Consider the following 57,671-nt stretch of genomic DNA (forward strand, 5'->3'; position numbering starts at 1 on the left):
TGGGGGTCCAGGATTCGGGAGGTGGAGGACAGGGGATCAATCGCGGGGTACAGACCACGGGAAGCAATCTCACGGGAGAGCTCGGTGGTTGCGTCCAGGTGGGCGAAGGTGGTGGCGGGTGCCGGGTCGGTGTAGTCATCCGCAGGAACGTAAATTGCCTGCATGGAGGTGATGGAGTGACCACGGGTTGAGGTGATGCGTTCCTGCAGCAGACCCATTTCGTCAGCCAGGTTGGGCTGGTAGCCCACAGCTGAGGGCATGCGGCCGAGCAGGGTGGAAACCTCAGAACCTGCCTGGGTGAAGCGGAAGATGTTATCGATGAAGAGCAGAACGTCCTGGTTCTGAACGTCACGGAAGTATTCCGCCATAGTCAGGCCGGTCAGCGCAACGCGCAGACGGGTTCCCGGGGGTTCGTCCATCTGGCCGAAGACAAGGGCGGTGTCCTTCAGAACGCCTGCTTCTTCCATTTCGACCCAGAGGTCGTTACCTTCACGGGTACGTTCGCCAACACCGGTGAATACTGAGGTACCACCGAAGTTACGGGCAACACGGGTAATCATTTCCTGGATCAGAACGGTCTTACCAACGCCTGCACCACCGAAGAGGCCGATCTTACCACCCTTGATGTAGGGGGTCAGAAGGTCGATGGACTTGATACCGGTTTCCAGCATCTCGGTGGAGCCTTCGAGGTCGGCGAAGCCGGGAGCTGAGCGGTGGATGGGCCAGTAGGTGTCGGCCTTGATTTCGTCGTTGGAGACGTCGAGGGCGTCACCGAGGACGTTGAAGATGTGGCCCTTGACGCCGTCGCCTACGGGGACGGAGATGGGGGCGCCGGTGTCAACAACAGCCTGGCCACGGACGAGGCCGTCGGTCTGCTGGAGGGAGATGGCGCGTACCAGTGAGTCACCGAGGTGCTGGGCAGTCTCGAAGGTGATCTTACGGGTGGTGCCGTTGAGGGTCAGCTCAGCGGTCAGCGCGTTGTAGATGTCAGGTACCTGGCCGGCAGGGAACTCTACGTCAACGACAGGGCCGATAACGCGAGCAATGCGACCGGTTGCGCCCTGAGCCGGCGCTGCGGCCGATTCGTTCAGAGTTGCAGTCATTGTTCTCACTTACCTATGTAGAGAGTGGAAAAGTTGTCTTCGGGTTTAGGAGGCGAGTGCGTCGGCGCCGCCAACGATTTCGCTGAGCTCCTGAGTAATCTCTGCCTGGCGAGCGTTGTTCATCAGGCGGGTGTACTTCTTAATCAGCTCATCTGCGTTGTCGCCTGCGGACTTCATCGCACGCTGGCGCGATGCAAGTTCGGACGCTGCCGCTTCAAGCAGGCACGCATAAATGCGGGAAGCGATGTAGCGGGGAAGCAGGGCGTCGAGGACTTCCTGGGGGTTGGGCTCAAATTCGAAGACTGAGTTCTGCTGGAACTGGTCGTCTTCAAGTCGTTCGCCGGGCAGGATTTCTTCGCCAAGTTCACGGGCTGCTGCAACTTCGATGGGCAGAAGACGCAGGACGCGGGTTTCCTGGGTGACCATTGAAACGAACTCGGTGTAGATGATGTGGAGGTCATCTACGTCGCCGTTCTCGTAGGCTGCCAGAATCGCGTCGCGGGCGGCGATTGCCATCTCGATGTTGGGGTTGTCGGTGTTACCTTCCCAAGCCTGCTCGTACTCGCGCTCACGGAATTCAAAGTAGGACTTTGCCTTGCGACCGATGAGGTAGAGCTTTACGTCACGTCCCTCACCGCGGAGCTTTTCAATAAGTCCCTCGGTTTTTTTGAGGACGGATGATGAGTATGAACCCGCAAGGCCGCGGTCGCTGGTCAAAACGAGCACTGCGGAGCGACCGGTCTTAGCCTTGTTGCTCGCATTGAGCAGGGGGTGCTCAATGTGATGCTGGGTCGCAATAGCGGTTACCGCCTTGGTCAGCGCATTTGCGTAGGGGCTTGCAGCCTCAGCGCTTTTGCGAGCCTTGTTAATGCGTGAGGTTGCGATCATCTCCATTGCCTTGAAGATCTTCTTCATGGACTTAGTTGAAGTAATCTTTTGGCGGTAAACCCTAATCTGGGCTCCCATAGAGATTCCTTTCACTCCTAGGGCGAAGTGCCCCTCCCCTTTCGACGAGGGGCACCTCGCTGGCTAGGAAAATCGCTAACCGATGGTTTCCTGTGATACTTCGCTGTCAGACAGGGGCTTGTGCTCTTCACGGCCTGCTTCAACCAGGTGGCTGGAGCCTTCTGAGCGGAAGCCCTTCTTGAAGTCGACGATGGCAGTCTTGAGGGCTGCGACGGTGTCGTCTTCGAGCTTGCCTGAGGTGCCAATCTCCTGAAGGACGGAGGTTGAGCGACGCAGGTGATCGAGGAACTCTGACTCGAAACGCAGGACGTCTGAGATTTCCAGGTCATCCAGGTAGCCGTTGGTGCCAGCCCAGATTGAAACAACCTGGTCCTCAACTGCATAGGGGGTGTACTGGGGCTGACGCAGCAGCTCGGTCAGGCGAGCACCGCGAGTCAGCTGGGCCTTGGAGGCTTCGTCCAGGTCAGATGCGAACATGGCGAAGGCTTCCATAGCACGGTACTGGGCCAGATCCAGCTTGAGGGTACCGGATACCTTCTTCATAGCCTTAGTCTGGGCTGCACCACCAACACGGGAAACGGAGATACCTACGTCGACCGCGGGGCGCTGGTTAGCGTTGAAGAGGTCGGACTGCAGGAAGATCTGGCCGTCGGTAATGGAGATGACGTTGGTGGGAATGAAGGCAGAAACGTCGTTTGCCTTGGTTTCAATGATGGGGAAACCGGTCATTGAACCTGCACCCAGCTCGTCCGAGAGCTTTGCACAGCGCTCGAGCAGGCGGGAGTGGAGGTAGAAGACGTCGCCGGGGTAGGCTTCGCGGCCCGGAGGACGGCGGAGCAGCAGTGACACTGCACGGTAGGCCTCAGCCTGCTTGGAGAGATCATCAAAGATAATCAGAACGTGCTTGCCACCGTACATCCAGTGCTGACCAATGGCGCTACCGGTGTAGGGTGCCAGGTACTTGAAGCCTGCTGCGTCAGAAGCGGGGGAAGCCACGATGGTGGTGTATTCCAGTGCGCCCTGCTGCTTGAGGGTTTCACGGACAGCTGCGATGGTTGAAGCCTTCTGACCGATAGCAACGTAGACACAGCGAACCTGCTTGTTGGGGTCACCGGTTGCCCAGTTGTCCTTCTGGTTCAGGATGGTGTCGACGGCAATTGCGGTCTTACCGGTCTGGCGGTCGCCAATGATGAGCTGACGCTGGCCACGGCCAATCGGAATCATGGCATCGATTGCCTTGAGGCCGGTCTGGAGGGGTTCGTGGACGGACTTGCGCTGGGTGACGCCAGGTGCCTGGAGTTCCAGGGCACGGCGGCCTTCAGCGGCGATTTCGCCCAGGTCATCGATGGGGTTACCCAGGGGGTCAACTACACGGCCCAGGTAGGCGTCGCCTACGGGTACTGAGAGAACCTCACCGGTGCGGTGAACTTCCTGGCCTTCTTCAATGCCGGTGAAGTCACCCAGGATGATGACACCAATGTCACGGGTATCGAGGTTCTGTGCCAGGCCAAGAGTGCCATCTTCGAAGCGAAGAAGCTCATTAGCCATTACTGAGGGAAGGCCCTCAACGCGTGCGATGCCGTCGGATGCTGCTGCAACACGACCCACCTCTACGCGCTCTGCATTGCCGGGTTCGTAAGACGCTGCAAACTCGTTCAGCGCGTTACGGACATCATCGGCGTTGATGGTCAAATCGGCCATCTTATGTCCCTGCTCTCCTAATTTGTTGGTGTGCCTGCCACAGGTTTGGGGCAGGCCCACCGAAACTTATGTGACGTGCCGGGTCGGCTAGCCTTTGGCGTGCCCGATTCGTCGTTTGTATCTTCTAAATCACCGTCGAGGTCTCGACTGTATAAATCGCCTAGGCGAATGCGCGGCTCAGTTCAGACAGGCGGGTTGATAGAGTGCCATCAATGACCTCATCACCGACCTGGACACGGAGGCCACCAAGAACTGAGGGGTCTACGGTGATGTCGAGCTTCAGCTCCTTGCCGTAGGTCTTGTTCAGTGAGCCCTGGAGCTTTGCAATCTGCTCTGCTGTCAGTGCGGTTGCAGAAGTTACTCGTGCAATCCAACGGTTTTGACGCTTGACGATGATTTCTACGAACGCGCTGGCCAGGCGAGCTGCGGTGGTACCGCGAGCTGCAGTGCCAACTCGTTCGAGCAGAAGCTTGCCTTCAGCGGTGGATACTGATCCACCGAGTGAGACTGCGAGCTTCTTGAGTGCTTCTTTGCTGGCTCTGGTGTCGGCAAGTGCAGCCTGAGCTTCTGCAGATGCATCAACTGTGTTGATGAAGGTCAGAAGTTCGTTGACGGTCTGCTCAAGGGCATCGACACCCCCGCGACGTTCAGCAGAAAGCGCTACTGAGGTGACAGCTACGTGTTCTAGGGCATCAGCTAGATCTCGTTCTGCACTCCAGCGGGCCTCAGCTGCTGCTGAAACGACGGCCAGGGCGGCTTCGGAGATCTTGCCTCCCAGAACTGAGCGGGCAATGCCTGCTCGCTGGGCTGCTTCACGGGAAGGATCGGTTAGACCTCGCCGGAACCCACCGTTGCTGTCGATGACATCGACAACAGCGAAAAGTTCATCTGCGAGGTGGGTCGGGTTGACGGTAGCCTGGGCTACCAGTACCTGTTCCACCTTGTTCAGTGATTCAGTTGATACTGCTGACATTAGCGGACTGCACCTGCCTGCTGTGCATCAAGGTCTGCAAGAAAACGATCGACTACACGTGCAGATCGCTCATCATCGTTGAGGGATTCACCAACGATCTTGCCGGCCAGTGAGGTTGCCAGTGCGCCAACTTCAGTGCGAAGTGATGCAGCAGCTGCTGCACGCTCAGCCTCGATGGTCTTCTGGGCGTTCTCGGTAATACGAGCAGCCTCAGCGTTAGCGCGTTCCTTGGCCTCTGCCACGATGGCGTCGCCCTCGGCACGAGCTTCTTCACGAATCTTCTGAGCTTCCAGACGAGCGCTTTCGAGCTGCTGGCCGTACTCTTCGCGTGCTGCTGCGGCCTCAGCCTGAGCCTTTTCGGCCTTAGCTAGACCGCCCTCGATTGCTTCCTTACGGTCCTGGTAAATCTTTTCGAATGCCGGGACAACGTACTTGGTAACGATGAAGAGGAGGAGCAGGAACCCGATGGCGGTAATGGCGATTTCCCAGACGTTGGGGATCAGAGGATTGGCGCCCTCTGCTGCTGCCATTAAGTGAGACATAGGGGGTTTTCCTGTTCTATAGTTTGGTCAATCTTTCGGCGGGGCCGGAATTTACTTGATAAACGCAAGAACCAGGCCGAGAACTGCCAGTGCTTCAACCAGAGCGAAGCCCAGGAAGAGCATAGGCTGAAGGGTCTTCTGTGACTCGGGCTGACGAGCAACTGAGGTCATGTATGCAGCGAAGATCAGACCTACGCCGATGCCACCGCCGATAGCTGAAAGACCGTAACCAACTGCGGTAAGTGAACCGGTGAGTTCCATTGTGTTTGTTTCCTTTCACAGTGCCCCTTACCTTCTCAGGTGTGTTTGTCAGGGGCAGAGTTTTGATTTGTGGACACTCCCCGCCTAAGCGGGTTGCTTTTCTCGTCCGGTAGGGGTCTACCGGAGAAAATCTATTCTTTTAGTGGCCTTCTGAGACTGAGCCCTGCAGGTAGACCGCAAGGAGCAGGGTGAAGACGTAGGCCTGGATAACCTGAATCATCAGTTCCAGGAAGTAGAGGAAGAGGCCCAGGGCACCGGAGCCGACAGAAGCGATGGCAGCGATACCGCCGGCTTCAACGATCAGGAACTGGGTCAGTGAGGCTGCAACCATAATCGCCAGGTGGCCACCGAACATGGTAGCGAAGAGACGCAGGGCGTGGGTTGCGGGGCGGATGAGCATGTTTGACATGAACTCAATCGGAATCAAGATGATGTATACAGGCCAAGGAACGCCTGAGGGCATCGTGAGATCCTTGAAGAAGCGACCGAGACCCTTGCGCTTGATACCAACACCAACCCAGGTCAGGTAAGCAATGCCTGCCAGGGCGTAGGCTGAGCCAACATGGGACATGGTAGGCAGCTGAATAAAGGGAATGGAACCATAAAGGTTATTCACCAGGATGAAGAAGAAGGCAGTGAACAGCAGGGGCACAAAGGGCTTGTAATGGTGGGCACCAATCAGTTCCTTGCCCAGGTTGTTTCGTACCAGACCGTAGCCCATTTCACCAATGAACTGGGTACGGGTAGGAACCATGGCACGCTTGCGGGCTGCGAAGATAAAGAATCCAGCAACGATAACCACTGACAGCAGAACCAGCAGCATCTGCTTGCTGAATTCAAAACCACCGACGGTGAAGATTGCAGGCAGGTGCATGTCCTCAATGGTGGGCGGAACATAGCCCTGCTGTTCTCCCGCTGCGACAACTAGCCCGTTTGAAATCAAGGCAAGTCCTTTCTTGCTTCGTGTGAGCCGCTTGCTCTAAGCGCCTACAGAGTATTTAAGAATCAAATTGTATGTGTGTGGTGGTTCCGTAGAACCAGCCTAAGTGCTCCGCTGCATATGGATGTACACCAAGTACATTCCACCGAAAGCTCCAACAGCTGCTCCCGCCCAGACAAGCCAGGTGGTATTCAGTAAGTGGTCCAGCCCATAGCCTATCAAACTCCAGATACCGATACCTATCATGACGTACAAGAGAGTCATACAAGCACCAGCAACACCTCCCCCGGCGACGAGGTCGCCAGCTGACCGGAGTTGCTTATCTTGCCTATACCATTTCTCGTCGGTTTTACCCACGTCGGGTTGCTCCTTTGCCATCTCTTATCCTACCGAATCGAAGTACAGGATCCTCTGTTTTGCAATAATTTTTACTTCCATGGCCAGTTGAATAAGCAGTCCAGAAACTGCCCCAGCCAGGAACCAACCATTGCGGAAACTATCCGGTATCGGTAGATACACCAGGAGGAGGGTGAGAACCAACATCTTGAAAGGGTAAGCAACCATCAGGGAGATAGCCGCGGCTTTCAGCGATCTCTTTTCAGCCAGAATCACCAGCGCGATTGCGACTAAAAAACTCAGATAAATCAGCACAAGGCCCAGCAGGTATCCTCCGCCAGCATGTGTACCGTTTACCGCTCCACCAACTATCGTACCGACTAGGCCAACAATAGCCAAAGCCCGTGAGACTGATATTGCAATTCGGCGCCAGGGCATCTCCCCAATCGCAAGGGGCTCAGCCTTACCCACGGCGTCCTGCCTTGGCCAAAAGATTCGGCAAATTGAGGTAGAGAACAAGGATAGCTATCACTGCAAGGGCCGCCCAGATTGCATTTTGAGTTTCGAAGGGCAGCGAAATCATAGAGATGGCAGTGACCAGGGCAGTCGTCAGCGTCACAATTCCAGCACTGGCTAAATGGCTGAAACCGTGGTCTGTGAGGCGCTGATAGACGTGGGTACGGTGGGGTTTATACCATTGCTCCCCCTTGATCATGCGGCGCAGCAAGGTTGTTCCGGTATCAGCCAGATAGACCAGGAGGGGCCCAACGATGTACTCCAAGTAGACCCCGGAGAGGAAGGCACCCACAGCCATACAGGCAACCGCTCCACCCAGGAAATAAGAGCCGGCGTCGCCCAGGAAGACATTCTTACCGGTACGCACGTTCCAGGGAAGGAAAGCCAGGTAGGCGCCAGCAACTGCCGCTCCCCCTGCAATCAACCAGGGCATCCCATTAATCCAGCCTGAGATGGCGTAAGCCGTACCCGTCGTCAAGCCGTGCAAACCAGATATTCCGTTGACGCCGTCCATAAAATTCACGACGTTGATATAGGCAGCAATGGCAAATACACCGAGGGGGATCCAGAAATAACTGGTACCCAGCATGATGGTCATGCCAACCGTGACAACCGTCCCAATCAGCAGCTGGACCCCGAAACGGACCTTGATGGACACCCCGCTATAGTCTTCAAACCAGCCCAACAGACCGGAGGACAGCATACCCAGCAAAACCAGCAAGGCGATAGACCGGTCGGTGTAGATTTGCCCATCTGCCAGCGTCACAATGTAGGCCAGGGCAGCTGCCAGAGCCGTTGCCAGGCCCATCCCCCGAAAAACAGGGGTTGTATGGGAGGACCGTTCGGTAGGAATATCCACCAAATTCCAGCGGTGCAGCAGGGGCTTCACAGCAAAAGGCAGCAGTAGCCCCAAGATAAGAGCTACTGAACCTGGGATAAGTACCAGGGCCCACGCAGTATGTGTCGTCATCAGGATTCCTGCCCCTTTCGCTCCACCCGATCATACCCACGATGTTGACGGTAGTTTTCTAACCAAGTGCCGTAATCCAAATCTGCTGGATCCAGGGCAGTAGACGATGACCGAAGAATGAATTCGTTTTCTTCGCTACGGACGGATACTTCATCCAGCCCGAAGAGAACTTCATCTCTCTTTTCACCCGGACGAAGGCCAATCACGCGAATCTCGACGTCAAAACGTTCGTAAAGACGACGCATGTGTTCGGCCACCTGCATAATTTTGACGGGTTCGCCCATATCAAGTACCAGCACTTCCCCACTCTTTCCGATGGCTCCTGCCAGCATGACGAGGAGACATGCGTCAGGGATCAGCATAAAGTAGCGGGTTGCATTGATGTCGGTGACTGTCAGCGGCCCCCCGTCTAGAATCTGCTTGGTAAACAGGGGCTTGATGGACCCGCGAGAACCAAAAACATTACCAAAGCGAACAGATACATAGGGCCTGCCAGTCTGCTGGCCATACCAGCTCGTCAGCATCTCAGCACTTCGCTTGGATTGCCCCAGGGCAGTTGTAGGGTCTGCTGCCTTATCTGTTGAGATATTTACAAAAACTTCAACGTCTACTAGAGCTGAAGCTTTAAGGACGTTTGCGGTGCCCAGGGTATTGGTTTTATAGGCTTCCTTGGGGTGGGCTTCAAGAGCTGACACGTGTTTCAGTGCTGCAGCATGGAATACAACCTGAGGTTTACGTTCAGTAAATACGGCTTCCAGGGCCTCGGCATCACGGACATCAGCTAAGACAACACTCGGGTGATCCAGGCTCGATAAGCCACTCAGACTGTAGCGGGTATCCATGAGTAGCGACTCATCCCGATCCAGCATCATAAGTTCAGCTGGCTCGTACTTTGCAATCTGACGGCAGAGTTCAGAACCAATTGAGCCACCAGCTCCCGTGACTAGAACCCTTTTACCCTTTATTTGCTTCTGAATGAGCTGATGGTCGATGTTGTAGTTAATAGCCCCCCGAATCTCTTCAAGGAGTTCACGCTCATTCCCTTCCTTGGTACGCTGACGCTTTTCACCAAAGTCAGGTACTGCAGAGCTAATCCGAACCGTCTCAACACCCAGCTCTTTCATGCTCTGGGCTAGTTTGACCAGCCGTCGTTCAGAAATTTCCTCGCCAATAGCAATCAGAACTTTTGTAGCCTTGTGCTGTTTCACCAGAGCTGGAAGGTCGAGGCTAGTACCTTCAACCTTAACCCCACTGATCCGGGCATTTTTGACGGAACGATCATCATCAACAATCGCAACAGGGTAAAGCTTAGCTTGAGGATCAGCCATGAGGGTTGAGACCAGGTTCCGTCCCACAAAGCCGGCCCCGTAGACAATAACTTTCTCTGACTTCTCCCCCGTGGGACGATTCGTCTGTTCCTCATAGATGCGCTTGATATAGCGAAAACCCATCATCATGAGCACTGCAATAGGGAAGGCGATGAGCACAACTGACCGGGGAACACCAAAGGAGCGAGAAAACAGCAGCAATAACAGCTGCATGATAAAGACGTTAACAATGACCAGGGGGTAGAGGCGGCGGCTTTCTTCAAAAGCCCCGTAACTATGGCGTCCCCGATAGAGGCCAGCTATAAGGCCACCCCCAATTTGGAGGGCTATCATGGTGAGGGTAGTTGCTCCCAGACCGCTCAAGTCAATCAGGCTACGGTCCATGCCATAGCGCAGGAAAAAGGCTGCAGGAAAGGCTGCTAACCAGGCACCGGAGTCCAAGGCCATCTGCACATACTTCCACCAGGACTTACGTTCTGGGGTCGTCGAGAGGACGGGTATCGAGCTAGTCATAGGTGAGGTTTCCTTAGACATTGCCGTCCTTTCGTGCTGAGTGGTTCTGAATGTAGCGCCCGTAGAGCCTACGGAAAGCCTTCGTGCGGACCTTCACCGGTGTAAACCGGTACACACCGCGGACCAGTAGGTTCAGTCCAAGCTGGGCTGGGGTAAGCACCTCCCCTGTATAGAGGCGGGTCTGGACCTGAACGTCCTTGCACAAGGCTTTAAGGCCACCCCTACGGTTGTAGGCTGAGGACACCCGATAAGCGACCAGGGTCTCCGGAAGGTTCCCCAAGACAAAACCAGCCTTGACCATACGGGCCCACAGCCAATAGTCTTCAGCGCCAGGAACTTCCACATAGCTCCCCACGGCCTGTACTGCCTGCTTGCGGAAGACCACGGTGGGATGATGCATCGGGTTTCGGCGCACAATGTCCTGACGGATTTTTTCGTTAGAAAGGGGAGACTCCCGAATGGCTTCCGGGACGTCAGGACTGGTAGAAAACTCAATCATTGCGCCGCCCAAAACGTCAAACTCGCCAGAAGCCAGACGAGGAATCTGCAGCTCAAAGCGGTTGGGCAAAGAAATATCATCAGCATCGGCCCGGGCAACCAGATCATAGGAACAGGATGCTAGACCCTCCGTCAAGGCAGCCGCTAACCCATAATTTTCATCGAGCCTGACCGTAATAACCGGTTGCACAGCTTCTGCCCTAAAGCGGTCAATAACATCAAGCAGGGGTTGAGGCAGGGGGCCGTCCTGCACCAAAATCACTTCATTGGGAGGCAGGGTCTGCTCAACCGTATTAGAGCGCAGGGCAGCCTCCAAGAAGTCTGGAGAATCTTTGTGGTAGACACTCATCAAGAGGCTAAAAGCCCGATCCGAAGAGTAACTCGCTCGAAGGTTCTGCGCACGCCGGTTAAACTCCAACTCATAGACGCCCTTGAGAACCTCATCATTGGAGCGATAGCCGCCTACTGCGTCCTTAACCCCCTTGAGGAAATAACCCAGGTAGGTTTTCTTCTCATCAGTCCGTATGAGGGTACTAACCCACAACCGGGCTGTTGAACCGCCATAGAGGAGTTTCTCTACAGGGCTCAGGGTGCGCCGACTACAAAAAACCCAGAGCTTATTACGCACATCGTTATAGAATCGGGGCCCCGGCTTAGCGTCCGTCGTCCCAAAGGTCTTGGTGTGGTGAAGGGCAACAGAAGCCCCGGTTGCAATGCCCTGGCTATGCTGGATCAACCGGGTGGTGTACTCGAAATCATCATTCCAAATGAAGAAATCAGCCACAGGAAGATCCGTAGCCCGCATCGCAGCGGCGTCCATCAGAATGGACACAAAAGAAGCAGAACGGATAGGACGGGCCCCCACAGCTTCCGCACGCTGCGTCCGGGCAGCCCCTGCCGCAAACATGGTACGCATGGTGTTCATCGGGTGGTCCCGGCCATCTGACCACACAACCTTTGAAGCCACAACCGCCGGGCGCTGAGACCTCACCGGAGAATAACCGGCCCAGGCAGAATACGCCTCAGCCAAAGTGTTTTCAGTCGGTTCGGTGTCGTCATCCATGACCCACACCAAATCAGCCCCATGTCGCACCAGGGCACGGTCAATACCAACGGTAAAGCCACCGGCCCCACCCATATTGTGAGCGAGGTGAACGATATCGATGGGTAGGGGGTAATCAAGCTCCCGGAGGTAGGCGTCAGTGCCATCCGTCGAGGCGTTATCTACAATAACCACCGCATCAGGGGTCACCCGACCCCCCGCAATCCCGGCCAGGGTCTGCTCCAAAAGCTCACGCCGATTAAAGGTCACCACAACGGCGACGATACGCTCAGCTGGCGTCAGCTTGGTGGTCTGGTCAGAAACCATCTGTTTACAAGGTCCTTTCATGGACAGATAGGCACCGCTACCTGCCCTGACCCAAGTTTTTGGGCAGAAATACGTTAACTCTATTGATTTTACCTAATAGACCTGTGAAAACCCTCCCAGAGCACAGGGGCCACCGCTATCAGCAACACAGTTACCACCGCATTCATGCTCATTCGTAGAGCATCCCCCCATTTTCCATCCGAATATGCCACTCTTGAACTACCACCTATTCCAGGCACATCACATACTTAGGGAGCGAAAATGGCTCAGGCTACATGGAAAGTAATCGGTGCAAGCGGCTTTGTGGGTTCCTCCATCGTTGCCCGACTCGCATCTGACGGGATTCCCCTCGACGCGGTGGAAGCCCCCCGGCTACTGACCCGCACCGAAGACCCTGAACAGCTCATCAACGAGGCCAAAAGCCTCGACGGCATCATTGATTCACTGGCAGATTCCTTCGCAGGCTGTGACGTCGTCATTAACGCATCAGGCCTTGCCGCTCCTGACCAGTTCGACCTAGCTCCCCTGCTCGGCGCCAACGCCCTCCTGCCCGCCGTCATTGCCATTGCGGCCCAGAGAACCGGGGTACGTCGGATCCTGCACCTCAGCTCAGCTGCCGTCCTAGGGCCGGTCCCCGTCCTGACCGATACTCGGCATACCGAGCCATTTTCAGCCTACTCCTACTCAAAGTCCCTGGGAGAAGAAGTTCTGCTCAAGATTAGGGACTACCTCGAAGAAACGGATCTCGACCAGGCAGTTGAAATCTGCGTCATCCGGGCAACAAGCGTTCAAGGACGTGGCCGCCGCACTACAGAAGCCTTCGCCAAGATTGCTTCCTCCCCCATAGCCTCAGTTGCCGGACGCGGTGACCGCCCCTCCCCCGTATCCTCCAACTTTGCCCTTGCCCAGTTTGTCTCCCAGGTAGCGTCCTTCAAGGGGAAGCTACCGCCTATCGTCCTGCAACCCTGGGAAGGGGCCACCACGAGTTCCGTCCTCAAGGACGCCGGCCGCCGCTTCCCCCTGCACCTGCCAACCTCCCTCTGCAGGTTCATGATTGATGCCGGCATGACCGTATCACAGGCCCTGGGCGGCAGGTTTGCTGGCCCCATCAGGAGGGTTGAGGTCATGTGGTTTGGTCAGGGCATCGATGATACCTGGGCACGCGAGAACGGTCTGATTCCTGAACCCCGCGTCTCAGAAGTCCTCAGGACAGCCCACACTGCCCTTGGCCTACAACGCGACAAGAAGTTCACGGAGTCCTAAGGGGTATCGCCCCTACACGGCAAAAGCCGGTGGCTACCAGATCAGGTAACCACCGGCTTTTTGCTTTACTTCCTGCGGGACGACTTCTTGCGTCGCCGGGGAGGCTTCACAGGGTCAGCAGCAGGAACGTTCTCAGGCTCCTCGCTGACCACAGATTGCTGTACTTCTTCGAATTCCTCGGGGTATTCAATAGCATCATCATCATCAGAAGTTGGGTCGCTCACCTGTTCTTCTACCGGGCTACTTCCTTCAAAGGGCTCAGCAAAGGCGACCTCAAAATCGTCATCAATAGAAAACTCCTCGTCGGCCCCGCCCCGGCCGTAGTCTGCCGAAACGGCGTCACCGGTAGGTTCCGATTCAGCTACTTCGGTGGCCCCAACACGCGGGGCAGTCCCAAAGACCAGGGCTGCAGCTGCTGCCACGGGAAGATGCTGCTTACCCTTGAGATCAGACGAAGCAGACTGAGAACCAAGTGGGCGTTCCTGGTCAATCCCATCAGCACTAGCTGCCTGAACAAGGCCAGCGGCAAAGTCCACGGAAACAACCTGCCTGCTGTCGCCCTGACGGTTCGCTGACACGCCTACCTCAGCAGACTCAGAAGACCCCGAATCTAACGCACTCTGGCTGTGAGCCTCCGGCTCCTTACTCACGGTCTCATCCTGGTTTGGGTCCTGATCCTGATGATGAGTGGGAAGATCCATAGCAGAAGTGGCCAAGGTGGCAGCCAGGGCCTCACGCTGGGCGTTCTCCTGGGCTTCATATTCAGCCCGGGTCATCACGCTGGGGACAACCGCCCGCAGGTTCGCAACAGGGATAGCACCCTCACGAACAACGATCAAACGATCAGACGTACAATCCACAATCGTTGAGGGCAGGGCGTCCTGGGATTCAAAATCAGCCGGACGGTTCAAGGGCCGGGGGCCAGCGTCCACAATAACCTCAACATCATTGCCCAGCTGGGCGGCAGCCTCTTCAGCGGTGGTAGCAGCGGGTCGGCCAGTCTTATTAGCCGACGACACAGCCAGCGGGCCCAAGCTCATCAGAAGCTCAATCGCCACCTTATCGTCAGGAACCCGCAGGGCCACCGTGCCCTGGGTATCCCCCAAATCCCAGTTCAAGGAAGGCTGGGCATAGAAAATCAGGGTCAAAGCACCAGGCCAGAAAGCATCAGCCAGGGCCCGGGCGTCCTCAGAGACACCGTCCGCCAGACCAGCGAGAACTGATGCATCATAAATCAGCACCGGAGGCGGCATTTGGCGGGTCCGGCCCTTAGCAGCCAGCAGCGCCTCAACACCCTTCACTGAGAAGGCGTCAGCGGCAATACCGTAGACGGTATCGGTTGGAATCACAATAGTCTTACCGTCGCCCACAGCCTCAATAGCAGGAACAACGGCGTCAGAAACTGAAGCCACATCGGTGGTCTGAACAATGGTTGCTTTCACGTTCCCTATTCTTTCACAGGTTACTGATGAGTCTGGGGTTTAGAGGAGCTGGTGAACCTCACACGGCCAGCGAGGTCATGCAGGGTTTCAATCTGTTCAAAGCCAAGCCCCTCCAGACACGAGGCCATGGCCGGCCCCTGGCTTTCGTCGTGCTCCATAATCAGGTAACCGCCAGGAGCCAGGAGCTGGTAGGCCCGCTGGGCGATAGCCGCAGGAAGCTCCATGCCGTCCTCTCCCCCACCATAGAGGGCTAGCTCGGGGTCGTGGTCCCTGACCTCCGGGTCTGGTGGCAGGTTGGCAGGCGGAATGTAGGGCGGGTTCGAGGCCACCAGATCGACGGTGCCCTCCAGCCCGGCAAGAGCCGTCCGGGCGTCACCCATCACCAGGGTAACCCCGAGAGGGGCAAGGTTACGCTCTGCCCACGGGGCCGCCTCTTCAGAGAGCTCAACGGCAAGGACGCGGGCCCCCGGGCTTTCTGAGGCCAGGGCAGCAGCGATAGCCCCGGATCCGGTACACAGGTCTACCAGGAGCTGCTCAGCCTGCAGTCTACCGGCCCGAGCCCGGCTGGCCAGGGCCCCAAGGGCGTGCTCTACCAGTAGCTCAGTCTCGGGGCGGGGTACAAAAACCCCCGGGCCCACAGCCAGGGTCAGCCCCCGGAAATGGGCCTGGCCGGTCAGGTGCTGGAGGGGCACCCGCCTACCCCGTTCGGTCACCAGGTGGGCAAAGCCGTCCGGCACCGCCCGCCCCATCAGGGCCAGGGCCTGAACCCGCCCGCGTGAGACAGGCTCCTGGCCCTCCTGCTCCAATAGGAAGGCAGCCAGAAGCTCAGCGTCAGCAGCTGGTGAGGGTACACCGGCCCCGGCCAGGTAGGCCGAAGCCCGGCGAAGGGCTGAATCCAGCTCCTCACCGGGCAGGGTTGAAAAATCAGCCACGCCTACTTGTCGTCCTGGCCTAGCTTTTCAAGGCGGGCGGCCTCGTCCATCTCAATCGCAGACTGGATGACAGCCTCCAGGTCGCCGTTGAGGACGGCGTCCAGGTTGTAGGCCTTGTACCCGGTACGGTGGTCGGCAATTCGGTTTTCAGGGAAGTTGTAAGTGCGGATACGCTCTGAACGGTCCATGGTACGCACCTGGGAGTGGCGCTTCTCAGCGTTCTCAGCGTCAATCTGCTCCTGCTGCCAGGCCAGCAGGCGGGCACGGAGCACGCGCATCGCAGCTTCACGGTTCTGAATCTGAGACTTCTCGTTCTGCATAGCAACCACAATGCCGGTGGGCAGGTGGGTAATACGCACAGCGGAGTCGGTGGTGTTCACCGACTGACCACCGGGGCCAGAAGAACGGTAGACGTCAATCTTCAGGTCGTTCTGGTTGATCTCGATTTCCTCGGGCTCATCAACCTCGGGGAAGACCAGCACACCGGCAGCTGAGGTGTGGATACGGCCCTGGGACTCGGTTGCGGGAACACGCTGGACACGGTGGACGCCGCCCTCGTACTTGAGGTGGGCCCAGACGCCCTCAGCGGGATCGTTTGAGGTGCCCTTGATGGCCACCTGGGCGTCCTTGTAACCGCCCACGTCGGTGGTCTGGGAGGAAATCATTTCGGTCTTCCAGCCCTTGGATTCGGCGTAGCGGGTGTACATACGCAAAAGGTCAGCGGCAAAGAGGGAGGCCTCGTCGCCACCTTCGCCACCCTTGACTTCGAGAATGACGTTGCGGCCGTCGTCCGGGTCACGGGGAATCAGCAGGCGGCGCAGCTTCTCTTCAGCCTCGGGCAGCTGGGCTTCGAGTTCCTTGACCTCGGCTGCGAAGTCAGGGTCTTCAGCAGCCATCTCTGAGGCCGCTTCGATGTCGCCCTTGAGGGTATTGACCCGGTTGTAAGCCTCAACAATACCGTTGAGCTCGGAGTAGCGGCGGCCCAGCTTACGGGCCTTCCCCTGGTCGGCGTGGACGGCCGGGTCAGCCAGCTGCTTTTGCAGGTCAGCATGCTCGTCGAGCAATACCTGAATTGATTCAAACACTGATGTGCCTCTTCTGGGTGTGGGCCCAAACGGGCCGTCTAAACTTCTATCGTCTTAAGCGGTGAGGCACCGCCAACCCGGTAGTGGGCTGGCGGTGCGTCAGGGGCCTTATTCGCCGTGGCCGAGGCCGCTCTTAGCAACGGTGAGCAGGAACTCGACGTTGGACTGGGTTTCGCGGAGTTTGGAGAGCAGAACAGACAGGGACTGTTCCTGGTCCATACCGGCGAGTACGCGGCGCAGACGCCACATGATCTTGACCTCGTCGGGTGAAAGCAGGGCTTCTTCACGACGGGTGGAGGAGGCGTTGAGGTCGATGGCGGGGAAGATACGCTTGTCGGCCAGCTGGCGGGAAAGGCGCAGTTCCATGTTGCCGGTGCCCTTGAACTCTTCGAAGATGACTTCGTCCATCTTGGAGCCAGTCTCCACCAGGGCGGTCGCCAGGATGGTCAAGGAGCCGCCTTCTTCAATGTTGCGGGCAGCACCGAAGAACTTCTTGGGCGGGTAGAGGGCTGCTGCATCCACGCCACCGGAAAGGATACGCCCTGAAGCGGGGGCAGCCAGGTTGTAGGCGCGGCCCAGGCGGGTCATGGAGTCCAGCAGGACGACGACGTCGCGGCCCTGCTCCACCAGACGCTTGGCACGCTCAATGGCAAGTTCAGCCACGGTGGTGTGGTCGTCGGCCGGGCGGTCAAAGGTAGAGGCGATAACCTCACCGTTGACGGTGCGCTGCATGTCGGTGACTTCTTCGGGGCGCTCGTCCACCAGAACCATCATGAGGTGAACCTCGGGGTTGTTGGTGGTAATCGCGTTAGCGATGGACTGGAGCATGAGGGTCTTACCGGCCTTGGGAGGTGCCACAATGAGGCCGCGCTGGCCCTTGCCAATGGGGGCGATCAGGTCGATAACGCGGGGGCCGAACTTCTTGGGGTCGGTTTCCAGGCGCAGGCGCTCCTTGGGGTAGAGCGGGGTGAGCTTGGCGAAGTCGCGGCGGTTCTTGGACTCTTCAGGGGTCAAGCCGTTGATGGTGGTGAGCTGCACCAGAGCGTTGAACTTCTGGCGGTTCTGCTCGCCCTCGCGGGGGGCGCGGATGGTGCCGACGACGGCATCGCCCTTACGGAGCCCGTATCGCTTGACCTGGGCCAGGGAGACGTAGACGTCGTTGGTGCCGGGAAGGTAGCCAGAAGTGCGGACAAAGGCGTAGTTGTCGAGGACGTCGAGAACACCGGCAACGGGAATCAGCACGTCATCTTCGCCAATTTCCGGCTCAAAATCATCACGGCGGTTGTTGCGACGTTCGCGGCGCTCAGCCTGGCGGTCGCGGCGGTTCTTCCGGGTGGACCGGCGGTCTTCGTCAGGGCCGTTGTTCTGACGGTCGTTCTTCTCGAATCGATCCTGCTTTTCGGCCCGGTCGTTTTTCTCGAAGCGATCCTTCTTTTCAAAGCGGTCGTTCTTGTCGCGGTCCCGGCGGTTCTTACGGTCAAAGCGGTCGCTCTTCTCACCGGTTTCAGCGGTTTCGGCCTGGGCCTCGGGGGCCTCCTGCCCCTCACCCTGCTCGCCCTTGCGGCGGCGGTCAGTACGGGTACGGGTACGGGTGCGCTTACCGGCCTCGTCGCCGTCCTTCTGCTCAAGACGGGCAGACTTCTCAAACTCTACGGCGTCCAGGGCCGCCTCTACGGCCTCAAGCCCTACCGGCTGCTCAGTCTTGGCTTCGGCGACGGAAGCACTGGTGGCCCGACGGCTGCCACGACGCTTGGTAGCGGGCTTCTCAGCCTCTTCCTCAGCCTTCTCTGGGGCTTCGGCCTGGGCCTCAGCGGCCTTGTCAGCTGCGGTCTTGCGGGTGCGAGTGCGCTTGGGCTTCTCAGCTTCAGCGGCGGGGGCCTCAGCAGCAGAAGCTTCAGGAGCCTGCTCAGCTTCAGCGGCCTTCTCGGCAGCGGTCTTGCGAGTGCGGGTGCGCTTGGGCTTCTCAGCCTCAGCGGCAGGAGCCTGACGATCTGCAACTGCGGAGCCACGCTGGTGGGCGGTAATGGCCTCCACCAGGTCAGATTTACGCATGCGACGGGCACCAGTGATACCCAGCTGGGAGGCCAGGGACTGGAGCTGGGCAAGCTTAAGGGTGCTCAGGCTGGGGGACTTCTGATCTGCCGCTGCTGCGGCCTCCGTACCTGCGGTCAGGTCGGTCTTTTCTGCCACGAAGATTCCTTCTCTCGAAATGTCGTTGATTTCGCGGTTAGTTACTGGCACAGCAGATGTGCCATGCCCAGAGCGGGCGATGATAAATGTGAGGGGGTTAGTCGTTACGGCCGCCCGGGGGTGGGCATAACAGGTGACCCGGTGCCGGTGCCCAGGAACCTCAAAGGGTTTGCTGGTACACCCGGCGAAGAACGCCTCTACCATCACGGCGGGCGTACAGAACGGTTGAACATACTGAGGCTTCTACAGACCTGCTGAACCGTGGGATGAGGCTAAGTCAAGCAAGCCCGGGCACAAGGCCGAGAGCTAGACTAGGCGGTTTCCTCATAGGTAAGCATAACACCTTTAGTGTCAATGTCGATATCCAGCACCCGCCAGCTAACCGGCCGACCCTCGTGCTGATTAGGCTCGCTCTCGGTGGCGAAGGCCTCAATGGCCTCACGAATCTTGACGCGTTCGTCCGCCCCGTTGGCCAGGGCCATGACGGTGGGCCCGGCTCCCGAAATGACGGCAGCAAAGCCCTTGCCCCGCAAGTACTTGACCAGGGCGGCACTGGGCTTCATGGCCACAGCCCGGTAGGACTGGTGCAGCAGGTCGCTGGTTGCCGGTAGCAGGTAGTCCGGGTAGGATGCCAGGGCCTGGGTCAGCAGGGCAGCCCGGCCGGAGTTGGCGGCGGCCTCCCGGTGGGGAACAGTCTCAGGAATCAGGCCGCGGGCTACCTTGGTGGGTACCTCGTAGTCGGGCACGGCAATCACCGGCAGCACGCTCTTATGGGCCGGTACGGGCAGGGAGTGCCAACCAGAATCGTCCCCGTAGGAAATCACAACATGCCCGTAGAGGGAGGGGGCCACGTTATCGGGGTGCCCCTCCATACCCGAGCAAATCTGGAGGACGGCCTCAGCATCAAGCTGCAGGTCAGCAGGAAGCAGGCCGTTTGCTGCCGTCACCCCAGCCACAATGGCTGAGGCTGAAGAACCCATACCCCGGGAGTGGGGAATCCGGTTATGGGCCTGGATATGCAGGGAGGGAACCTCAAACAGGCCAACGGCCTTCCAGGCCGTCAGCATAGCTTTGACCACCAGGTGGCTGGCGTCCTGAGGGACCTCCTCGGCCCCCTCACCTGACAGGTCGAAGGTCAGCTGCCCCTCCCCCGGCGTCCTGGTCACCACCAAATCATCGTAGTAGGCCAGGGCTAGACCCAAGGAGTCATAACCGGGGCCAAGATTTGCCGATGAGGCCGGGACCTGCACGGTCACACGGGCCCCTACAGGAATCACGTCGGGGGAAACGAAAGACTCATCAGAGCCATCAATCATGGGCAGGGCAACCATACTTCTAACCTTCTACACGGACCACAGAGGTAATGTCACGGACAGTATCCAGGGCGTCCACCACGGCCATGGTCTTGCGCAGGTTCGCGTCGGTGGCGCGGTGGGTGACGATACGAATGGAGGCGCTGGTGCCGTCGCCGGTGCCCTTCGCCTGGCGCATGGTTTCAATAGAAACACCGTGCTCAGCAAAGATACGGGCAATGTTTGCCAGAACACCCAGCTTATCTTCCACCACGATACCCACAGAGTATCGGGAGACAACGTCGTTCATGGGGGTTGCCACCAGGTTAGCGTGGGAGGACTCGGGGATACCCGGGCCACCGAGCACCAGGCGGCGGGAGAGAGAAACGAAGTCACCCAGCACCGCTGAGGCGGTGGGGGCGCCACCTGCACCGGGGCCGTAGAACATGAGCTCACCGGCGTTTTCAGCCTGCACGAAGACGGCGTTGTAGGCCCCGTGGACGGACGCCAGCGGGTGGGTGCGGGGCACCAAGGTGGGATTCACGCGGATGTTGACGCCCTCCCCGTCCTTTTCGCAGACAGCCAGCAGCTTAATAACGTAACCGTCGGCAGCCGCTGCAGCCACGTCGTCGGCGGTGATGGAGGTAATGCCCTCGCAGTGAACGTCGTCGATGGTGAAGTCAGAGTGGAAGGCCAGGGAGGCAACGATCGCGGCCTTGGAGGCGGCATCGTGGCCCTCAACGTCGGCGGTGGGGTCAGCCTCAGCGTAGCCCAGGCGCTGGGCCTCAGCCAGGGCGTCGGAGAACTGGGCGCCGGTGGTGTCCATCTGATCCAAGATGTAGTTGGTGGTGCCGTTCATGATACCCAGCACGCGGGTGATCTGGTCACCAGCCAGGGAATCACGCAGGGGGCGCAGAATGGGGATAGCACCTGCAACAGCAGCCTCATAGGAAAGCTGGGCCCCGCTCTTAGCAGCCGCAGCAGCCAGCTCAACCCCGTGCTTGGCCAGCAGGGCCTTGTTCCCTGACACCACGGACTTACCGGCGGTCAGGGCCCGCAGGATACGGGTACGGGCAGGTTCAATACCGCCAGTGAGCTCAATGACGACGTCGGCGGCATCAATGAGGGAATCAGCGTCGGTGGTGTAGAGCTCGGGGGCGGCATCGTAATGACGCTTGGCAGAGGTATCACGCACGGCAATACCGATCAGTTCGACGTCGGTGCCGATACGGTCGCGCAGGGCTGCAGCGTCCTCGGTGAGCATACGGGCTACCTGCGAACCGACGTTACCGGCGCCCAGTAGCGCTACTTTGATGGGGGAAGTGCTCATGGCCTCTCCTGACATTGTGGTGTTGAGGGGGTCAGTCCACCACCCTACGGGGTGGACCGTCGCTGGCCCTGCGTTCGTGCTTACATTCTTTCAGTATTACGGTGTTACTGCACCTTGCGTCCACATTACGGCCCCCTGTAGGCAGGGCCGAAGCCGGACGTGGTGGGTGAGGGTGGCTGGGGCGGGGCAGGGCCTCAGTAGTTGGCCCCGCCCCGGAGGTGGGGTATCTACCCCTAGACCAGGCCCAGGTCGCGGGCCAGCATGTCCTCTTCAGTTTCGCGGCGGATAATTGCACGCGGTTCCTTACCCTGAGCCGTCGCGATGACCGGCGGGCGGGTCAGGTAGTTGTAGTTGGAGGCCATGACGTGGTTGTAGGCGCCGGTGGCCGGAACAGCCAGGATATCGCCCGCTGCCAGGTCAGCCGGTAGGTAACAGTAACGAATCACGATATCGCCAGATTCGCAGTGCTTACCCACCACGCGGGTCAGGACCTGCTCCCCGTCCGGGGCCCGGTTTGCCAGGGTCACGGCGTAGTCGGACTCGTAGAGCACCGGGCGGGGGTTATCGCTCATGCCGCCGTCGACCGAGACGTAGCGACGCACGCGGGCATCCCCGTGCTCGTCCTCAATCGCCACGTCCTTGATGGTACCCACCGTGTAGAGGGTGATACCCGAAGGGCCCGAGATGGAACGGCCCGGTTCAAAGGAGAGATGGGGAATGGCCATACCCACATTGGCGCAGGTCTTAGAAACCATGTCAGCCAGTTCGGTGGCGATATCGGCTGAACCGCGCGGGTCGTCCTGCTCGGTGTAGCCGATACCGTAGCCGCCACCCAGGTCAATTTCGGGCAGCACCACGCCAAATCGCTCGTTGAGCTGCTGCATGTAGGTCAGCACCTTCTCAGCGGCCTTGCCGAAGCCCTCGGCCTCAAAGATCTGGGAGCCGATGTGGCAGTGCAAACCGCGCAGGTCGATATACTCGCTGGCCAGGGCCAAGGCAGCAGCCACGGTGGCGTAGGCGTCATCAGCGGTGACTCCCAGTTCAGCCAGCTCTTCAGATGACAGGCCAGCCAGAGCCGCAGTACCGGCAGCCAGGGACTGGCCGAACTTCTGGTCCTCGTGGGCGGTAGCAATGTAGTCGTGGGTCGAGGCGTGGACGCCCGGGGTCACGCGGAGCATGACCGGGGCGGTGACGCCCAACTCGGCTGCTACCTCCGCAATCAGCTGCACCTCGGGGACCGAGTCGGCCACCAGGCGTCCTACCCCGTAGCGCAAGGCGCGGGCAATCTCGCCCGCCGACTTGTTGTTACCGTGCAGGGCAATCTTGGCCCCGGGCACCCCGGCCCGCATGGCGATAGCCAGCTCCCCGCCGCTGGCGGTGTCCAGGCACAGGCCTTCTTCCTCAGCCCACTTGGCTACAGCGGTTGCCAGGAAGGACTTACCGGCATAGTAGACCGATACCTCAGCCCCGTGCTTCTCAAAAGCTGTCTCAAAGGCTGACCGGAACTCAGCGGCCCGGGCCCGGAAGGTGGTCTCCGAAAAGACGTACTCGGGGGTACCGAAATCGGCGACCAGGCGGCTGACGGGGGTGCCGTCCACCTCAAGTTCGCCGCTCGCAGAGCGGGTGAAGGAGGGCATCCAGATGACCGGGTCGAGGTCGGCCGGGGCGGACGGGTAGCTCAGCCAGTCGGGCTTAAACAGTGCGGCCTCTGCGCCCATTTACATCTTCTCCGGTGCGCTTACACCTAGCAGGCCCAGGCCGTTGGCCAATACCTGGCGGGTAGCGTTGTTCAGCAGCAGGCGGGTGCGGTGCAGGTCGGTGACCTCTTCATCGCCCTTGGGGGCAACGTGGGAGACACCGTACCAGCGGTGGTAGGCACCGGCCAGGGTTTCCAGGTAGCGGGCCACGCGGTGGGGCTCGCGGAAATCAGCGGCCTCCTTGACGGCACCCGCGAACTGGCCCAGGGCAGCCAGCAGGGCTGAATCTGCCTCTGAGTTCAGCAGGGAGGTATCGACGGAGTCAGTGGTGACGCCGGCTGCCTCAGCATTGCGGGCAATAGCGCAGGTGCGGGCGTGGGCGTACTGCACGTAGAAGACCGGGTTCTCGTTGGACTGTTTGGTCAGCAGATCCAGGTCGATATCGATGTTGGAGTCAACCGAGTAGCGGGTCAGGGAGTAACGGGCTGCATCCACACCCACGATTTCAACCAGGTCTTCCAGGGTCACGACGGTACCGGCACGCTTAGACATACGCACGGGCTTGCCGTCCTTGACCAGGTTAACCATCTGGCCAATCATGACCTCAACCATGTTGGGGTCATCGCCCAGGGCAGCGGCAGCGGCCTTGAGGCGGGCTACATAGCCGTGGTGGTCAGCACCCAGCATGTAGATTGCCAGGTCAGCGGGGTTCTCTTCGCGCTTGGTCTTGTCCTGGAAGTAGGCGATGTCACCGGCGATGTAGGCGGCATTGCCGTCGGACTTGATAACCACGCGGTCCTTGTCGTCGCCGAAGTCGGTGGACTTGAGCCACCAGGCGCCGTCCTTAAAGTAAAGGTTCTCGGACTCCTTGAGCTTCTCCAGCAGCTCGTCGACCTTGCCGTTTTCAAAGAGGGAGTTCTCGTGGAAGTAGACGTCAAAATCGACGTGGAAGTCGTGCAGGGAGGCCTTGATGTCCTCGAACATGAACTCAACACCGGTGGCGCGGAAAACCTCCTGGGGATCTTCGGCGTCGAGGGCGTCGGGTCGAACCTCAAGCACCCGGTTGGCGATATCGGTGATGTACTCGCCACCGTAGCCGTCCTCGGGGGCCTCCTCGCCCTTGGCGCGGGCCAGCAGGGAGCGGGCGAAGCGGTCAATCTGGTTGCCGTGGTCGTTGAAGTAGTACTCGCGCACGACCTTGGCGCCCTGGGAGATGAAGATACGGGCCAGGGAGTCGCCGACGGCTGCCCAGCGGGTGCCGCCCAGGTGGATGGGGCCGGTGGGGTTAGCGGAAACGAACTCCAGGTTGATGGTCTGGCCGGCCAGGGTGTCGTTGGTGCCAAAGGCTGAGCCCTGCTCGACGATGGTCTTGGCCAGTTCACCTGCTGCGGCGGCGTCCAGGGTGATGTTCAGGAAGCCGGGGCCAGCGATATCGACGCTTGCCACACCGGCAATGTCGGTGATTCGGGCAGCTAGGATCTGGGCTACCTCGCGGGGGTTGAGCCCAACCTTTTTGGAAATCTGCAGGGCGATGTTGGTGGCCCAGTCGCCGTGGTCGCGGTTCTTGGGGCGTTCTACGCGCACAGCGGGGGCGGTTTCGCCGTCGGTCAGGGTTAGGTCACCGGCTTCAAACGCTGCGGTCAGCGCGCCGTCAATTGCACTTGAGAGTTCTTCGGGAGTCATAGGTTCAAGTCTACAGGGTGAGCTGTTCACCTACCCAGTGAATGATATGTTCCCAGGCGCTTTCGCTGGCGTAGATGGCTGGGTCGGAGTGTTCTGCTCCCCCGATGAGGGTGAGTTCGGTGGGTATTCCGGCGGCTGAGAGGGCGCGGTGGGCTTCGATGGATTGGTTGGGTGGGACGCAGGTGTCTGCGGTTCCGTGGATGTAGTAGACCGGGGCGTGGGTTCGGTCGCCGGTTCTCTGGGCTGTGCGGGCGTAGTCGATGGGGTGGGCTTTGGCCCAGTTGATTTCTGCCGGGGTGCCTGCTGGGGCGGGGTAGGTGGAGCCGAGGAGCCGCCATTCGGCGCCGTCGTCCTCGGGGTGGTTGTAGGGGAAGCCCCAGGTGACGCGGTCGTCGAAGATGGTGCGTAGGTCGCTGACCCCGTAGATGGAGACGGCGCAGCGGACGGACGAGTCGGGCTCACCTGCGATGGTGCGGGTTGCGAGCGCACTGGCGGAGAGGCCTTCGAGGTAGGGTTCGTTGAGGTGGCCGGTGGCGGCGGCTAGTTGGACGAGGTGCCCGCCTGCTGATCCGCCTGCGAGGGTGATTCGGTTGGGGTCGATTCCGAGGTCTTTGGCCTTGGTTTTGAAGTGGCGGATGGCTGTTTTGAGGTCGTTGATTTGGGCGGGGAAGGGGGCTTCGTGGCTGAGTCGGTAGTTGATGGAGGCGGTGGCGTAGCCTGCCTGGGTGAAGCGGTGGCGGATGTGGTGGAGGCCGTTGTCGGCGTGGGCGAAGGTGGTTTTGTCGCCGAATCGCCAGGCTCCGCCGTGGACGTAGATGAGGAGGGGCGCTGGCTGGTTGGGTGCCTGGGGTGGGTAGAAGTCGTAGGTTTGGGAGGGGTGGGTGGTACCAGCGTAGTTGCCGGTGATTGTGGTCATTGGTTCAGCCCTTCGGTGCGCCTTTTTGTTCCTACTGTAGCTGGTTTGTGTTGTGGGGCGGTTTTTCTGGTAGAGTAATCAGGTCTGAGTTTCACTGTGTACAGTGAGTATTCGGAGTTGCCCTCGTAGCTCAGATGAGTGAGGATTTCCGCGAAGCGAATCAGAAATCCGAGCGAATCAGCCGAGCTTGCGAGATGGAGCGCATTTTTCCGAGCGAGCGAGGAAATAAAAAATGCGCGTAATCAGCCGAGCTTGCGAGGCTGCTAAACATGATTAACTAGGTTGATCATCATATTGCCCTCGTAGCTCAGTGGATAGAGCACCAGTTTCCGGAGCTGGGTGTCGAAGGTTCGAATCCTTTCGAGGGCACAAAAAGAGAAGGTATGCCAAAATGCGCGAAGCGCTGGCATACCTTCTCTTTTTGTGCCCGGCGTGAAGAAAGGCCCCAGTGGGGCCTTTTAGCCGGCTACAACAAGCACAGCCAAAATGCGCGAAGCGCTGGCATACCTTCTCTTTTTGTGCCCGGCGTGAAGAAAGGCCCCAGTGGGGCCTTTTAGCCGGCTACAACAGGGGATGCCAGAATGCGCGAAGCGCTGGCATACCTTCTCTTTTTGTGCCTGACATCCGCCTTCTTCCCCGTATGTATTCTGTTTTACCCGCAACTAGGTGCGGGGTTTCAGACTAAGTGCGGGTTAGTTTGGGGCGACGAGTTCTACTTCAAACCCCTGCTTGTTTTCGAGGTAGAGGGCGTAGTGGTCGGGGCCGCCTGCGTTCGGGTATCGGTCTGCGAAGAGTTCACTCCAGCCGTGGCTGGTAGCCTCGTTACGGAGCTTATCGAGCAAGGTCGTGGACGGCACGGTGAAGGCCAGGTGGTTGAGACCGGCGTGGGTGCGGTTATGGGAGCCGGTGGTATCGGGGGATTCTTCGAGGACGAGGTAGGAGCCATCTTGGGCCTGCCAGGAGATTCCGCCGGGCCACTCCTGATAGGGCGTCCACCCTAGTTGCTGGGTGAGCCAGGCCCAGGACGGTAGGGCTGTTGCCAGGGATTCGGTCCAGAGTTCAATGTGGTGGAAGCCGGGGCGCGTCCGTCCTTGCGGAGTCTAGCGGCTATCACCGCGTCGTAGGTCTGCCCGGCGTAGAGGAATTTCTCCCGTTCAATTCCTTCAACCTGGAACCCGGCTGCGGCGGCGACGGCTCCGCTTGCGGGGTTGTTGGTGCGGTAGCCGAGTTCGAGGCGGCGGAGTCGGGGTGAGGGTAGGGACGCCAGGAGGCCGGTATCGAGGGCAGGTACGGTAAGTGCGGGGCTGGGTTCATCCAGGGCCCAGGCGCAGATGGCGGTGAGGGCTGTTTTGGTGTAACCCTGCCCGCGGTAGGGGTCGGATATCCAGTAGTAGACCCAGGCCCTATCCCAGGCTCCGGTATCGGTGCGGGCGATGAAGTTTAGGCCAATGAGCCCTGCGGGCCGCCCCTCGTCACTGAGGCAGAATATAGCCCGGTTTTCAGCCGGTAGATAGTTAGTTTCGATGAGGTTGCGGGCGTCCTCTTCGCTGGTGAGGGCTGGCATTTGCCGTTCGAGATCTGAGGATGTGCGATAGATCGAGTATAGGTCGAGGGCGTCGGTGAGTGCCCAGTAGCGTAGCTCCATGTGCCTAGTTTAGGTCAGGTGCGGGCCGGCGGAAGGCAACCCAGACTGCTGTTATCGCCCCTATGGCCAGGGCGAACCAGAGGGAGAAGACGGTATCGAAGATAAAGTCCTGCGGGTCGATTCGGGGCAGACCGATTCCAAGACCGAACACTGCGCCCAACAGGAAGGCACCTATGGGGCGAGCTGTAAACTGCCGACGGTAGATCAGGTGGAGGTCGGGGCCGGGGAAGCGCAGGGCAGCTAGGCTGATGAAAGTCAGGGCGACTGCCCCAATCGTCATACCAATGAGATAGGGCGTCAGTTCTTGCTCTGGGAGCGCGAAGGCCCGTAGCAGGCCGATGACGCCGCTGATTGAGGCGCCAAAAGACCCGACAAGAGTCAGATAGAGTGCTTTCTTCATTGACTACTCCTTTCGGCATTCCCTCCCACCCTACCAAACTACTAAGTAGGGTTGCTTATATGAAGCCGGGTAGACTAGGGGCGAAAATATCCTTTCGCACCTGAAAAGAGAATGCCATGGCTGAAGCCGTCAACACCCCGCACATCGCCCCCAACGGCACCGAAATTGCCGAAACCATCCTGCTGCCCGGTGACCCTCTGCGCGCAAAGTTCATTGCCGATACCTACCTTGAGAACGTCGTGCAGTTCAACACCGTACGCAACATGTTCGGCTTCACCGGCGACTACAAGGGCCAGCGCATCTCGGTCATGGGCACCGGCATGGGCATCCCTTCGGCCAGCCTCTACGCCCACGAACTCATTCACACCTTTGGCGTCAAGAATCTGATCCGTATCGGCACCTGCGGTGGCATGGCTGAGGGCCTTGACCTTTTCGACCTGGTCGTGGCCTCAGCAGCGTCGACCGATTCTAACTTCATGCACCACTACAAGCTCCCAGGCACCTTTGCCCCCACCGCGTCCTGGCCCCTGCTGTCGGCGGTGGCCAAGGAGGCCGAGGCCCAGGGCAAGACCCTCAACGTAGGCAATGTGCTGTCTTCTGACGTTTTCTACCGCTCTGACTTCTCCGACGCCTCTAAGTGGGCTGAGATGGGTGTGCTGGCTGTTGAGATGGAAACCGCAGGTATCTACGCTGTGGCTGCCGCCGCCGGTGTGCAGGCCCTCTCTGTTTTCACTGTCTCGGACCACCTCTTCAAGGGGGTTGAGACCACCGCCGAGCAGCGCCAGACCGCTTTCACCGACATGATGGAACTCGTCCTCCCCGTCGCCGCCAGCCTCTAACTTTTCTACCAGGACGCCTGCGCCCCGCTCCCCTGCCCCAGGGCAGGAGGGCGGGGCGTCCTCGTCCTCTACTCTTCGTTCTCAAGCAAAAAGTCCACCAGGTTCTTATGGACAATACCGTTCCGGCTGAAATCAACGGAATCTAGGGTCAGCACAAACTTTGGGTGGTTATCTGGCACCGCCTCAAGAGCACCAAATTCCCGCTCCCGGGTTTTCTCCTCAGCCATCACGTAGGAAACCTGGTAATACTCAACCGCACCAAACCGCTCCGCCACAAAATCAATTTCAAGATCACCAACGCGCCCGACGGTCACCGTATACCCTCGTGACACCAGCTCCCGGTACACAATGTTTTCTAACACCAGCTCAATATCAGTGGTGTTTGAAAAACCCAGAGCTTCCCGCAAGCCATGGTCGGCCACATAGTACTTCTCTTGCACTTTCAGGATTTCTTTACCGCGGACGTCCTGGCGCGGAACCCGGGCCAGCAAGAAAGCGTCAACACAGAAACCCAGATAGTTCACCACGGTATCTACGCTGACCGAACGGTGCTCACTTTTCAGATACTTCACAAGCGAGTTTGCCGAAAAAGGGCGCCCAATATTAGCGATTGCATACCTCAGAATCCGGTTGAAAATATCAACGTCGCGAATCTGGTGGTGTTCAATAACATCCCTGAGCACGGCGGTGTCGTACACGCTACTCAGATATCTCAAGGACTCGTCACGGTCAAAATTGAAGTATTTGAGCATGGGGAACCCACCGAAAGACAGGTAGAGGTTGAAGAGCTCCTGCTGGCTCTTACCACTCTCCCCGTGAAGCTGAGCATACTCTGCGAAGCTAAAGGGCTGAATATTAAAAGCTACGTAACGCCCAGCCAGGTGCGTCGCCAGATCACCAGACAGCATTTGAGAGTTTGAGCCAGTGATATAGATATCGCAGTTATAGTCCACCCGAAGCGCATTGACGGCCTTCTCCCAGTTCTGCACCTGCTGGATTTCATCGAAGAAAAAATAGATTCGCTGGGTGGAATCAGGCGCCTGACGCACCACATAGTCAAGCAGCTGGTCTGCTGTGCCTATGCTCTGGCCCAGGATTGATTCGAAGTTTATGGTGAGCACTGTAGCACCAGGATGAAGCTGGCGTATATGGTCAGCCAGCAGATTCATAATGGTAGTTTTGCCGCAGCGACGCACCCCGGTCAGCACCTTAATTACTGGAACATCAACCTGCTTCTTGAGCGGCAGAGTGTAGCGCGGTCGGTCTAAGGTCTTTTCCACAGGTTCCTCCGTCTATAGTCGATAAAGCACACCTTTTTATCAAGTTTATCGACTATAGTCGATAAACTTATCTTTTTTGAAGATTATATCGACTATAGTCGATAAGCCTCACGCGACCAGTGAAACCCGACCGCTCCTGCCCACTCTGCCCTAAAATAGAGGGCAGTATGTCTAGTTCAGATTCTTCCCGCACCCCTGCCCAGCCCCTCTCTGCTATCGCCGCTGCCATGCACGGCGCGGGCGTCCGCACCTCCCAAACCGCCGACCCCCAGTCCACCGAACCCCAGCCTGCCGAAAAGCGCGGCGGCCGGGGGAAGGCGTCCGGCCCTCGTCAGGGGGTGGACGCACCCGCCCGCTCCCAGCGTCGCGGCCGAGGTTCTGCCCCCCGGAGCAAGCAGGGCGGCAAGAAACCGAACCAGCGCCGCCGCTACACCCCGCTGATACCCGAAAAAATCACCTACCCCGAGGCCCTGCCCGTCTCTGCCCGCCGGGACGACATCATGGCAGCCATACGCGACAACCAGGTCACCATCGTCGCCGGCGAAACAGGCTCGGGTAAAACCACCCAGCTCCCCAAAATGCTGCTCGACCTCGGTCTAGCGGAAAAGGGCATGATTGGCCACACCCAGCCCCGCCGTCTGGCCGCCCGGTCGGTGGCTGAACGCATTGCCGAAGAACTGGGGCAGACAATCGGCGAGACGGTGGGCTACCAGGTGCGCTTCACCTCTGAGGTGGGCGAGGGCTCTGCCATCAAGCTCATGACCGACGGTATTCTGCTGGCCGAAATTCAAAACGACCCGCTGCTACGCCAGTACTCAGCCATCATCATCGATGAGGCCCACGAGCGTTCCCTCAACATTGACTTCATTCTGGGCTACCTCAAGCGCATTATGGGCCAGCGGCCCGACCTGAAAATCGTTATCACCTCCGCCACTATCGACCCCGAGCGCTTCGCCCGCCACTTCTCCCCCAGCTTTGTGCCCGGCGTCGGCATTGTCGATGACAGCCTGAGCCCCGAAGAAAAAGAAATCGCCGAGGCCACCTTACCCGACGACGCCCCGCCCATCATTGAAGTTTCAGGCCGTACCTACCCCGTCGAGATCCGCTACCGCCCCCTCAGCGAACCCCGCACCGGCGACGGCGGGGAGGATGAGGCGGACGCCGGTGACGGCCTGGAGGACGACGACCGCGACCCCATCGAGGGTGTCCTCGACGCCATTCGGGAGCTGTCCGAAGAAGCCCCCGGCGACATCCTGATTTTCTTCTCGGGCGAGCGCGAAATCCGCGATGCCGCCGACGCCATTGAGGACATGATTCGCTCCACCCGGCGTCTGAGCAACTATGAGGTTCTGCCCCTCTATGCCCGACTGTCGATGGCTGACCAGCACAAGGTTTTCAAGCCAGGCGGACGGCCCCGCATCGTACTGGCGACCAACGTGGCTGAAACCTCCCTGACGGTGCCGGGCATTAAATATGTGATTGACACCGGTACCGCCCGTATTTCCCGCTACTCAGCACGCACCAAGGTGCAGCGCCTGCCCATCGAACGGATTTCGCAGGCCTCGGCCAACCAGCGTTCAGGCCGCTGTGGCCGTGTCTCTGACGGTATTGCCATCCGCCTCTACTCCGAGGAGGATTTTCTCGCCCGGGCCGAGTTCACCGACCCCGAGATTCTGCGTACCAACCTGGCCGCCGTCATTCTGCAGATGACCGCTATCGGCGTGGTGAAGTCCCCTGCCGATATTGAAAAGTTCCCCTTCGTCCAGCCGCCTGAAACCCGCGCTATCAACGATGGTTTGAACCTTCTGAGGGAGCTCGGGGCCCTGAGCACCGCCTCGGCTACACGGGGCATGCGGGAGCAAGGACGGGGGCGTCCCTCCTCCCCGCTCACTGCCGCCGGACGGGCCATGGCGGCCCTGCCCGTCGACCCCCGCCTAGCCCGCATGATCGTCGAGGGAGCCCGGAGGGGCGTCGCCAAGGAAATCATGGTGCTGGCAGCGGCTCTGACCATTCAGGATCCCCGCGAGCGCCCCACCGAGCACCGGGCCGAGGCTGATTCCCTGCACGCCCGCTATAAGGATGAGAAGTCAGACTTTACGTCCTTCTTGTTGCTCTGGCAGCACATCAATGAGAAGCAGGCGGAGCTGTCGTCGAGCCAGTTCCGTAAGATGTGCCACCGGGAGTACCTGAACTTCCTGCGTATCCGCGAGTGGCAGGATCTCTTCGCCCAGCTGCGGGATATCGGCAAGAGCGCCGGTATTACCATTGGGCCTGGCCGGGAGCTGAACCTGACCAATACGGAGGCTGAGATTCATAAGTCCCTGTTGGCGGGCTTGCTCTCGCACATCGGTATGCAGGACGAGCAGAACCGGCACGAGTACCGGGGCGCACGCGGTACCCGGTTCGCTATCTTCCCCGGCTCTGCCCTCTTCAAGAAGAACCCGGTCTGGCTGGTGTCTGCTGAGCTGGTCGAGACGTCCCGCCTGTGGGCGCGGGTGAACGCCCAGATTGAGCCCGAATGGGTTGAAGAATTGGGTGGCCCGCTGTTGAAGCGGTCGTATTCTGACCCGCACTGGTCTGCCCGTCAGGGATCGGTGCTGGCCCATGAGAAGGTGACTCTTCTGGGGCTGCCCATCATTGCCGACCGGCGTATCCAGTACTGGCGGGTTGATCCGGTAGCTGCCCGTGAGATTTTTATTCAGTCTGCCCTGGTAGAGGGTGACTGGCAGACCCGCCACCGTTTCTTTGCCCGCAACCAGAAGGCCCTGGCTGAGGTTGAGGAGCTGGAGGCTCGTCTGCGCCGCCGCGATCTTCGGGTGGATGATTCCGTCCTCTTTGACTTCTACAACGCCCGGATTCCTGAGCATGTTGTCTCTGAGCGCCACTTTGACCGCTGGTGGAAGGAGGAACGCCGGGTCAATGAGCACCTGCTAGATTTCACCCCTGAAAACCTGATTGACGAAGAGGCTGCCGATTACGACGAATCCCTCTTCCCCCGCACCTGGACGGCCCGCACCTCCGGCGGGGAGCTGGCCCTTGACCTGCGTTACGAGTACGCCCCCAGCGTGCAGATCGGTGGGGTGCGCTCGTCCCAGACACAGACGGACGGCATTGCCGTGCAGGTTCCGGTGCTCTTCTTGGGCCAGCTTGAACCGGCTCCTTTTGAGTGGCTGATTCCGGGTCTGCGGGAGGAGCTGGTGACTGCCCTGATTAAGTCCCTGCCCAAGCAGATTCGCAAGAACTTTGTTCCAGCCCCGGACGTTGCCCGTCAGGCCGTTGAGAAACTCAACGCCGACTACTCCCCCGCTACCGATTCTCTCACTGAGGCCCTGGCCCTGGTGCTGCGCCGCCTGCGCGGACATGTGGTCGACCCGACCGAGTTCAACTGGGAGGCAGTGCCCGAGCACCTACGCTTCACCTTCCAGGTACGCAACCACCAGAATAAGATTCTGGGCGAGGGCAAGGATTTAGTGGAACTCCAGGGCCTTTTGCACGCCGAGATTCGCTCTGCCCTGGCAGCTTCCCTGGGCGCCAGCCCCGAGGCTATGGGCAAGATGGCGGCTCTGGCGGCAGGCGGTCAGAAGGGTCAGGACGCCCGCGGCGGCTCTACTCCTTCGGCAGCTCCCAGCGGGGCTGGGGGCCGGGGTGCAGGTGCCAAGGGGGCCCAGGCGTCCGCCCCTGGCCTGCCCGACAGCAAGGCCGTGCGGGAAGTTTCGGGCCTCACCGACTGGCCGGAACAGGACCTACCCCGCAAGGTCGAGCGCGTCATTGCTACCCAGACGGTAGCAGGCTACCCGGCTCTAGTTGATGAGGGGGCCTCCGTTGCTGTGCGGATCTTCCCCACCGAGGCTGAAGCTACCCGGGCCCAGCGCGGGGGCGTCATCCGCCTGCTTAAGCTCAACACCCCCTCGCCCGAGCGCTATGTCTCTGAGCACCTGAACAACCGCGAAAAGCTGGTCTTTACGCAGAACCCTCACGGGTCAATTGACGCGCTCATTAGTGACTGCACGGTAGCCGCTATTGACCAGCTGGTGCCCGCCACCCCGCCTTTTACGAGGGCGGAGTACACTGCCCTGTTCAACAGCGTACGGGCTGATCTCATTGACACGGTCTTCGTGATGACCAAGCTGGTTTCCGATATTCTGTCAGAAACAGCTAAGGTTCAGAAGCTGATCAAGAAATCGACCTCGCTGTCCGTTATTCACGCCATGAGCGACATGAAGAGCCAGCTGGAAAACCTGGTCTACCCGGGGTTTGTGACCGAGACCGGTGCGGTTCAGCTGCACCACCTGCCCCGCTACCTCAAGGCGATCACCAAGCGCATTGAGAAGCTGGGGCCCAACGTCAACCGGGATAACCAGCTCATGCTGACCGTACAGGAACTCGAGGACGCCTACGATCAGGCCGTGCAATCCCTGCCCGGGGGCACGGTGCCGACGCCTGAGCTGGAGCAGGTGGGCTGGATGATTGAGGAACTGCGCGTGAGCTTCTTCGCCCAGGAACTCGGCACCGCCTACACGGTCAGCGAGAAGCGGGTGGCTAAGGCCCTACGCGAGGCTCTGGAGGCTATCAAGAACTCCTAGGCCCGCCCGTCCTTGCACTAGGTACCATTTAAAACGGAAAAACCCACCTGACTGGTGGGTTTTTCCGATTTAGATGGTACCTACCCGACGGGGCTAGGAAGCTACCGAGTCGCCGTAGCCCAACTCGGTCAGTGCCGCCCGCAGCTTCTCAGCCGCCTCATCCATGGCAGCTGCCTCCGGGTTACGGTTGGCCTGGGCAAAGGTGAACTCGCTCTGATCCACCGCCGGCCACACATGAATATGGGTATGGGGCACATCAAAACCGGCAATAATCATGCCCACACGGGTAGGCTCAAAAGCCTTCATCAGACCCTTCGACACCTTCTGAGCCACATCAAAGAGATGAGCGGAAAGCTCCTCAGGCAGATCAACCCAGTGGTCAATCTCAGCCTTGGGAACCACCAGTGTGTGGCCGTACTGGAAGGGCTCGATAGTCAAGAAGGCAACAGCCTGCTCGTCCTCCCAGATAAAACGACCGGGCAGTTCGCGGTTAATAATCTTGGTAAAAACAGTGCTCATGGGGCTTACTCCTCAATCTCTACAGACTGGCCGGGGGCCAGGTACTCAAAGGTGGTGCCGTACTTCTTGCCGAAATTGGTTGCGTGGCCAACAATCATGGCCCGGCCAGTCTCAGCCAGCAGGGAGTCATGAATCTGGAAGGCCCGCGGGGCGCGCACAGCAATGATGAAGTCAATGACCTCCTGAATCTTGTTCCAGGGGGCGTGAATCGGCACCAGCAAGGTACCCACCTCAATGCCATGGGGCACCACAAAGGAGTCTCCGGGGTGGAAGAGGTTATCGTCAACAAGATAGCCCACATTATCGATCACCGGCAGCAGGGGGTGAATCACAGCGTGGTTGCCACCGAAGGTTTTGATAGAGAAGGACGAGAGGGTCAGCTCCCCGTCGGCCTGAACTGATTTGGCGAGCGCCTCAGGTAGCGCTGCCAGCACGGTTTCGACGACGGCGGCAGGGGCGTGCAGGGTGACGCCTGGGTTCTCCCGCAAAAATGCGATGACCCTGCCCTCATCGAAGTGGTCGGGGTGAACATGGGTAATGAGGATGTGGTGGGCTCCGTCCAGGGCCTGCTCGACCTCCGAGAAGTTCCCGGGATCGATCACCAGCACGGCGTCGTCCTTTTCGAGACGGACACAGGAGTGGGTGTACTTAGTGAGTTTCATACCACTAACCCTAGTAGCGGTAGCTGGCCTCACCAAGTTTCGCCCCGGTGTGCTCGTCAAAGTTTCTGCTCAAACCTTGGGTGACTGCCCCGCTCTTACCCCTCCCCCGCTGCAAGGGACCTGATGCCCCCTTCCCTACCTCGACTAATCCCTAGCCTGGTGGGCTGAGCGGTAGCTATCGTACAGGTCGAGCACGTCATGAATCACCTGCTCCTTGGTGTACCCGAAAATGTCGTAGCTGCTGCTTCCGTCCCCGGACTGGGGTTCCAGGCGGTAGTAGGTGTCAGCGTCGGGTGTGGCAGCCCCCAGGAGGTTCCGGGGGATCAGGGCAGCACGAGGCTGGACCTGGTACATAAAGTCCTTTCTGCCTGTGGTTCTTTCTCTCAGGGTCAGGAGGGGAAGGTGGGTCTGAGCGTCGTGCCCACAATGCAAACTCACGTGAGCTCCCCGGGCTGCTAGTTCTTGGCAGACCTCAGTCAGGGCGGGTTTCACAACGGTATTGAGGTAGGTTTCTGCCTCTGAGGCACCGGGGTAGGTGAGCATCCATTCGAGACGCTGACGCCAACTCCAGGCAGCTTGGGGAGGTTCCAGGGAGGACGGCTTGGGCCAGGTCCCTTTCCCCCTGGTTGGGCCTTGCTGGTTCGATTCGATGCTGAGGGCCTGCCAGATACCGGCCATTGTCAGATACAGTACGACGGTGAAGGGCAGTCCAAAGATGATGGTTGCGGCTATGAGGGTTGGGATACCTCCGACAAACAGCATGGCGCAGGTCAGCAGGCCGGTTATGCTTGCCCAAAAGATACGCATCCAGCGGGGGCCGTCCTGGTCGGGGTCTTCAATGGTGCAGGTAAAGTTTGCCATGATGAGCGAGCCTGAATCTGCACTGGTCACGTAGAAGAGCAGGCCGGTAAAGGTTGCCACAGCAATGACGAAAGGCGCTCCCGGGTACTGTTCCAGGAGGGTGAAAAATGCGCTTTCGGGTTCGGCGCGGGCGGCTTCCGCGAAGCCCTGCTGGTTGCGGTGGTAGATGAGGTCGAGGGTTGAGTTCCCGAAGATTGATATCCAGATGAGAACAAAGAGGAAGGGGACGGTGAGGGTTGCGGCAACGAACTGGCGGATTGTACGTCCACGGGAGATTCTGGCCAGGAAGAGACCGACGAAGGGTGCCCAGGCTACCCACCAGGCCCAGAAAAAGATTGTCCAGCTGGACATCCACTCCCCCGGCTGGTCGTAGGCCATGGTGTCTAAAGCCAACTCACCGAAGCCGAAGACTGCGTCGCCAATGTTCATGACGAGGGCATTGAGCAGGAAGGAGGTGTCCCCCATCAGGAGGACATAGACCATGAGGGCGATTGCTAGGAAGATATTGAGTTCGGAGAGACGGCGGATACCCCGGTCGATTCCTGAGGTGGCTGAGGCGATGGTCATCAGGACGGCAACAACGATGAGACCGATTTGGACGGCTAGGCTGTGCTCCCACCCGAAGAGTAGCTGAAGCCCGTAATTGATTTGGACGACGCCGATTCCTAGTGAGGTTGCCACGCCAAAGACTGTCCCGAGCAGGGCTGAGAGGGTGACCGCCCCGCCTGCCAGCCCGTTGATGCGTCGCCCAATGATGGGGTACAGGGCGGACCGTATGGATAGAGGCAGGTTGAAACGGAAGGCAAAATAACCGAAGGCTAAGCCCATGAGGCTATACATGCCCCATCCCACCAGGCCGTAGTGGAAGATAGTCCAGGCAACAGCCTGCTGGGCGGCGGCGGCTGTCTGGCCCTCGCCCCGGGGAGGATCAAAATACTGGAGTAGCGGTTCAAAAACCGAATAGAACATGAGGTCCGCCCCTATTCCCGCGGCAAAAAGCATGGCTGCCCAGGAGAAGAAGGAGAAGGCCGGACGCGAATGGTCAGGTCCCAGCCTAATATCACCGTACCGGGATACCGCCACGATGGAGACGAAGGCAAGGACAAGAACACCTGTCAGAACATAGAACCAGCCCCAGTGGGTGGTGACCCAGGAGACGACTGAGCCAAGCACTGAGCCTGCTGAAGCAGGTGCCAGAATAGCCCAGAGGGACAAGAGGAGAATAGTGAGGGCAGACCCGATAAAAATGGGCCAATTCACTGTAGCAGCTGATGATTTGAGGGCTGGTGCTGTTGCCCCTGCTGAACCGCCTGAAGGATGGTGGGTTGTGCCCGGTGTCTCTCTCATGGTGTCGCTTTCTGACCTTGGCCTTCCCGGTTGCTGGTAGCCGGCGGGCACTTCTTGACTAGAATAATCCTCTCAGGTCACTTCTACAATGCAAACAGGGTACCGGGTCTGGGGCAGCCCTGAAAGCCTTGAGGAGTATCGTGTACAGTAAGGGGCATACCTAATGTCTGCCACTGACGGGAGGATTTTCTGTGACCAACTCATCGAACACTGCTGAGCAGACCCAGCTTCAGGCGCAGGCAGCTCAGGTCGGTAAGGCCCCTGAAATTCGCAATACGAAGCAGCGCCGGGCCGTCACCGCAACCCTAGAAACCCTAGAAGATTTCATCTCAGCCCAGGATCTGCATCAGCTCATGCAGGCCCGGGGTGAAAAGGTATCCCTGGCCACCACCTACCGTCTCCTGCAATCAATGGTGGGTTCAGGTGAAGTTGAGACGCTGAAGACGGAAGAGGGGGAATCTATTTTCCGCCGGTGCGAAAGCGACCACCACCATCACCATCTTCTGTGTCGTAAGTGCGGGGCAGCCAGGGAGTTTGAGATTCCGGAATTAGAAAACCTGGTGTTGGCCATTGCTCACAAGAACGGCTTTACCGAGGTTAACCATGTCATCGAGATGACGGGCCTCTGCGCGGCCTGCGCCGATCCGTCCGCCAACTAGCTGGTGGCTGATAATAGATATACCCGCACCGTGGAAGGTGCGGGTATTTTTGTGGGGCAAGGACGCTGATGCGCTGGTCCTTCACCGTGTCTTATGGGGACCTGGGTTAGGGGGCGCTGGGTTGAGCAGGTTCTTGCAGTGTGCGTCCGGAGGCTGAATGGCGCTGACGGACGATCCGCAGGAGTCGACAGATCAGGAAGATCAGGAAGGAAATTGATGTGACATAGGGGCTAATGGGCAGGGAGCCTGCCAGGGCGAGGAGGATACCTCCAACCATTGAAAGCTCAGCAAAGAGGACGGAGAGGATCAGAGCCTTGCGGGGAGATGCAGTCACTTGGAGGGCTGCGGCTGCTGGGGTAATGAGCAGGGCCAGAACCAGCAGGGAACCGACAACCTGTACCGACAGGGCCGTTGCAATCCCTAGAAGCACCATGAAGGTGATTGAGAGGAACCGGATGGGGACTCCCTTGGCTGTTGCCACGATGGGGTCCAGGGAGGCGAACATGAGGGGCCGCCACATGAGGGTGAGAGCGCCGATGATGATGAGTCCGCCCAGCAGCATGGTGGTCACCTGGGCTGAATCGACCGAAACGATTTGACCGGTGAGGAGGGAAAATTTGTTGGCTGCCCGGCCTGAGTACAGGGAGAGGAATAGAATTCCCAGTCCTAGCCCGAAGGGCATGAGGGCACCAATGACTGAATCGTTGTCATGGGCTTTTGCTCCCATGAAGGCGATGAGGAGGGCTGAAAGTATTGAACCAATGAGTGAACCTGTGACCACGTTATAGCCCAGGAGCAGGAAGAGGGCCGCACCGGCGAAGGACATTTCGGCAATAGCGTGAACAGCGAAGGCGTGACGGCGAAGCATGACAAAGAGCCCTACGAATCCACCGATGACGCCAAGGATAGCCCCGGCAAGGATCGATTGGCTCAGAAGGACTAGAAGTTCCCCGTAGCGGTCAAAGACGAAGACCCGGCTCAGTATGTCGTTGAGGTTCATCAGGGCTGGTTGCCTTTCAAGGGGGTGAGGGGTTCGGCGCAGTGGTGGTGGGCGTCGCTGTTTTCCCCGCCGACGACGACGTAGCGGCCGTTCGTTTCGATGACAGTGACAGGGGTCTGGTAGAGGTCTGAGAGGACGTCGGTACGCATCACGTCTGGTACTGATCCAACGGTGAACCGTCCGCCTGCAAGGTAGAGGAGGCGGTCAACGTGGTCAATGATGGGGTTGATTTCGTGGGTGACGAAGATGACGGTTGCACCCTGTTCCTTGTTGTACCGGTGTATCAGGTCAGAGACTGCATACTGATGGTTGAGGTCGAGGGAGAGGAGGGCTTCGTCAGCCAGGATGATCTGGGGGTCGTTGGCCAGGGCCTGGGCGATCCGGAGCCGTTGCTGCTCACCGCCGGATAAGAGCCCCACGGGCACGTTAGCGTAATCGCTGGCTCCGACCGCGTCGAGTAACTCGTCCACCTTGTCCCGGTAGGCCCTGCTTTTGAGGCGGATTCCCCAGCGGTGCCCGTCCAGGCCGAGGCCCACAAAGTCACGGGCTCGTAAGGGGATTTCGGTTCCAATGGCCTTTTGTTGGGGAATGTATCCAATCGCTGGGTGTCCCAACCGGGCGGGGGCACCGAGGACGGATATTTTTCCCTGGGAGAGCTGGGTCAAGCCCAGCACCACTTTGATGAAGGTGGATTTACCGGAGCCGTTGGGCCCCAGTACCGCAAAGTATTCGCCGGCTTCAATGGTCAGGTTGAGGTCCTGCCAGAGGGTGCGACGCCCAAAGGAAAGCCCGCCCCCAGTGACCTGGAGGGCGGGGACGAGCTTTGTGTCGTAGTGAGCCATAGGGACTATGCTACTGCCTTTTCGAGGTTATCGATGTTGGTTTTCATCCAGTCGATGTACCCCATGTTTTCAGGCAGGGTCTCAGTGAAGCTGATTGCTGCAACCTTGGAGTCCTGGGCGAACTGGTAGATTTCGGTGGTCTGGGCCGTTTGGGTTTGCTCATTGTAGGCCAGAAGATTTACTTTACCCCCTGTGATAGCGTCCTTGACTTCCTGAATGGTTAGGGGGGCGATGTCGCTGTCTGAGTCGACAGCCGCTGTGAGGTCACTGGGGGTGATGTCGGTGTAGCCGGCGTCTTCGAGCAGGTAGCCGGGAACAGGTTCGGTAGAGATGTAGGTACGCTCTGCGGTGTTGAGGGCAGTGACTCGTTGGATGAGTTCGTCAAGTGTGGCTGAGAATTCCTGGGCTGAGGCCTTGTAGGTTTCAGCGTTGGCAGAGTCGAGTTTTCCAAGCTCGTCCGCAACCTTCAGGGCAACCTTCTGCATAGTTTCGAGGTCGTACCAGACGTGTTCGTTAGTGGCGTGGACGTGGGCAGCGTGTTCTTCAGCTGTTTCCCCCTCGTGGCTACTGTGCTCGTCGTGGTCGTGCTCTTCTTCATCGGCACTGACCAGACCGGAGAGCTCTACTGCGTCTACCACCACCTGGTCGGGGTTATCGGTGCGGGCAAGCTCTTCGAGGAAGGTGTCGTAGCCGCCTCCGTTGATGAGGACGAGGTCAGCGTCCTTGACGGTTAGACGGTCCTGGCTGGTGGCTTCATAGGAATGGGGGTCTACTGCAGTTGAAGAAATGATGGGCTGGGTATCAACTAGGTCACCGCCGACTGCTTCGACGATGTCGGCGTAGACGTCGGTGGTGGTAATGACTGTCAGGGCATCTTTGGATGAAGAATTGGTTGAAGAAGCGGTATCTGAGCTGGCCCCGCAGCCTGCGAGCGCTAGACCAGCAATAGTGAGCAGTGAAAGGGTGGGTAGGTGCTTCTTCATGACCGTCCTTGTGGGGAGTTTGTAGGTACGAGCCCAGCCTACTCCTATTTGCGAACCGTTCGCAAATACTTGCCTGGTTCGCACTGTCCGAGTGAGCCGCTCCACTCCCCTAACGCACACAAACCCACCAGTATTTTCTCTGGTGGGTTTGTGGTGTAGGTTGTGCCTTACTCGTCGTGGGCTTGACGGGAGGCCGCCTCAGTTCGTCGGCGCACGTGCTCCTGGGTGGTGTCTTTAATTTCACCCACGAGCTCTTCCAGTACGTCCTCAAGGAAGAGGACGCCGACGCTCCGCCCCTTGTCGTCTATCACGTGGGAGACGTGGGCGCGGTTGCGTTGCATGGTGGCGAGGGCGTCGTCGATTTCAGTCGAGGGTTTGACTACTGACATCTGTCGCAGTCGAGCCCAGGGTATGTTGCGGTCCTTCTGTTCTTTTCCGTAGACCAGGGCATCTTTAATGTGCAGATATCCCATGTAGGTTCCGTCCTTTTCGTCGGTCATGACGAACCGGGAGTAGCCGGTCTGGGCGACTGCCTTTTCGAGGTCGGCGGGGGTGCAGGGGTAGGTGATGGTCACGAGCTTGTCGCTCGGCACCATGATGTCTGCGACGGTCTTAGAGCTGAACTCCAGGGCGCCTGACAGCACGCCGGAGCCGTCATCAACGGTTCCCTCAGCGGTGGACTGGGCTACGATATTCTGCAGCTCATCGAGGGTGAAGGTGGAGGCGACCTCCGCCTTGGGCTCGATTTTCATCGCCCGCAGGGTATGGTCAGCAATCCAGTTCAGGAGCCCAACGATAGGCTTGAAAACTCGAGATAGAGTCACCAGCGAGGGGGCGATCCATAGGGCTACGCCTTGGGCGGCCATAGACACTGCGGCGTTCTTAGGAACCATTTCGCCGAAGATGACATGCAAGTAGGTCACCAGGATGAGGGCGAAGATGAAGGCTAGAGCGCTGGCGGCCTCGTAGGGGATGCCCCATGTTTCAAGGGGCCCGGCGACGAGGTGGTGGATAGCCGGTTCTGAGACGTTCAGAATCAGCAGGGAGCAGACTGTAATACCCAGCTGGCAGGTAGCCAGCATGAGGGATACATGTTCTAGGGCGTAGAGGGTGGTGACCGCCCGCTTGTTTCCTGATTCTGCCAGGGGTTCGATCTGGGAGCGTCGGGTGGACATAATGGCAAATTCAGCGCCTACAAAGTAGGCGTTTCCTGCCAGCAGGACGAAGAGGAGGGCGATTGCTAACCAGTCGTTCATCGGCTCCCCTCCTTTCGGGTGGAGTCGTCAGGGGTTTCAGCTGAGGTGACCTGGGCAAAGCGGATGCGGTCTACACGGCGCTGTTCCATCTTTTCCACGCGGAGGATGCCGCCTTCTACCGGGACGGTGTCCCCGGTTTCAGGCACTCGTCCGAGGCGGTCCATCATGAACCCGCCCATGGTTTCGTAGGAGGGGTCGTCTTCAATATCCAGTCCGCCGATGAGGTCAGTTACTTCGTCAGGTCGGAGCAGGCCAGAGAAGATGTAGTCCCCATTTCCGAGCCTGAGGGGACGTTCGTCCATGGAATTCGTGTCATGTTCGTCAGATACTTCTCCAACGATTTCTTCAACGAGGTCCTCGAGGGTGGTAATACCTGCGGTTCCGCCGTATTCGTCGAGCACCACTGCCAGCTGAAGGGCACCTTCTCGGAGCTGAATCAGCAGGGAGTCGAGGTGGACTGTCTCAGGCACCTGGAGGACGTCCTCCATGAGGGTACCTGCCTCAAGCTGGTCGCGCTTTTCCAGGGGCAGGGCTACTGCCTTCTTGACATGTACCACACCGACGATATTGTCCTGGTCTTCCCGGTAGAGGGGGAAGCGGGAGTGGCCGGTCGTCCTGGCGAGTTCGATGATGTCGCTGGCCGGGGCGGTGTCTTCAAGCATGATGACCTTGCGGCGGGGGGTCATGACATCCGCTGCGGTGAGTTCTGCAAAGGAGAGGGTTCTGTCCACGAAACGGGCCGTATCGGAGTCCAGGGTGCCCAGATCAGCTGAACGACGAACCATGGATGACAGTTCCTCGGGGGAACGGGCAGCTGATAGTTCCTCTTTTGCTTCCATACCGAAGCGGTGAAGAACCCAGTTAGCGGAGCCGTTTGCTGTGCGGACGATGGGCCGCATGACGGCAGTAAACAGCAGTTGCCCCGGTGCGACGGCCCTCGCAACTCGGTAGGGTTCTGCGATGGCCAGGTTCTTGGGCACGAGCTCACCGATGATCATGGACAGGAGGGTGGCTATACCCATGGAGAAAATGAGGGTTGCGAACGATGCCAGGGCAGGTGGGAGGCCCCAGGACGCAATCGTTTCGCCGGCAAGGGCGTTAATGCCACTGTCTAAGGTGTAACCGGTCAGCAGAGTGGTGATGGTGATACCAAGCTGGCAACTCGATAGCTGGGTTGAGAGTGATTTGAGGCAGGCCATAACCTTATGACCCCCGGTGTCACCCTGATCAATTTCCTGTTGGACCTTTGATTGGTCGAGGGCTACGAGTGAGAACTCTACCGCCACGAAAAACCCGGTTCCCAGTATCAGGAGGAAACCGAGGAGTAATAGAAGCCATTCCATGTTATTGAATCACCGCCAGTTCTCTGGTGGCGCCCAGGTGGTGGGGGCTAGGTGAAGAAAAAATGTGAAAACTGCGCCTAGGCGCTCGTATCAGCAGCTCAGTCGGGCTGCAACTAGAAGGATCTTCCATAGTGGCCAATTCTATCGAATTTAGTTCATAGAAGCTAAGCTAACTCACTTTCACCTCCTGAGATAGTGCTAGGTCACTTTTCTTTCACAACGTACCGGATTATGGCCAGCCAGAACCCACACAAACCAACCCCTCCCCTTGCTTTACCCCCTCACAACACCACAAAATTCCCACCAAAAGCACAAGGGGGCCCTAAGGAATCGGAGAGAAACCCTCTACCATCCCGCCTGCATGTGTCACACTGAGGCTCCGCGTTGGACGTATACCCGTAAGGCTCCTAAACTAGACAAAGATATGCGATGCATCACGCGCCCAAGGGAGAGTGCGGTGCACCGCCCAGCCTGTTGTTCCGGCACCAGGTTGGCAACGTGCAGAGATACAAGAGTGGAAGAGGCGAAGCAGTGCCAAACCAGCCAGAACACACGGTGCCCGAGGAGTTCTCGGGCAATGAGTGGCTCGTCGAAGAGCTTTTCGAGAAATTCGAACAGGATCGAAATTCCGTTGATACATCCTGGTGGCCCCTATTCGATCAGTGGGCTGGCAACAGCACTCCGCCCACCCAAGAATCTCCAGCCCAGGCGTCCCCAGCCCAAGAGCCCCTAGCTGGCAAGCAGGAGGCAGACCAGCCGTCGTCCGCCCCCGCAAACACCCCAGCACCTGCTACCACCTCCCAGCGGCAGCCTGCCCCAACCCAGGTAGCACAGCCCAACGTCTCAGCATCCAAGCCCTCCCCCCAGAAAGAATCACCCGTGAGCACCGCGCCCGAAGAAGACCAGATCATCACCCTCCGTGGCCCCGCTAAGGCAGTGGCCGCCAACATGGACGAGTCCCTGTCCGTCCCTACCGCCACAACGGTTCGTGCGGTACCCGCCAAGCTCCTGATCGACAACCGCACCGAAATCAACGCCTACCTGGCCCGCACCCGCGGTGGCAAGGTGTCTTTCACCCACATCATTGGCTACGCCATCATCCGGGCCCTGGCCAACTTCCCTTCCATGAACGTCAGCTACGGCGTCGACGAAAAGGGCAAGCCCGCAGCCATTCAGCACGCCCACGTCAACTTCGGCCTGGCCATTGACCTGCCCCGCCCCGACGGTTCCCGCAACCTGGTCGTCCCCAACATCAAGGCAGCTGAAAAGCTCTCCTTCTCTGAATTCTGGTCAGCCTACAACGACATCGTCGCCCGTGGCCGGGCCGGTCAGCTGGGTATCGACGACTTCACCGGCACCACCGTTTCCCTGACCAACCCCGGCGGTATCGGCACCGTCCACTCTGTGCCCCGCCTCTCCAAGGGCCAGGCCGCCATCATTGGCGCCGGCGCCCTCGACTACCCCGCCGAGTACCGGGGCTCCTCAGAAAAGATCATTGCCCGCAACGGCGTCTCCAAGATCCTGACCCTCACCTCCACCTACGACCACCGAGTCATCCAGGGGGCAGGTTCCGGCGAGTTCCTCAAGATCGTTGAGCACTACCTCCTCGGTGGCGACGGCTTCTACGACCAAATCTTCGAAGACCTCCGCATCCCCTTTGAGCCCGTGCGCTGGGCCCGCGACAACCAGGTCAACCCCGAAGCAGAGATTTCTAAGGTCGCCCGCATCCAGCAGCTGATTCACGCTTTCCGCGTGCGCGGCCACCTGATCGCCGAAACCAACCCCATCGGCTACCAGATGCTCTCCCACCCCGACCTCCGCCTGGAAAATTACGGCCTAACCCTCTGGGACCTCGACCGCTACTGGCCCACCGGAGGCTTCGGCGACAAGGAAACCCTGCCCCTGCGCACCATCCTCGATCTGCTGCGCGACGCCTACACCCGCACCTTGGGCGTCGAGTACATGCACATCGAAAACCCCGAAGAGCGCCAGTGGTTCCAGGATCGCCTAGAGCACGGCTACACCAAGCCCACCCGCGATGAGCAGTTCCGCGTACTGGGTACCCTGAATGCAGCAGAAGCCTTTGAAACCTTCCTGCAGACCAAATACCTGGGCCAGAAGCGCTTCTCCCTGGAGGGCGGCGAATCCCTGATTCCCCTGCTGGACTCCGTCATCTCAGAAGCTGCTGACGCAGGCCTCTCCGGCGTCGGCATCGGCATGGCCCACCGTGGCCGCCTCAACGTGCTGACCAACATCGCAGGTAAGTCCTACGCCCAGATCTTCCGTGAGTTTGAGGGCCAGATGGACCCCCGCCTGACCGGCGGCTCCGGCGACGTCAAGTACCACCTGGGCACCGAAGGCATCTTCACCTCCCACAACGGCAACCAGACCCAGGTCTACCTGGCCGCCAACCCCTCCCACCTAGAGGCTGTCAATACCGTCCTTGAGGGTATCGTCCGCGCCAAGCAGGACACCCTGGCCGAGCAGGGTATCACCGGCTTCCCCGTCCTGCCCATCCTGGTCCACGGCGACGCCGCCTTCGCAGGCCAGGGCATCGTCATGGAAACCCTCCAGATGTCCCAGCTTGAGGGCTACACCACCGGCGGTACCGTCCACATTGTCGTCAACAACCAGGTTGGCTTCACCACCACCCCGCGTGACGGCCGCACCGCAACCTACTCCACCGACATCGCCCGCATGATCCAGGCCCCCGTCCTGCACGTCAACGCGGACGACCCCGAGGCCGTCGTCCGGGCAGGCGCCATCGCCTTCGCTTACCGCCAGGCCTTCAAGAAGGACGTCGTCATCGACCTGGTCTGCTACCGCCGCCGCGGCCACAACGAGGCAGACGACCCCTCGATGACCCAGCCCAAGATGTACCAGCAGATTGGGGAACTGCCCTCAACCCGCAAGATCTACACCGAGGCCCTGGTAGGCCGTGGCGACATCACCCAGGACGAGGCCGAACGCGCCCTCAAGGACTACCAGTCCCGCCTGGAACAGATCTTCACCGAAACCCACGAGGCCCAGTCCTCCTCCGCTCCCCTGGTCACTGCCGACGCTGCCGCCGTCTCGAACATCGAACGCCCGGCCGCCCAGCAGAACGAGGACTCCGTCCATGTTGCCGGTGAAACCGCGATTTCCGCTGAGACCCTAGCCCAGATTGGCCAGGCCTTTAGCAAGATCCCCGAGGGCTTCACCGTCCACAAGAAGCTCAAGAAGCTACTGGAACAGCGTGTAGCCATGTCCACCGAGGGCGACATCAACTGGGGCTTCGGCGAGCTGGCCGCCTTCGCCTCCCTCCTGCTGGAGGGCCGCAACGTCCGCCTCACCGGCCAGGACGTCCAGCGCGGCACCTTCGTCCAGCGCCACTCCGTGCTGCACGATTCGGTCACCGATGAAGAGTGGAACCCCCTCACCGAACTGTCTGAGAACCAGGGTAAGTACTCCATCTACAACTCCTTCCTCTCCGAGTACGGCGTCATGGGCTTCGAGTACGGTTACTCCGTAGAACGCCCTGACTCCCTGGTGCTCTGGGAAGCCCAGTTCGGCGACTTCGCCAACGGCGCCCAGACCATCGTGGACGAGTTCATCTCCTCCGCCGAACAGAAGTGGGCCCAGCGTTCCTCCCTGGTCCTGCTGCTGCCCCACGGCTTTGAGGGCCAGGGCCCGGACCACTCCTCAGCCCGCATGGAGCGTTACCTGCAGCTGTGTGCAGAAAACAACATGACCGTGGCGGTCCCCTCCACCCCAGCCAACTACTTCCACCTGCTCCGCCGCCAGGCCCACTCCCGCCCCCACAAGCCCCTGATCGTGATCACCCCCAAGCAGCTCCTGCGTCTGAAGGCAGCAGCCTCCTCCGTGGAAGACTTCACGACCGGTAGCTTCAAGCCCGTCATCGCAGATACTGCCAACCTGACCCCGGCTGAGGTCACCCGCCTGGTCTTTGTCTCAGGCCGTCTCTACTACGACCTTGAAGCAGAACGAGCCAAGCGCGGTGACAAGACCACCGCCATCGTCCGCGTCGAGCAGCTCTACCCCCTGCCCGCCGCAGAAATCAAGGAACAGCTGGCAGCCTACCCCAACGCCGAAGCTGTATGGGTCCAGGACGAGCCTGCCAACCAGGGCCAATGGCCTTTCATGGCAGTCAACCTGCTGCCCCAGATTGGCTACAAGATGACCCTGATTTCCCGCCCGGCCGCCGCCTCACCTGCCGCAGGTACCGGCAAGCGCCACCAGCGCGAACTCGATAACCTCATCTCCGAGGTCTTCGACCGCTAACCCAGCCGCCGCGCACAGAGACAAGCCCCTAGCTAACCCTCGCTGGGGGCTTTCCTGTAGCCAGACAGAAAACCAGCGAGTAATAAACCAGTTGCAACCCCTTGCCCCTATGTGCGCTCTTGGCACCAAAGGTTTAGACTAAGAAAGAATGAAAACAGGGTAGCCGCTCTAGTGGCACCTTCGGCCCCCTTAGAAAGACTCACGTGGATCAGCGAAAAATTCGACTTGTAGCCGTAGGCGATGATCTTCTCGCCGGTGTGGGCGACCCCCGCACCCTCGGTTGGTTCGGCCGCGTCATGGCACGGACCCCTCAGAACTCTGCTTCAATTTCTGCCTACAACCTGGCAGCTCCTGGTGAAGGTAGCGAGCAGCTCAACTCCCGCTGGTTTGAGGAGGCTTCCCGCCGCTTCGCCCAGGGCCACGAGAACCGACTGGTCATTGCCCCCTCAACCTTTGATATCGACCTAGGTCTCACCAGCGCCCGGTCCCGCCTGAACTTGGCCAACATGGTTGATATGGCCTCCCAGAACAATGTCAAGGTCCTAGTCGTGGGCCCGCCCCCGACCCTGGACGCTGAGCGTAACCGTAAGATCGCTGACCTGTCAGCTGCCTATGCTGACGTGGTCACCCGTCGCAATCACGTCTACGTCGATACCTTCAACCCCCTGCTGCACCATGAGCAGTGGCGCAACGACCTAGCGGCCAACGACGGGCGTCCGGGCCAGTCCGGCTACGGTCTGATTGCTTGGCTGGTTTTGCACCGGGGTTGGTACAACTGGTTGCAGATTTCTGAACCTGCTTAAAGCTGGGCCTCCGGGGCGTGATATTCAAGGCAGTATTGTGCATTCGGAGCCCAGATATGCAAAAATAGTCAGAAGTGCCTTTCTGGCACTATCGACCTTTATACCTGGCTCTTGGAGCCGGTATTCCACCTTGATCAAGGAGGCTCACGATGAGCAAGCGCGGTCGTAAGCGTAAGGATCGCCGTAAGGGTGGCGCAAACCACGGTAAGCGCCCCAACTCATAAGGCAATCTAAGGGCCCTCACTCCAGCGAGTGAGGGCCCTTTTCTATGCCTTGGCTATGCCCTGGCTATGCCCTGGTGGGCAGGGAGCTTGGTGCTATTGGGGCTGGTGGCCGTCAGAGTGGAGCTGGTCAATGCAGCCCATGATGCGGGTTTTGAGGTCGGTGGGGGCTGTTTCCTTGCAGGTGCGACGGACGGCCTGGCGGATAATACATTCGAGGTCATACTCGCGGGCGCAGGTGGCGCATTCTGCGAGGTGGGCTTGGAGTTCTTCGAGGTCCTGGCAGCTGAGGGGGTCGTCGAGGTACTCGTAGATGGTGGCAAGTCGTTCAGAGCAGGGGGTGCTGGGGACTGACATGGTTTAGCTCCTTTCTAGTTCCGGGGTTGGGGTCGTTGATGGGGCCGGGTTTCGTTTTCGCCCGGGAGAGGCCTTGATTCCCCGTTCGGCGGCGTAGTCGGTGAGGCGGTCTCGGAGGAGTTTGCGTCCCCGGTGGAGGCGGGACATGACGGTGCCGATGGGGGTATCCATGATGTCGGAGATTTCCTTGTAGGAGAAGCCCTCAACATCGGAGTAATAGACGGCCATGCGGAAGTCCTCGGGGATAGACAGGAGGGCTTCTTTGATGTCTGTGTCTGGCAGCCGAGCCAGGGCCTCGTTCTCAGCTGAGGGCAGGCCCCTGGAGTCGTGGGAGCTGGCGGCAGCTAGTTGCCAGTCTTCGACGGTGTCGGTGTTGGCCTGGTAGGGTTCCCGCTGGCGCTTGCGGTAGACATTGATGTAGGTGTTAGTCAGAATCCGGTAGAGCCAGGCCTTGAGGTTGGTTCCTGGGGTGTACTGGTGGAAGGCGGAAAAGGCCTTCATGTAGGCCTCTTGAACCAGGTCTTCGGCGTCCTGGGGGTTGCGGGCCATGCGGAGGGCAGCGGCGTAGAGCTGGTCCAGGTAGAGCAGGGCCTCGCGTTCAAACCGGTCCTTACGCTCGGCGTCTGTTTCGGGCAGGACGACTGGTGTCGCCTCCTCCAGCCCTGTCGAGTGCTGGCCGGTGGTTGTACTGGCTCTCATGTCCCTCCTGTGTCGTCGTGTGCTCCTCTTACTCTACCCCTTTGAGGCGGCACCGCGGCGGGGGTCTCGTGGGGGTACAGGGTGAAACAGTCTGTCTCTGATTTTATTCCGGCGGGTGGCCTTGCCCGGTGGAGCAGCCCAGGGTGCTAGTTATTCAGGGCTGGGGTAGCCACTTCTGTGGGGGCCCTGCTAGGTGTCGGCTGCTGGCGCCCTTCACCTGATAGGGAACTGCGATTTAGGTGCGGGGACATCAGAGAGCATGAAGGTACCTTGCCCTGGTTGAGGAAGACTCCGTGTCCCCGGTGGCCTCCCTCCATTCTCATCTGTATGCTTAGTAGTGTAGTTATGGTCTTGATTTTCTAAGACCCACCCGTCAGGAGGTTTCATGTCTATCGTCCGTCGTTTTGCCCGCCCCTTGCTTGCCTCAAGCTTCATTCTCTCTGGTGTGGATCGTCTGCGTGACCCCGAATCCTCCCAGCACCTGGCTAAGGTTGTAGATCTTGCGGCTACTGCATCCCCCCAGCTGGCCGTACTTCGGGGCCAGGAAAAGCTGGTTGGCCAGGCCCTGGCCGGGACCCAGGTTGCAGCCGGTGCCCTCTTTGCCCTGGGTAAGCTCCCCCGTTTCTCCTCCACCCTCCTGTTCATCACCGGCACCGTCAACTCCTACGTTGAATACCGGGCTGCTGAAGCTGATACCAAGCAGAAGAAACTAGCCCGCCGCAATGCCGCTGTGGTAAACGGCTCCCTGCTCGGCGCTATCGCCATCTCAGCAGTTGATACCGACGGCAACCCCTCCCTGGCCTGGCGGGCCAGCAAGCTGGGCGACCAGGTATCGAAGAAGTCCTCCCAGCTGGCTGCTGATGTGCAGTCCGTAGCCCAGGACGCCCAGAAAAAGGTAGCAGACGTCATCGGCGCCTAAATTTTCTCAGAGTATAGAAACCCCGCACCTTTACCGTGCGGGGTTTCCTCTTGCCCCTGCCTACCGCCTAAAATGGTAGGAGTCTTTAACCCCTAGAAAGCAGGTTCGAAAAGAGTGGTTGACGCCCAGCAGGTAGCTGTACCAGCAGATGGAGATTGGCTGGCCCCCTCGGTGACGGTTTATCCCGGAGCGAGGGCCAGGGTAGAGATTCCCGGTTCTAAGTCGCTGACTAATCGCTACCTGCTCTTGGCAGCCCTCGCTGACTCCCCCTCCGTCCTGCATGCCCCCCTTCATTCCCGGGATTCTGCCTTGATGATAGAGGCGCTCACTGCTCTCGGAGCCCGCTTCGAACGCCTGGAAACAGGCAGCCCCTTTGGCCCGGACTTGCGGGTAACCCCCCTTGATTTTTCAGGTGAGTCCGTACTATCTGCATCGATTGATGTTGGTTTGGCCGGCACCGTCATGCGGTTTGTTCCCCCGGTAGCGGCCCTCCTTCCCGGCGAGTTCGCTTTTGATGGGGATCCCCATGCCCGGGTTCGGCCCATGCTCCCGGTCATTGAGGCCCTGCGAGCGCTCGGGGTAGAGGTCCAGGACGAGGGCCGGGGCGCCCTGCCCTTCACAGTAGTTTCAAACGGTTCAGTCTCAGTGTCAGAGTTAACCATTGACGCTTCCGGTTCTTCCCAGTTCGTCTCAGCCCTCCTGCTGGCTGCCTGCCGTTTCGAGCAGGGGCTGATCCTGCATCATGAGGGGGCGGCAGTCCCGTCCATGCCCCACATTGAGATGACCTGCCAGACCATGCGGGAGCTGGGCATTGATGTTCGGTTTGATGGTGACTCTACCTGGACAGTAAAGCCTGGTGGCTTCCCAGGCTTTGAAGTGACTGTCGAACCCGACCTCTCAAATGCTGGCCCCTTCCTGGTTGCAGCCGTCGCCACCGGTGCTACGGTTACGATCCCCCGCTGGCCTTCGACCACAACCCAGGGCGGCGATCATTGGCGCACTATTCTCCCCTTGTTCGGGGCAACCGTTGAACTTTCCGACGGCAACCTGACCGTCACAGGCCCGGCAGGTGGCGCAGCATCCGGCCTACCCGGAATTGACCTAGACCTGGCTGAAGCCGGGGAACTGGCCCCCACCGTCGCCTCACTCATTGCCCTCTCCCCCGCTGAAAGCCGCCTGCGCGGTATCGCCCACCTGCGAGGCCACGAGACAGACCGCCTGGCAGCCCTGACCACCGAAATCAACCGCCTGGGTGGCCGGGCTGAGGAAACCGAGGACGGCATCCGGGTCCTCTCCCCCGTGACCCAGGGGGGCCTCTTCCGCACCTACGCTGACCACCGCATGGCAACTGCCGCCGCCGTCATCGGCCTGGTGACCCCCGGCGTCGTCGTCGAAAACGTAGAAACCACCTCCAAGACCCTGCCCGGCTTCACCGGCCTCTGGCAGAACATGCTCACCCAGTGGGGAGCCCAGCAGGCAGGTGACCGCTAATGCGCCGCTCCTGGGACGAGTCGGACGTCCGCATCCGCCCCAACAAAAAGGGATCCCGACCCCGCACCAAGGACCGGCCCACCTACCAGGACGCCGAAATCGGCCGCATCATTACGGTAGACCGTGGCCGCTACACGGCCATCCTCGACGAAGGGCAGGCTACTGAGCGGGTCGTCACTGCCGTGCGGGCCCGGGAACTGCGACGCAATCCCGTCGTGGTGGGAGACAAGGTGGCACTCGTCGGTGATACCTCCGGCAAGCCCGATACCCTAGCCCGCCTGGTACGAATCGAAGAACGAACCAACCTGCTCCGCCGCAGCGCCGACGACACCGACCCCGTCGAGCGGGTCGTCGTCGCCAACGCCGACAAGTTGGTCATCGTAGTAGCAGCCGAAAACCCTGAGCCCCGCACCGGCTTCATCGACCGCTCCCTAGCTGCGGCCTTTGACGCCGGGCTTACCCCCATCCTCTGCATCACCAAGACCGACCTCAAACACCCCGCCTGGCTCCTGGACTACTACCGGGATGTTGAGCTGACCATCCTGCTGTCTAAGGCAAAGGACGGCCGTGCCCCCAGCGAAGAGGGCTCCGAAGGTCTGGACCTTTCCCTCGTAGAGCAGCTCTCGGAGCACCTGGACGGCTCCGTGTCCGTCCTACTGGGCCACTCAGGAGTCGGTAAGTCCACCCTGGTCAACGCCCTAACCGGGGCTGACCGGGCCACCGGCCACGTCAATGCCGTCACCGGCCGCGGCCGTCATACCTCATCCTCAGCCCTCGCCCTGCAACCCCGCCAGGCAGCCCCCGGAACCTGGATCATTGACACCCCCGGTATCCGCTCCTTCGGCCTGGCCCATGTTGACCCTGAAAACCTGGTAGCTTCTTTCACCGATATTGCGCCAGGAGCAGCGGACTGCCCCAAGGGCTGTACCCACTCCGTCACTGCCGAGGACTGCGGCCTCACCGCCTACGTCGCAGCCGGGCTCGCTGGGCAGGCCGGGGCAGAACGCCTCGACTCCCTGCGTAAACTCCTCCGCGTCGATGAAGCTGAAGGCGACTCCGAGAAAGAACTCGGCGTCGTCGCCCCCTAACTCCTTCCCACCACCCCAAGGTACACACACCATGAGCAACTACACCGATGACCTCCGTCTAGCCCATATCATGGCCGACGCCGTTGACCGTCTGACCCTCTCCCGCTTCAACGCCGCCGACTTCGCTGTTGAAACCAAACCTGACCTCACCCCCGTCACCGAGGTGGACCGGGAAGCCGAACAGCTCATTCGCTCCCAGCTCTCCCGCGTCCGAACCCGCGACTCCGTCCTCGGCGAAGAGTTCGGCGAAACAGGCTCATCCCCCCGGCAATGGGTTATCGACCCTATCGACGGCACCAAGAATTTCGTGCGAGGGGTCCCCGTCTGGGCCACTCTGATTGCCCTCCTCGACCACGGCAAGCCCGTCGTGGGTGTTGTCTCAGCCCCCGCCCTCCAACGACGCTGGTGGGCAGCTGAAGGTGCAGGCGCCTACACCGGCCGTTCCCTAGCCAAGGCCACCCGACTCTCCGTCTCTGAGGTTGCCTCCCTGGGTGATGCTTCCCTGTCCTATTCCTCCCTGACCGGCTGGCGGGATCTGGGCCTACGCGAGAAGTTCATCGACCTGACCGACACAGTCTGGCGGACCCGCGCCTACGGCGATTTTTGGTCCTACATGATGGTGGCAGAAGGGGTGGTCGACGCTGCTGCCGAGCCAGAACTCGGTCTCTACGATATGGCAGCTCTCGTTCCCATCGTGACTGAGGCTGGGGGGCGGTTTACCTCCCTGGCCGGGCAGGACGGCCCCCACGGAGGCAACGCTCTTGCGACCAATGGCCTCCTGCACGAGCAGATCCTCAATTACCTCGGCACAGACAAGACCCTATAAGAGGAAGTGGCCCCCTCCCAGGCCCCGCACAAGACTACCCTCATAACACGATAAGAGCCGGCTCCCGGAACATTCCGGGGCCGGCTCTTATCGTGAACCGCTAGGTTCTACTTCTTGCGGTTCTCGAAGATTGACAGCTTCTCGATACCCAGGTTCTTGACTTCCTCGGTATGGACCTCAGTGTCACCCTGCTCGGTCGGGGCCGAGTACTGCAGGAACTTAGGCTGGGCAGGAATCTTCAGCTTAATCTTGGACTGGTGGGTACGCTGCTTGGAGAGATCCAGATGGAAGAGGGTTGAAACAGTCTCCTCACGGACAGCCCCCATCATCGACTGATACAGGGCGTAGCCTTCACGCTGGTACTCAACCAAGGGGTCGCGCTGGGCCATTGCTCGAAGCCCAATACCTTCCTTGAGGTAGTCCATCTCGTAGAGGTGATCAGGCCAGTGCTTACCAATGACCGACAGCACTACACGGCGTTCGATTTCGCGCATGCCCTCTTCGCCCACAGACTCTTCACGTTCTGCGTACTGGAGTTCAACGTCCTCAAGGACTTCACGGACGATCGCATCTCGGGTGACCTTGGTGCGGTCGCCAGCCTGCTCAAAGAGATCCTCGGGGGTAATCGAAATGGGGAAGATTGTCTTCAGATTCTCCCAGAGCTTCTCGAAATCCCAGTCCTCAGCATGGCCTTCAGCCACGTGCGCGTCAATAGCTGACGTGACAACCTCAGTACGGAATTTACCGATCTGCTCCTTGAGATCGTTGCCTTCCAGGATTCGGCTACGATCCTTATACATTGCCTCACGCTGACGGTTCAGAACATCGTCGTACTTGAGGACGTTCTTACGCTGCTCAGCGTTACGGGCCTCAACCTGGCCCTGGGCGTTAGCGATGACACGGGAGACGATGTTAGCTTCAAGAGCAGTGTCGTCAGGAGCACCAGCCATCAGGCGGGCAGCAGCCTGGCCGTTGAAAAGACGCATGAGGTCGTCAGACAAGGACAGGTAGAAACGGGATTCACCGGGATCACCCTGACGGCCCGAGCGGCCACGCAGCTGGTTATCAATACGGCGAGACTCATGGCGCTCAGTACCCAGGACGTAGAGGCCACCCAGTTCCTTAACCTCGTCGTGCTCTGCAGCTGAAGCCTTCTCAGAAGCCTCCAGGACCTCAGGCCACTTAGCCTCATATTCCTCAGGGTTCTTATTCGGGTCCAGGCCCAGAGTCTTCATGGTTTCGACGGCCTCAAATTCAGGGTTACCGCCGAGCATGATGTCGGTACCACGGCCAGCCATGTTGGTTGCAACCGTAACGGCACCCTTCCGGCCAGCCTGGGCAACAATGGCAGCTTCACGAGCATGGTTCTTAGCGTTCAGCACCTCGTGACGGATACCTGCCTTAGCCAGCTGCTTGGAAAGGTATTCAGACTTCTCAACGCTGGTGGTACCGACAAGAACGGGCTGGCCCTTCTCGTGACGCTCGGCGATGTCCTTGACGACGGCAGCGAACTTCGCAATTTCGTTCTTGTAGACCTTATCGGGCTGGTCAATACGCTGAACGTCCTTGTTGGTGGGAATCGGAACGACGCCCAGGTTGTAGGTGTTCATCAGCTCTGCAGCTTCGGTCTCTGCGGTACCGGTCATGCCGGAGAGCTTGTCGTACATGCGGAAGTAGTTCTGCAAGGTCACGGTGGCCATGGTCTGGTTTTCAGCCTTGACTTCCACGCCTTCCTTAGCCTCAATAGCCTGGTGGATGCCGTCGTTGTAGCGGCGGCCAGCCAGGATACGGCCGGTGTGCTCATCAACGATCATGACCTCGCCGTTCATCACGACGTAGTCCTTATTGCCCTTGAAAAGCTCCTTGGCCTTAATAGCGTTGTTCAGGAAGCCAATGAGGGGGGTGTTCTGTGACTCGTAGAGGTTATCGATGCCCAGGTGGTCTTCAACCTTATCGATACCGGGTTCCAGAATGCCGACGGTGCGCTTCTTCTCATCAACCTCGTAATCTTCACCGGCTTCAAGGTGCTTGACGATTCGAGCAAATTCACCGTACCAGCGGTTGGCCTCACCCATGGCAGGACCAGAAATAATCAGAGGAGTACGGGCTTCGTCAATCAGAATGGAGTCAACTTCATCGACGATAGCGAAGTTGTGGCCGCGCTGAACCTGCTCGTCCTTGGTCCAGGCCATGTTGTCACGCAGGTAGTCGAAGCCAAATTCGTTGTTCGTACCGTAGGTAATATCAGCCAGGTACTGCTTGCGACGGACTTCAGGGGTCTGGTTGGCGAGAATTACACCTGATTCCATCCCCAGAAAACGGAAGACGCGGCCCATCAGGTTAGCCTGGTACTCGGCCAGGTAATCGTTCACAGTTACAACGTGAACGCCCTTACCGGTCAGAGCGTTGAGGTAAGCAGGTGCCGTAGCGACCAGGGTCTTACCTTCACCAGTCTTCATTTCTGCAATATTGCCCAGGTGCAGGGCAGCACCACCCATAATCTGTACGTCGTAGTGACGCTTACCCAGGGTGCGCTTTGACGCTTCACGGACAACAGCAAAGGTTTCGGGGAGCAGAAGATCAAGCTTTTCGCCGTCCTCGACGCGCTTACGGAAGGCATCAGTTTCAGCGCGAAGTTCGGCATCGCTCAGGGCAGCAAAGCTGTCTTCGAGTGAGTTCACTGCATCAGTGTAAGCACGCAGCTGCTTAAGAACTTTTTTGTCACCGCTGCGGAGTAGCTTTTCCAAGAAAGATGCCACTGAGGTTTGCTCCTTGTATTCAGGCGAAAGTGAATGAGGGCACAGTAGTGCCACTTACTTCCTCTATTGTAGAACACACTTGCTGATATCCGTCCTACATATCCCCCACTTTCCTGTTGTTGCTCAGTGGTTTTACACCACACCAAGACCCCCTCCCTCTAA

Annotated in this window: 47 protein-coding genes and 1 tRNA gene (1 of these 48 running past the window's edge); 12 read left to right on the top strand and 36 right to left on the bottom strand. The window is 59.3% G+C overall.

The features are described from left to right. From atpD to L7A15_RS01690, 12 genes are all read right to left on the bottom strand, one after another. Window positions 1-1,103 carry the 5' portion of a F0F1 ATP synthase subunit beta gene (gene atpD, locus L7A15_RS01635; RefSeq protein WP_237187991.1) on the bottom strand. The gene continues 361 nt to the left of window position 1, outside the view, so 1,103 of the gene's 1,464 nt are visible here — the first part of the coding sequence; the start codon lies at window positions 1,101-1,103; its stop codon lies off the left edge, out of view. 45 nt (window positions 1,104-1,148) lie between these two features. Then, on the bottom strand, window positions 1,149-2,069 hold the full coding sequence (locus L7A15_RS01640; protein WP_237200403.1) for a F0F1 ATP synthase subunit gamma: 921 nt from the start codon (window positions 2,067-2,069) through the stop codon (window positions 1,149-1,151). A gap of 75 nt (window positions 2,070-2,144) precedes the next feature. Beyond that, window positions 2,145-3,770 (bottom strand): F0F1 ATP synthase subunit alpha, encoded by a 1,626-nt coding sequence (atpA, locus tag L7A15_RS01645; protein ID WP_237187988.1) that lies wholly within the window; start codon window positions 3,768-3,770, stop codon window positions 2,145-2,147. Between the two features lie 160 nt (window positions 3,771-3,930). Further along, on the bottom strand, window positions 3,931-4,743 hold the full coding sequence (locus L7A15_RS01650; RefSeq protein ID WP_237187986.1) for a F0F1 ATP synthase subunit delta: 813 nt from the start codon (window positions 4,741-4,743) through the stop codon (window positions 3,931-3,933). Continuing rightward, entirely contained in the window at window positions 4,743-5,285 is a 543-nt protein-coding gene (locus L7A15_RS01655) for a F0F1 ATP synthase subunit B (RefSeq protein ID WP_237187985.1), read from the bottom strand. The genes L7A15_RS01650 and L7A15_RS01655 overlap by 1 nt, the downstream gene beginning before the upstream one ends. Before the next feature lie 51 nt (window positions 5,286-5,336). Beyond that, the gene (gene atpE, locus L7A15_RS01660) at window positions 5,337-5,546 is read right to left on the bottom strand and encodes an ATP synthase F0 subunit C (protein ID WP_237187984.1); all 210 of its coding nucleotides are present in this window, start codon (window positions 5,544-5,546) and stop codon (window positions 5,337-5,339) included. A gap of 139 nt (window positions 5,547-5,685) precedes the next feature. After that, a complete protein-coding gene (gene atpB, locus L7A15_RS01665; RefSeq protein WP_237200401.1) occupies window positions 5,686-6,489 on the bottom strand; it encodes a F0F1 ATP synthase subunit A in 804 nt (267 codons plus the stop codon). A gap of 99 nt (window positions 6,490-6,588) precedes the next feature. Beyond that, window positions 6,589-6,864: a hypothetical protein gene (locus L7A15_RS01670; RefSeq protein ID WP_237187982.1), complete on the bottom strand. Its 276-nt coding sequence runs from the start codon at window positions 6,862-6,864 to the stop codon at window positions 6,589-6,591. 3 nt (window positions 6,865-6,867) lie between these two features. Continuing rightward, the gene (locus L7A15_RS01675) at window positions 6,868-7,293 is read right to left on the bottom strand and encodes a hypothetical protein (protein WP_237187981.1); all 426 of its coding nucleotides are present in this window, start codon (window positions 7,291-7,293) and stop codon (window positions 6,868-6,870) included. Continuing rightward, window positions 7,286-8,308, bottom strand: a complete 1,023-nt coding sequence (locus L7A15_RS01680; protein ID WP_237200400.1) for an MraY family glycosyltransferase — start codon at window positions 8,306-8,308, stop codon at window positions 7,286-7,288. The genes L7A15_RS01675 and L7A15_RS01680 overlap by 8 nt, the downstream gene beginning before the upstream one ends. Further along, window positions 8,308-10,170: a polysaccharide biosynthesis protein gene (locus tag L7A15_RS01685; protein WP_237200399.1), complete on the bottom strand. Its 1,863-nt coding sequence runs from the start codon at window positions 10,168-10,170 to the stop codon at window positions 8,308-8,310. Before L7A15_RS01685 ends, L7A15_RS01680 begins: the two co-directional genes overlap by 1 nt. Then, window positions 10,163-12,016: a glycosyltransferase gene (locus L7A15_RS01690; RefSeq protein ID WP_237200398.1), complete on the bottom strand. Its 1,854-nt coding sequence runs from the start codon at window positions 12,014-12,016 to the stop codon at window positions 10,163-10,165. The genes L7A15_RS01685 and L7A15_RS01690 overlap by 8 nt, the downstream gene beginning before the upstream one ends. Window positions 12,017-12,277: 261 nt before the next feature. Here L7A15_RS01690 and L7A15_RS01695 point away from each other — a divergent pair, with 261 nt between their 5' ends. Further along, window positions 12,278-13,279 carry an NAD-dependent epimerase/dehydratase family protein gene (locus L7A15_RS01695; RefSeq protein ID WP_237200397.1) on the top strand — a complete coding sequence of 334 codons (1,002 nt, stop codon included), beginning with the start codon at window positions 12,278-12,280 and terminating at the stop codon, window positions 13,277-13,279. Window positions 13,280-13,344: 65 nt separating this feature from the next. Here L7A15_RS01695 and L7A15_RS01700 read toward each other — a convergent pair whose 3' ends face one another. The 9 genes from L7A15_RS01700 to L7A15_RS01740 form a co-directional block, all read right to left on the bottom strand. Further along, the gene (locus L7A15_RS01700; protein WP_237212251.1) at window positions 13,345-14,721 is read right to left on the bottom strand and encodes an L-threonylcarbamoyladenylate synthase; all 1,377 of its coding nucleotides are present in this window, start codon (window positions 14,719-14,721) and stop codon (window positions 13,345-13,347) included. Window positions 14,722-14,741: 20 nt separating this feature from the next. Next, the gene (gene prmC, locus L7A15_RS01705) at window positions 14,742-15,653 is read right to left on the bottom strand and encodes a peptide chain release factor N(5)-glutamine methyltransferase (RefSeq protein ID WP_237212252.1); all 912 of its coding nucleotides are present in this window, start codon (window positions 15,651-15,653) and stop codon (window positions 14,742-14,744) included. A 2-nt stretch (window positions 15,654-15,655) separates the two neighbouring features. Next, window positions 15,656-16,738 carry a peptide chain release factor 1 gene (prfA, locus tag L7A15_RS01710; RefSeq protein ID WP_237212253.1) on the bottom strand — a complete coding sequence of 361 codons (1,083 nt, stop codon included), beginning with the start codon at window positions 16,736-16,738 and terminating at the stop codon, window positions 15,656-15,658. A 108-nt stretch (window positions 16,739-16,846) separates the two neighbouring features. Beyond that, window positions 16,847-18,928 carry a transcription termination factor Rho gene (rho, locus tag L7A15_RS01715; RefSeq protein WP_237187971.1) on the bottom strand — a complete coding sequence of 694 codons (2,082 nt, stop codon included), beginning with the start codon at window positions 18,926-18,928 and terminating at the stop codon, window positions 16,847-16,849. 311 nt (window positions 18,929-19,239) lie between these two features. Continuing rightward, a complete protein-coding gene (gene thrB, locus L7A15_RS01720) occupies window positions 19,240-20,259 on the bottom strand; it encodes a homoserine kinase (RefSeq protein WP_237212254.1) in 1,020 nt (339 codons plus the stop codon). A 4-nt stretch (window positions 20,260-20,263) separates the two neighbouring features. Next, a complete protein-coding gene (locus L7A15_RS01725) occupies window positions 20,264-21,565 on the bottom strand; it encodes a homoserine dehydrogenase (RefSeq protein WP_423816681.1) in 1,302 nt (433 codons plus the stop codon). A 218-nt stretch (window positions 21,566-21,783) separates the two neighbouring features. Then, window positions 21,784-23,268, bottom strand: coding sequence for a diaminopimelate decarboxylase (gene lysA / locus L7A15_RS01730; protein ID WP_237212255.1), 1,485 nt, complete (start codon window positions 23,266-23,268; stop codon window positions 21,784-21,786). Further along, complete coding sequence (gene argS, locus L7A15_RS01735) at window positions 23,269-24,930, bottom strand: arginine--tRNA ligase (RefSeq protein WP_237212256.1); 1,662 nt, start codon at window positions 24,928-24,930, stop codon at window positions 23,269-23,271. Between the two features lie 10 nt (window positions 24,931-24,940). Further along, window positions 24,941-25,846 (bottom strand): alpha/beta hydrolase, encoded by a 906-nt coding sequence (locus tag L7A15_RS01740; RefSeq protein ID WP_237212257.1) that lies wholly within the window; start codon window positions 25,844-25,846, stop codon window positions 24,941-24,943. A gap of 296 nt (window positions 25,847-26,142) precedes the next feature. On the opposite strand from L7A15_RS01740, the gene L7A15_RS01745 reads away from it, so the two are divergent. Then, window positions 26,143-26,215: transfer RNA gene (locus L7A15_RS01745), tRNA-Arg, on the top strand. Window positions 26,216-26,538: 323 nt separating this feature from the next. On the opposite strand, the gene L7A15_RS01750 is transcribed toward L7A15_RS01745, so the two are convergent. The 3 genes from L7A15_RS01750 to L7A15_RS01760 are packed head-to-tail and all read right to left on the bottom strand — an operon-like array spanning window position 26,539 to window position 27,891. Then, a complete protein-coding gene (locus tag L7A15_RS01750) occupies window positions 26,539-26,910 on the bottom strand; it encodes a VOC family protein (RefSeq protein ID WP_237187998.1) in 372 nt (123 codons plus the stop codon). Beyond that, the gene (locus L7A15_RS01755; RefSeq protein WP_237212258.1) at window positions 26,844-27,491 is read right to left on the bottom strand and encodes a GNAT family N-acetyltransferase; all 648 of its coding nucleotides are present in this window, start codon (window positions 27,489-27,491) and stop codon (window positions 26,844-26,846) included. Before L7A15_RS01755 ends, L7A15_RS01750 begins: the two co-directional genes overlap by 67 nt. Window positions 27,492-27,495: 4 nt before the next feature. After that, the gene (locus L7A15_RS01760) at window positions 27,496-27,891 is read right to left on the bottom strand and encodes a hypothetical protein (RefSeq protein WP_237212259.1); all 396 of its coding nucleotides are present in this window, start codon (window positions 27,889-27,891) and stop codon (window positions 27,496-27,498) included. 116 nt (window positions 27,892-28,007) lie between these two features. On the opposite strand from L7A15_RS01760, the gene deoD reads away from it, so the two are divergent. Further along, window positions 28,008-28,730 carry a purine-nucleoside phosphorylase gene (gene deoD / locus L7A15_RS01765; protein WP_237207969.1) on the top strand — a complete coding sequence of 241 codons (723 nt, stop codon included), beginning with the start codon at window positions 28,008-28,010 and terminating at the stop codon, window positions 28,728-28,730. Between the two features lie 68 nt (window positions 28,731-28,798). Here deoD and L7A15_RS01770 read toward each other — a convergent pair whose 3' ends face one another. Beyond that, complete coding sequence (locus L7A15_RS01770; RefSeq protein WP_237207970.1) at window positions 28,799-30,010, bottom strand: ATP-binding protein; 1,212 nt, start codon at window positions 30,008-30,010, stop codon at window positions 28,799-28,801. Window positions 30,011-30,177: 167 nt separating this feature from the next. Between L7A15_RS01770 and hrpA the strand changes: the two genes are divergently transcribed. Further along, window positions 30,178-34,593 carry an ATP-dependent RNA helicase HrpA gene (gene hrpA / locus L7A15_RS01775; RefSeq protein ID WP_237207971.1) on the top strand — a complete coding sequence of 1,472 codons (4,416 nt, stop codon included), beginning with the start codon at window positions 30,178-30,180 and terminating at the stop codon, window positions 34,591-34,593. A gap of 93 nt (window positions 34,594-34,686) precedes the next feature. Here hrpA and L7A15_RS01780 read toward each other — a convergent pair whose 3' ends face one another. The 3 genes from L7A15_RS01780 to betT all read right to left on the bottom strand — a co-directional run bounded on the left by L7A15_RS01780 (window position 34,687) and on the right by betT (window position 37,982). Further along, on the bottom strand, window positions 34,687-35,112 hold the full coding sequence (locus L7A15_RS01780; protein WP_237187958.1) for an HIT family protein: 426 nt from the start codon (window positions 35,110-35,112) through the stop codon (window positions 34,687-34,689). A 5-nt stretch (window positions 35,113-35,117) separates the two neighbouring features. Further along, on the bottom strand, window positions 35,118-35,774 hold the full coding sequence (locus L7A15_RS01785) for an MBL fold metallo-hydrolase (protein WP_237212260.1): 657 nt from the start codon (window positions 35,772-35,774) through the stop codon (window positions 35,118-35,120). 144 nt (window positions 35,775-35,918) lie between these two features. Beyond that, window positions 35,919-37,982: a choline BCCT transporter BetT gene (gene betT / locus L7A15_RS01790; RefSeq protein ID WP_237207973.1), complete on the bottom strand. Its 2,064-nt coding sequence runs from the start codon at window positions 37,980-37,982 to the stop codon at window positions 35,919-35,921. 191 nt (window positions 37,983-38,173) lie between these two features. On the opposite strand from betT, the gene L7A15_RS01795 reads away from it, so the two are divergent. Beyond that, window positions 38,174-38,641: a Fur family transcriptional regulator gene (locus L7A15_RS01795; RefSeq protein WP_272878631.1), complete on the top strand. Its 468-nt coding sequence runs from the start codon at window positions 38,174-38,176 to the stop codon at window positions 38,639-38,641. A gap of 106 nt (window positions 38,642-38,747) precedes the next feature. Here L7A15_RS01795 and L7A15_RS01800 read toward each other — a convergent pair whose 3' ends face one another. The 5 genes from L7A15_RS01800 to L7A15_RS01820 all read right to left on the bottom strand — a co-directional run bounded on the left by L7A15_RS01800 (window position 38,748) and on the right by L7A15_RS01820 (window position 44,065). Then, the gene (locus tag L7A15_RS01800; protein WP_237207974.1) at window positions 38,748-39,641 is read right to left on the bottom strand and encodes a metal ABC transporter permease; all 894 of its coding nucleotides are present in this window, start codon (window positions 39,639-39,641) and stop codon (window positions 38,748-38,750) included. Continuing rightward, window positions 39,641-40,483 carry a metal ABC transporter ATP-binding protein gene (locus L7A15_RS01805; protein ID WP_237207975.1) on the bottom strand — a complete coding sequence of 281 codons (843 nt, stop codon included), beginning with the start codon at window positions 40,481-40,483 and terminating at the stop codon, window positions 39,641-39,643. The genes L7A15_RS01800 and L7A15_RS01805 overlap by 1 nt, the downstream gene beginning before the upstream one ends. A gap of 5 nt (window positions 40,484-40,488) precedes the next feature. Beyond that, a complete protein-coding gene (locus L7A15_RS01810) occupies window positions 40,489-41,466 on the bottom strand; it encodes a metal ABC transporter solute-binding protein, Zn/Mn family (protein ID WP_237207976.1) in 978 nt (325 codons plus the stop codon). A 167-nt stretch (window positions 41,467-41,633) separates the two neighbouring features. Beyond that, entirely contained in the window at window positions 41,634-42,722 is a 1,089-nt protein-coding gene (locus tag L7A15_RS01815; RefSeq protein ID WP_237207977.1) for a hemolysin family protein, read from the bottom strand. Then, window positions 42,719-44,065, bottom strand: coding sequence for a hemolysin family protein (locus L7A15_RS01820; RefSeq protein ID WP_237200377.1), 1,347 nt, complete (start codon window positions 44,063-44,065; stop codon window positions 42,719-42,721). Before L7A15_RS01820 ends, L7A15_RS01815 begins: the two co-directional genes overlap by 4 nt. A 531-nt stretch (window positions 44,066-44,596) precedes the next feature. On the opposite strand from L7A15_RS01820, the gene L7A15_RS01825 reads away from it, so the two are divergent. The 3 genes from L7A15_RS01825 (at window position 44,597) to L7A15_RS10740 (ending at window position 49,373) form a co-directional block, all read left to right on the top strand. Beyond that, window positions 44,597-48,346, top strand: coding sequence for a multifunctional oxoglutarate decarboxylase/oxoglutarate dehydrogenase thiamine pyrophosphate-binding subunit/dihydrolipoyllysine-residue succinyltransferase subunit (locus tag L7A15_RS01825; RefSeq protein ID WP_237207978.1), 3,750 nt, complete (start codon window positions 44,597-44,599; stop codon window positions 48,344-48,346). A gap of 203 nt (window positions 48,347-48,549) precedes the next feature. Next, window positions 48,550-49,149, top strand: a complete 600-nt coding sequence (locus L7A15_RS01830) for a GDSL-type esterase/lipase family protein (protein WP_237187948.1) — start codon at window positions 48,550-48,552, stop codon at window positions 49,147-49,149. A gap of 149 nt (window positions 49,150-49,298) precedes the next feature. Beyond that, complete coding sequence (locus L7A15_RS10740; RefSeq protein ID WP_377129465.1) at window positions 49,299-49,373, top strand: 50S ribosomal protein bL37; 75 nt, start codon at window positions 49,299-49,301, stop codon at window positions 49,371-49,373. Window positions 49,374-49,466: 93 nt separating this feature from the next. Here the strand turns inward: L7A15_RS10740 and rsrA are convergent, their stop codons facing one another. Together rsrA and L7A15_RS01840 are read right to left on the bottom strand one after the other, a co-directional pair. Then, a complete protein-coding gene (gene rsrA, locus L7A15_RS01835) occupies window positions 49,467-49,727 on the bottom strand; it encodes a mycothiol system anti-sigma-R factor (protein ID WP_237187947.1) in 261 nt (86 codons plus the stop codon). A gap of 3 nt (window positions 49,728-49,730) precedes the next feature. Continuing rightward, window positions 49,731-50,426 (bottom strand): sigma-70 family RNA polymerase sigma factor, encoded by a 696-nt coding sequence (locus tag L7A15_RS01840; protein ID WP_237207979.1) that lies wholly within the window; start codon window positions 50,424-50,426, stop codon window positions 49,731-49,733. Between the two features lie 385 nt (window positions 50,427-50,811). On the opposite strand from L7A15_RS01840, the gene L7A15_RS01845 reads away from it, so the two are divergent. From L7A15_RS01845 to hisN, 4 genes are all read left to right on the top strand, one after another. Then, a complete protein-coding gene (locus L7A15_RS01845; protein WP_237187945.1) occupies window positions 50,812-51,345 on the top strand; it encodes a DoxX family membrane protein in 534 nt (177 codons plus the stop codon). A 114-nt stretch (window positions 51,346-51,459) separates the two neighbouring features. Continuing rightward, entirely contained in the window at window positions 51,460-52,836 is a 1,377-nt protein-coding gene (gene aroA, locus L7A15_RS01850; protein WP_237207980.1) for a 3-phosphoshikimate 1-carboxyvinyltransferase, read from the top strand. Further along, entirely contained in the window at window positions 52,836-53,924 is a 1,089-nt protein-coding gene (gene rsgA, locus L7A15_RS01855) for a ribosome small subunit-dependent GTPase A (RefSeq protein ID WP_237207981.1), read from the top strand. The genes aroA and rsgA overlap by 1 nt, the downstream gene beginning before the upstream one ends. Before the next feature lie 31 nt (window positions 53,925-53,955). Further along, complete coding sequence (hisN, locus tag L7A15_RS01860) at window positions 53,956-54,750, top strand: histidinol-phosphatase (protein WP_237187941.1); 795 nt, start codon at window positions 53,956-53,958, stop codon at window positions 54,748-54,750. A 107-nt stretch (window positions 54,751-54,857) separates the two neighbouring features. Here the strand turns inward: hisN and secA are convergent, their stop codons facing one another. Then, window positions 54,858-57,509, bottom strand: coding sequence for a preprotein translocase subunit SecA (gene secA / locus L7A15_RS01865; protein WP_237200370.1), 2,652 nt, complete (start codon window positions 57,507-57,509; stop codon window positions 54,858-54,860). Window positions 57,510-57,671 lie beyond the last annotated feature (162 nt).

This window comes from Rothia nasimurium, assembly GCF_928391935.1.
GTDB lineage: Bacteria > Actinomycetota > Actinomycetes > Actinomycetales > Micrococcaceae > Rothia > Rothia nasimurium_D.

Bases quoted from the DNA above. Each gene is read 5' to 3' on its own strand.
- L7A15_RS01640 (WP_237200403.1), bottom strand. From the start codon at position 2,069: ATGGGAGCCCAGATTAGGGTTTACCGCCAAAAGATTACTTCAACTAAG.
- atpA (WP_237187988.1), bottom strand. From the start codon at position 3,770: ATGGCCGATTTGACCATCAACGCCGATGATGTCCGTAACGCGCTGAAC.
- L7A15_RS01650 (WP_237187986.1), bottom strand. From the start codon at position 4,743: ATGTCAGCAGTATCAACTGAATCACTGAACAAGGTGGAACAGGTACTG.
- L7A15_RS01655 (WP_237187985.1), bottom strand. From the start codon at position 5,285: ATGTCTCACTTAATGGCAGCAGCAGAGGGCGCCAATCCTCTGATCCCC.
- atpE (WP_237187984.1), bottom strand. From the start codon at position 5,546: ATGGAACTCACCGGTTCACTTACCGCAGTTGGTTACGGTCTTTCAGCT.
- L7A15_RS01670 (WP_237187982.1), bottom strand. From the start codon at position 6,864: ATGGCAAAGGAGCAACCCGACGTGGGTAAAACCGACGAGAAATGGTAT.
- L7A15_RS01680 (WP_237200400.1), bottom strand. From the start codon at position 8,308: ATGACGACACATACTGCGTGGGCCCTGGTACTTATCCCAGGTTCAGTA.
- L7A15_RS01685 (WP_237200399.1), bottom strand. From the start codon at position 10,170: ATGTCTAAGGAAACCTCACCTATGACTAGCTCGATACCCGTCCTCTCG.
- L7A15_RS01690 (WP_237200398.1), bottom strand. From the start codon at position 12,016: ATGGTTTCTGACCAGACCACCAAGCTGACGCCAGCTGAGCGTATCGTC.
- L7A15_RS01695 (WP_237200397.1), top strand. From the start codon at position 12,278: ATGGCTCAGGCTACATGGAAAGTAATCGGTGCAAGCGGCTTTGTGGGT.
- thrB (WP_237212254.1), bottom strand. From the start codon at position 20,259: ATGGTTGCCCTGCCCATGATTGATGGCTCTGATGAGTCTTTCGTTTCC.
- L7A15_RS01725 (WP_423816681.1), bottom strand. From the start codon at position 21,565: ATGTCAGGAGAGGCCATGAGCACTTCCCCCATCAAAGTAGCGCTACTG.
- lysA (WP_237212255.1), bottom strand. From the start codon at position 23,268: ATGGGCGCAGAGGCCGCACTGTTTAAGCCCGACTGGCTGAGCTACCCG.
- argS (WP_237212256.1), bottom strand. From the start codon at position 24,930: ATGACTCCCGAAGAACTCTCAAGTGCAATTGACGGCGCGCTGACCGCA.
- L7A15_RS01740 (WP_237212257.1), bottom strand. From the start codon at position 25,846: ATGACCACAATCACCGGCAACTACGCTGGTACCACCCACCCCTCCCAA.
- L7A15_RS01755 (WP_237212258.1), bottom strand. From the start codon at position 27,491: ATGGAGCTACGCTACTGGGCACTCACCGACGCCCTCGACCTATACTCG.
- L7A15_RS01760 (WP_237212259.1), bottom strand. From the start codon at position 27,891: ATGAAGAAAGCACTCTATCTGACTCTTGTCGGGTCTTTTGGCGCCTCA.
- deoD (WP_237207969.1), top strand. From the start codon at position 28,008: ATGGCTGAAGCCGTCAACACCCCGCACATCGCCCCCAACGGCACCGAA.
- hrpA (WP_237207971.1), top strand. From the start codon at position 30,178: ATGTCTAGTTCAGATTCTTCCCGCACCCCTGCCCAGCCCCTCTCTGCT.
- L7A15_RS01780 (WP_237187958.1), bottom strand. From the start codon at position 35,112: ATGAGCACTGTTTTTACCAAGATTATTAACCGCGAACTGCCCGGTCGT.
- L7A15_RS01785 (WP_237212260.1), bottom strand. From the start codon at position 35,774: ATGAAACTCACTAAGTACACCCACTCCTGTGTCCGTCTCGAAAAGGAC.
- betT (WP_237207973.1), bottom strand. From the start codon at position 37,982: ATGAGAGAGACACCGGGCACAACCCACCATCCTTCAGGCGGTTCAGCA.
- L7A15_RS01800 (WP_237207974.1), bottom strand. From the start codon at position 39,641: ATGAACCTCAACGACATACTGAGCCGGGTCTTCGTCTTTGACCGCTAC.
- L7A15_RS01805 (WP_237207975.1), bottom strand. From the start codon at position 40,483: ATGGCTCACTACGACACAAAGCTCGTCCCCGCCCTCCAGGTCACTGGG.
- L7A15_RS01810 (WP_237207976.1), bottom strand. From the start codon at position 41,466: ATGAAGAAGCACCTACCCACCCTTTCACTGCTCACTATTGCTGGTCTA.
- L7A15_RS01815 (WP_237207977.1), bottom strand. From the start codon at position 42,722: ATGAACGACTGGTTAGCAATCGCCCTCCTCTTCGTCCTGCTGGCAGGA.
- L7A15_RS01820 (WP_237200377.1), bottom strand. From the start codon at position 44,065: ATGGAATGGCTTCTATTACTCCTCGGTTTCCTCCTGATACTGGGAACC.
- rsrA (WP_237187947.1), bottom strand. From the start codon at position 49,727: ATGTCAGTCCCCAGCACCCCCTGCTCTGAACGACTTGCCACCATCTAC.
- L7A15_RS01840 (WP_237207979.1), bottom strand. From the start codon at position 50,426: ATGAGAGCCAGTACAACCACCGGCCAGCACTCGACAGGGCTGGAGGAG.
- L7A15_RS01845 (WP_237187945.1), top strand. From the start codon at position 50,812: ATGTCTATCGTCCGTCGTTTTGCCCGCCCCTTGCTTGCCTCAAGCTTC.
- rsgA (WP_237207981.1), top strand. From the start codon at position 52,836: ATGCGCCGCTCCTGGGACGAGTCGGACGTCCGCATCCGCCCCAACAAA.
- hisN (WP_237187941.1), top strand. From the start codon at position 53,956: ATGAGCAACTACACCGATGACCTCCGTCTAGCCCATATCATGGCCGAC.